Source organism: Pseudomonas sp. Leaf127 (genome assembly GCF_001423155.1).
Classification (GTDB): domain Bacteria; phylum Pseudomonadota; class Gammaproteobacteria; order Pseudomonadales; family Pseudomonadaceae; genus Aquipseudomonas; species Aquipseudomonas ovata.
Genome location: NZ_LMOA01000012.1, coordinates 60,172 through 117,842 on the forward strand (window position 1 = coordinate 60,172; position 57,671 = coordinate 117,842).

Sequence of the window (57,671 nt, forward strand, 5' to 3'; positions counted from 1 at the left end):
TTTATCGCCGGACCGCCGCTGGCCGTAGGCTTGAGTGTCATGACCTTTGCCCAGGCCGGTCCGCTGGCGGCGGCAGTGTTACTGGCCATCGGCACAGGCTGGCTGGTGTGCCAGCGTGCCACGCAACCGGCTGTTACTGCCCCGGCGCCCGGCACGCGGTCGGTCTTGCGCCTGGCCTGCGTGCGACGCCTGGCGCTATTGACGGTCGCCATGGGCGTCATCGTCGGCACCGTGGACATCGGCAGCGTGGCGTTTGCCGAGCACGCCGGGCAACCGGCCGGTGCTTCGCTGGTGCTGTCGGCCTATGCGCTGGGCGCCTGCCTGGCCGGTCTGCTGTTCGGTGCCGTGCAATGGCAGATACCCTTGCACCGATTGCTGGTACTGGGTGGGCTGGCCACCGCCGCCACCACACTGCCGCTGCTGTGGGTGTTCAACCTATGGACGCTGGCCGCCGCAGTCTTCGTGGCCGGGTTGTGCTTTGCCCCGACCCTGATCGTAGCGATGTCACAGGTTGAGCGCAGCGTGCCCGAGCACCAGCTTACCGAGGGCATGACCTGGCTGCTGGCCGGCCTGAATGCCGGCGTTGCCCTGGGGGCCGTGTTGGCCGGGCAGGTGGTGGATGCCGAAGGTGCCCAGGCCGGCTTCAAGGTGGCTTTAGGGGCCGCTGTGGCGGTGCTGTTGCTCAGTGTCTGGGCCGGTTGGCGACCGTCGGTTCAAACCAGCGCCATCACCCCCAGCACTGGCCAGCCCGCGCCTGCCAGCCACACCGACAGCCGTGGTGCGTAGGGCAGCAGCATCACCAGCGTCACCCCGGCCAGCGAGACCAGCCCGAGCCAGCCCACACCAGCCATGGCCCAGCCCCAGGCCTGCGCGCAGCAGGCCAGGCTGGCGCCCAGCAAGGCCCAGCCCACCGCGCGCAACAGGCGTTGCAGCCCGGCACCGGGCAGGCGTTGATAAAGCTGCTTGTAGTGCCGCTCCAGGCCCAGGCACAAGCCCAGCAGGCCACTGTAGGCCAGCAGCAGGCTGGCGATGATCCACAGACTCATCTCAATTGGCCTCCAGGGCAGCACCAGGCGCTTTACGCGTGGCCTTGTCTTTTATCGGCCGGCCAAGCTTCCAGCGGGTCCAGGCCAGCAGCATGCCGATGATCACCACCACGCTTTCGAGCCAGAACGCCTCGTTGCGGGTTTCGCCGAGCAGGTTCAGCAGCGGCAAGGCCATGCACAACACCGCCGCCAGCCCCAGCTGTTCGCGCCAGGCCGCCAGCCACGGGCGCACGATGGCGTGGCTCAGGCTGGCCAGCCACACCAGCAGGAACACCTGCACCTCCCAGCCGCCACGCCCGGGCAAGCTGACCGGCAGCAAGCGGTTGGCCCACAGGTAGGCCACGCAGGCCAGGCTGAGGCCGGCAATGACCGCTACGTTGAGGCGTTCGGCGCTGTGATAGAGCAGGGCGGCGACACGGCCCTCGGCATCGTGACGGCGCCGGCGCTTGACGGTGAACAACACCACGCCGGTGGCCAGCATCGCGCAACTGGCCAGCCCGCACAGAAAGTACAGCCAGCGCATCCAGTAACCACCGAACTGCGCAAAATGCAGGCCGGCCATGACCTTCTGGGTCAGCAACGTGGCCCGGCTGTCGCTGGGCAAGCGCAGCACCTGACCGCTGACGCCATCGAACTGCAGGCTCATGCCCTTGGTCAGCTCGATGCGGTTGCCCAGCACGGGACGTACCTCGATACGTGCGTCACTGCGCCCCGGATGCTGAATGCTCAGGCCGGCCACGGGGCCCAGCAAGCGTTCGGCTTCACTGAGCACCGGTGCCAGGGCCGTCAGGTCGGCCGGCTGCACCGCTGTTTTTGTCCCGCCACGCGGCCCGGCTTCGCGCCCGCCCGCCGGGTGGCCGTGTTGTTCGGTTGCCGGCGCTTCACGCAGCGCCCGGGTCATGCGCTCGCGGTCGCCGTCGAACAGCGCCTCCATCGCCGCCGGCATATAGATCAGGTAGAAAATCACCAGGCCGGTGTAGGTGATCATCAGGTGGAACGGCAACACCAGCACGGCGGTGGCATTGTGCGCATCCAGCCAGGAGCGCTGGCCCTTGGCCGGGCGGAAGGTGAAGAACTCCTTGAAGAATTTCTTGTGGATCACAATGCCGCTGATCAACGCTACCAGCATGGCCATCGCCGCCAGGCCCACCGCCCAGATGCCGATATTGCGTGGCAGGTTCAGGGTGAAATGGAAGCGAAAGAAAAACCCGCCGCCGGCGGTCTCGCGCACCGCCAGCGGCTCACCGGTGGTGGGGTCCAGCACCGTGCCGCCGCCACGGCGCTGCTCGCCGGCCGACACGGTCAGGGTCGGCGAGCGCTCGGTGGGCAGGCCGATGTTCCAGGCGCTGGCGTCCGGGTGGCGCGCTTGCAGATAGTTCAGGGCCACCTGTGCGGCCTGGGCCTGGTCCAGGGTGTGCGTCGGGATTTCCGGGCGCATCCAGTTATCGATTTCCTTGTCGAACACCGCCAGGGTGCCGGTCAGGAAAATACTGAACAGCACCCAGCCGAAAATCAGCCCGCTCCAGGTGTGCAGCCAGGCCAGCGATTGCGTCAGGGTCCTGGCTTTCATGCAAGGCGCTCCAGCAGTTGTGGCCAGAAGCCGATGCCGGCCAGCGGCACGGCGGTAGCGAGTCCGGCCCAGGCCCGCCAGTGATTATGGCAAGTGAAAACCCAGAGCATCACCAGGGTGTACACCGCAAAGGACAGCAAGGTGGCACTGACCATGGCATCGGCCTTGTTCAGTGGCAGCATGCGCGCCAGGGCGGCGGTAAAGGCGTAGGTAAATCCATAGCCGCCCACTACGGCGGCCAGGACACGTGAAACGGTGGGCCAGGGAGAAGATCGGCTTTTCATGCAGCAGTGCTCATCAGGTCTGGGACGAGCGAAAACCCGGACATGACCGGGTTCTCGCCAACATGATCGAATCAGAACGAGGTGGTCACCGAGGCATAGAACGCCCGGCCCGGCTCGTTGTAGGTGCTGGCCCCGGCGCTGGTGCCGGCGCCTTCGCGGTACACGCGCTTGTCGAACAGGTTGCTGATGCCGGCGCCGAACGACAGGTGCCTGTTCACCTCAAAGGTGCTGCCGAGACTCCACAGGTGGTACGGATCCAGCGTGCGCAACTGGTTGCTGGCGGTGACTGCGGTTTCCTGCAGCGGGTTGGTGGTGCGCGGCTCTTGCTTGCCATACCAGGTACCGGTCAGGTTCAGCGACAGCGCCTGTGTCACTTGCCAGTCGAGCATGCTGTTGATCGTGTACTCGGGCACCACTGACAGCGGGTTGCCGTCGCTGTCTTCGTTGGAATCCATGTAGGTCAGGTTGGTGTTCCAGCTCAGGACGTCGCCCTGGTTGCCCAGCAGCGGTACGCCGACATAGCCTTCCCAGCCCTTGACCACCGCATCGCTGGCGTTGTCCCAGCGCAGGATGGCCTCGTTGGCCGAGGTGCGCCCGGCCAGGTCGTTGGACGAAACGATCTTGTTGTCGTAGTCGTTGCGGAAGTAGGTCAGCCCGGCGCTCCAGCCGTCACGAGCGAAGCTGATTCCCAGTTCCTTGTTGATGCTGATTTCCGGATCCAGGTCCGCATTGCCCAGCACGTAGCAGCCGTTGGCACTGAGGCTGGCGGCGCAGCCGTTGCCATTGCTGCGGTACAGGTAGTTGGGGTTGGACTGGTACAGGTTCGGCGCCTTGAAGGCACGGGCAATGCCGCCCTTGAGGGTGATGTCGTCGGTCAGCGTGTAGGTGCTGTTCAGGCTCGGGCTCCCGTTGGTGCCGAACTGGTCATGGTGATCCAGGCGCAGGCCCGGGGTCAGGAACCACTTGGGCGTCAGCTCGATATTGTCTTCCAGGAACACGGCCATGAGGGTCGCGTCCATGTCGGTGGCGCGAGCGCCGGCGGCCGAGTTGGGCAGGGTGGTGCCAATCGCGCGGTCCATGGTGCTCGGGTCGTCCAGTTCCTGGCGGTTCCATTCGGCGCCCACCGTCAGGGTCTGCTGGAATATCAGATCCAGCGGGATATCCAGCTGGCCCTGCAGCAGGTAGCTGTCGTAAGTGCTGGTGCTCTTGTCGCTGCCGTTGATATCGCCGTCCACCGAACCGGTCTGGCCTTCGGGCAGGCGGTTGTTGCGGGTCTTCTCGTACTGCGCCACCACCTTGGAGGTGCCGAATGCCCAGTCGCCGCGGTGGGTGACCGAGAAATTCTGCCGGTACATCGTGTTGGTCTCACGGCCCAGCCAGGTGTTGATGGTGCTGCCGGGGGTCAGCGAGTCGGTGCCGCCGGTGCCGACATCGCCGGTGTAGATATTGCCCTGGCGGCTGTAGCCGGCTTCGAAGTCCAGGGTCTGCTGCGGGTCCAGCGCCCAGCTCAGCAGGCCGTTGACGTCCTTGTTGCGCACGCCTTCGCGCCCGGCGGCCAGCGAGGCCCCCGAGGCGGTGTCGGTGTGCGCCAGGTTGATGTCGGCATCATCGGCGTCGGTCTTGTTCAGGTTGCCGTAGACACGAAAGGTCAGGGCGTCGGTCAAGGGGCCGGCCAGGCTGAACGTGGTGCGCCTGGTCACGCCCTCGGCGTCATCCTCGGGCAGGTTGGTAAAGGCGCTGATGGAACCGGTGAGCTGTTCGCTGGGGCGCTTGGTGATGATGTTCACCACGCCGCCCATGGAGCCCGAGCCATAGCGCGCTGCCGCCGGGCCGCGCAGCACCTCGATGCTGTCGACCTGGTCGGCCGGCACCCAGTTGCTGTCGCCACGGGTGTCACGCTCGCCGGAGCGGGTGTAGCGCACCGCGTTGCGTGAGGTCACCGGCTTGCCGTCGATCAGGATCAGGGTGTTTTCCGGGCCCATGCCGCGCAGGTCGATCTGCCGGTTATTGCCACGGGTGCCGCTGGCGCTGTTGCCGGTGAGGTTGACGCCCGGCATCTTGCGCACGATGTCCGACAGGTCGTTGACTGGTGGGCGCTTCTTGATGTCTTCGGCGGTGATCAGCGACACGCCGGAGGCTTGCTTGAGGGCTTCTTCGGCCGTGGCCACCACATGGGTATCCGTCAGTTGCAAGGCATCGGCCGATGCGGCCGAATCCGCGGTTTCGCCCAGCGCCAGCGCCGGGCTGGCAGCCATCAGGGCCATGAAAAGGGGACTGAATCTGAATCGCGAATGCATCGGCCTGCTCCTGAGTGTGAAAAGGAGTGAGGGCGTTCTGGACATGCCCCAAGGCGACGCGGTGCGCTCGCTCGACTCCCTTGATGGGCGCAGATGCTACGCATTCTCAAATAAGAATAAATATGTTTTACATTTTATACACTTGGCAGCCGCAGATGGACGCGCAGCCCTGGGCCGGCATTCTCCGCCCAGACCTCACCGTTTTGCGACTGCACCACACTTTGGGCAATTGACAGCCCCAGGCCGAAACCGTCGCCGCCTGGCCGTTCGGCTTGCAGGCGAATGAACGGCTGGAAAATCTGCTCCAACTGCTCGGGCGGCACGCCGGGACCCTGGTCTTCGACCCACAGGTGCCAGTGGTGTGCCTCGCGTTTGCCCGCCAGCTGCACCTGGCCACCTTCAGGGGAGTGGCGCACGGCATTGCGCAGGATATTCTCCAGTACCTGGGCCAGGCCATTGAGGTTGCCCAGCACCACGCAATCGGCAGGCAGCGTGCACGGCATGCGCTCGACCGGCCAGCCAGTTTCGAAGCTGCAGTCTTCACACAGCATTGCCCACAGCTCGGCGACTTCCACCGGCTCCACCGGCAGCAGCGGGCGCTCGGTATCGAGCCAGACCAGCTCCAGGGTATCGTCGATCAGCCGCTCCATGATCTGCACCTCATGCTCCTGGCGCTGACGCATGGCCTCGATGTCCAGTTCGCGCTCGCCGGCCACCCGCAAGCGGCTCAAGGGTGTGCGCAGCTCATGCGACAAGGCACGCAGCAGCCGGCGCTGGAACACCACGGTGCTTTCCAGGCGACCCGCCATCTGGTTGAACGAGCGCGCCAGCTCGCCGAGTTCGTCGCGTCGGCCGGCGACCCTGGGTTCGACCCGCGCCGACAGGTCGCCGTTGCTCAGCGCGTTGGCCTGCCGGCGCAAGGTGGCCATCGGCGCGATCAGCAGCCGGTACAGCAGCACGCCCAGCAACAAGGCCAGGGCCGTCGGCAGCCCTTGCTGCAAGGCGATTTCCCAGCGGTCATTGTGCTGGCGCGGGTCCAGGCGCGGCGGCAATTCCATCACCAGCCGACCCTGGAGCCCCGGCAGCGGCACATAGAAATTCGGTCGCCCGCCGGGCCGTCCGACCGCACTGTCGAGGGTGCGGATAAACCGCAGGCGGCCGCGTTCGTCGTCCAGCATCGGCTGCGACGACAAGGACTCATCGTGCTCATCGACCACCACGGCCCAGACCTGCTCGCGCTGGCGCAGATCGCGCAGGAATCCATCCACGCCCGCACGGCCCTGGGTGCGCCATGCGCTGGCCGCCTGCGCGGCATAGTCGTGGTAGACCTGCCGGGTCGGCGTCGGCAGGCGGGCGCTGGCGTCATAAAGGCGTTTGCTCAGGTCCACTTGCAGGCTGACCAGCAACAGGCACAGCAACGCCAGCAGCACGATCAGTTTCCACAGCAGCGAATGCCGATGCGGCAGACTCATGGCGCCAGCGGGCTCAGCACATAGCCGGCACCGCGCACGGTCTGGATATTGCGGCCGTTGTAGCCGATCACCTGCAGTTTGCGCCGGATGCGGCTGACGTGCATGTCCAGGCTGCGGTCGTAATGCGACCAGGCCCGGTGCATGGCTTGCTGGTACAGGAACGCCTTGCTCAGCACTTCACCCACATGCGCCAGCATCACTTCCAGAATGCGGAACTCGGTGCCGCTCAGGTCGGCCCAGACGCCGTTATGACTGACATCGCAGCGTTGCAGGTCGACCGTCAGTTGCAGCTCGTCATGGCGGGTGTTTTTCGCTTCATGCTCATAGGCCACGCGGCGCAGCACGGCATCGATGCGCACGTCCATTTCGCGCATGCTGAACGGCTTGGGCAGGTAGTCGTCGGCACCCTGGCTGAACCCGACGATGCGGTCCTGCTCGGCGCCCAGCGCCGACATCAGGATCACCGGCAGGCGCAGGTGTTGGCGCAACTGGCCCAGAATCTCCAGGCCGCTGCCGTCGGGCAGCATGATGTCCATCAGAATCAGGTCGAAGCCTTGGCTGGTCACCAGCGCCACCACATCCTTGGCACTGTGACGCAAGGTCACCGCAAAACCGCGCTGCTCGAGGTGGCTTTGCAGGTGAGAGGCAAGCAACGGATCATCCTCGATCGCCAGAATCCGTGAAGGCGTGTGCAGGGGGGAAGGGGAAAGCATGGGGGTTCCTGAGCTGAGAATGATTCTTTGTCGCGTAGTGTGACGAATGTCGAGGGATATGCCTACCTGTCATGAATCGACCCACCTTTCGCGACCGTTGGTCGCTCCTGCGCAATGGCGGCATGGCCTGCAAAGGTGGCTTTATCCGATCCCGTAGGCGCGACCAGCGGTCGCGAAGGCTGACAAAACACCGTCCCCGTCAACGCCGGCTGATCCCATGCAGGCGCAGCTTGCGGTACAGCGTATTGCGGCTGATTCCCAGGCGCTGCGCCACACGGCTCATGTTCCACTGCTCGGCCTCGACCGTGGCTTGCAGGGTCTGGCATTCCGACTGGCGCAACGGATCTTCGGCTTGCTGCGATTGCGGGCGACTGGCCGGCAGCAGCTCATGCACATCCATCAGGTTGATCTGCCCGTCATCGGACAAGGCCACCAGCGTGCGCAGCACGGTGCGCAACTGACGCACATTGCCCGGCCAGGCCTGCGCCAGCAAGGCCTGGCGCGCGTCCGGCGTCAACTGGATGACATTGCCTGCGGCTTCTTCGCGCAGCAGCCAGTCAAGCAAGGCGCCCTTGTCTGCACGGTCGCGCAATGCCGGCAGGGTCACGCTGAAGCCGGCCAGGCGATAGAACAGGTCCTCGCGAAAATCGCCTTGTGCCACCCGTGCCGCCAGGTCCTGGTGCGTGGCGCTGATGACCTGCACATCCAGCGGCCGGGGCGCGGCACTGCCCAGCGGCACCACTTCGCGGGCCTCCAGCACGCGCAACAGGCGGGTTTGCAGTGCCAATGGCATGTCGCCGATTTCATCGAGAAACAGAATGCCGCCGTGGGCCTGTTCGAGCTTGCCGACCATGCCTTCGCGCCGGGCGCCGGTAAAACTGCCGCCGCGATAGCCGAACAGTTCGCTTTCGATCAATGCCTCGGGAATCGCCGCGCAATTGATCGCCACGAAGGGCCGGGCGTGACGTGAGCCGGCCCGGTGCAAGGCGCTGGCAAAGGCTTCCTTGCCCGTGCCGGTTTCGCCACACAGCAGCACTGGCACATCGCGTTCCAGCACCCGCAAGGCGCGCTCGAAGTGGCGGCGCAGCGTCGGGTCGTCCAGGCACACGCGCTCATCACGAGGGCGCGGCAAGGCCCGGGCGATGACCGGGATCGAGGTCTGTGGTGCGCGCAGTTGCGCGTGCAGCAAGCGTCCGTCGGCCAGGCGCAGCGGCCAGCACAGGCTCGGCTGCGGGCTGGCACGCTCGACGATTTGCTCAAGGGGCAAAGCAACCAGCGTCGTCAGCGCTTGCCCGGCCAGACGTTCACGCGACAGGCCCAGCAGCTCCAGCGCCATCGGGTTGACCGAGGTGATGATGCCGCGCGCGTCAAAGCCCAGCAGGCCTTCACCCAACAGGCCGGTAAAGCCCGGTTCCGGATGAAAACGCAGCAGAAAATGCTGTGGCTCGTGCTGGAGGAAATAACAGCTCTCGATCAGCCGCGCCGACAGGCTGGTCAGGGCCATGGCCTGGAAGCGCTCCTGCAAGGTGCGTTCTTCATGGGCCGATGAGACGTTGAGCACCGCCAGCAGTTCGCCGCGCGGGTCGAAGATCGGGCTGGCCGAGCACGTCAGCCCGGCATGTCGCCCGCGAAAATGCTCATCGCGGCGGATGGTCACGTGCTGGCGCTCGACCAGGCAGGTGCCGACGCCATTGGTGCCCTCGCAATCCTCGCTCCACATGGCGCCCAGCCACAGCCCGGCGCGCTGGAACGACGCCCGTTCGGCCTCGTCGAGCACGCTGTCGATCACCACGCCCTGGGCATCGGTGAGCAGCACCACATGACCGCTGCGACCCAGTTGCTGGTGCAGGCTGTTCATCTGCCAGCGCGCCACGCCGATGATGTGCTCCAGCGGCGCGCGGTGATCCTGCAGGCGCGGTTGTTCGACCACGCAGGGCGCCTGATGGCTGGCGGGGTCGAGCCGATGCTGGTCCAGGCAACGGCGCCATGAACGGGTGATGGCCGGGGCCGCGCTGCCGGGCTGGCTGGCGGGCAGGCCGTGCACGGCCTGCAAGACCTGTTGCGCATGGGCGTGAATCAGGGTCGAGGTCATTGTTGTTGTTCTCCAGCACACCGTGAAGGCGGGTCTGTCGGCAGCTTAGTCGAAACCTTGCTGCCTGAAAAAGCACCTGCCGGTACAGGGTGACACTCTGTCATGGGGACGTGTCACGCCCTGGGTACAGCAGCGCCGGTCGCCACATGCCTTGATCGGTGTGCGCAGGCTCTGGCCTGCGGCTTTCGCCAATCTGGCCCGAGCCTTGCGATAGACCAGGGGCAAACAAGAACAACAAAGGAAATTGCTCATGACAATCGCTACCCAAACGCCGGCACCGGCTGCAGCGCACACCCCCACCGAACAACTGGCCGCCTGGGTCGAACGCTTTGCCGGACACCTGGCCCGGCGCGACATCGATGCGACGCTGGCGCTGTTCTGCGACGAATGCTACTGGCGCGACCTGGTGCTGTTCAGCTGGAACCTGATCACCCTGGAAGGCCAGCCGGCCATCGGCGCCATGCTGCAAGAGCGCCTTGAGCAGACCCGGCCCGAGCGCTGGCAGCTCGAAGGCGAAGCGACCCTGGGCGACGGCGTGATCGAAGGCTGGATCAGCCTGGAAACCGCCACAGGTCGCGGCAAGGGCTATGTGCGCCTCAAGGACGGCCAGTGCTGGACGCTGCTGACCAGCCTGCGCGAACTCAAGGGCTTCGAAGAACCCGCCGGCCGGCGCCGGCCCCTGGGCGCGCAGCACGGCCAAGGCCATGCCGACAAGCGCAACTGGCTGGAGCGACGCCGCGACGAGCAGGCGGCCATGGGCGTTACCACCCAGCCCTGGTGCCTGATCGTCGGCGGCGGGCAGGGCGGCCTGGGGCTGGCGGCCCGGCTCAAGCGCCTCAATGTGCCGACGCTGATCATCGACAAGGCCGAGCGTCCCGGCGATCAATGGCGCGGGCGCTACAAGTCGCTGTGCCTGCACGACCCGGTCTGGTACGACCACATGCCGTACCTGCCGTTTCCGGACCACTGGCCGGTGTTCACGCCCAAGGACCAGATGGGTGACTGGCTGGAAATGTACGCGCGCATCATGCAGCTCGATTACTGGGCGCGAACCGAGTGCGTGCAGGCCAGTTTCGACGAGCAGGTCGGGCAATGGAGCGTCGAGGTGCTGCGCGACGGCCAGCGGCACACCCTGCGCCCGACCCAACTGGTGCTGGCCACCGGCATGTCGGGGGTACCGAACGTGCCGGTGTATCCAGGCAGCGAAACCTTTGCCGGCCAGCAGCACCACTCCAGCCGTCACCCCGGCGGCGATGCCTGGCGCGGCAAGCGCGCGGTGGTGATCGGGGCAAACAACTCGGCCCATGACATCTGCGCGGACCTGGTGGAAAACGGGGTCGAGGTGACCATGGTGCAGCGCTCCAGCACACACATCGTGCGCTCCGACAGCCTGATGGACCTGCTGTTCGCCGGCCTGTATTCCGAGGACGCACTGGACAGCGGACTGACCACCGACAAGGCCGACATGCTGTTCGCCTCGATCCCGTACCGGATCATGGGCGATTTCCACCGTCCGGTGTTCGATGCGATTCGTGCGCGTGACAAGGACTTCTATGCCGGGCTGGAAAAGGCCGGCTTCATGCTCGACTTCGGCGACGACGACTCCGGGCTGTTTCTCAAGTACGTGCGCCGTGGCTCGGGTTACTACATCGACGTAGGCGCTTCGCAACTGATCGCCGACGGCACGATCAAGCTCAAGAGCGGCGCAGGCCTGGGCGTGGAGCACATCGAAACCGATGCCGTGGTGCTCAACGATGGCAGCCGGCTGCCGGCCGACCTGATCGTCTACGCCACCGGCTACGGTTCGATGAACGGCTGGGCCGCGCGGTTGATTTCGCCTGAAGTGGCCGAGAAGGTCGGGCCCTGCTGGGGGCTGGGCTCGGGCACCACCAAGGACCCGGGGCCGTTCGAGGGCGAGCTGCGCAACATGTGGAAGCCCACCGCGCAGCCGAATCTGTGGTTCCATGGCGGCAACCTGCACCAGTCACGGCACTATTCGCTGTACCTGGCGCTGCAACTGAAAGCCCGCTTCGAGGGCCTGGATACGCCGGTCTATAGCCCCCGGTCGAACTGACCGGTCATTGGTCGCAGGCCAGCCGCGCCAGAATATCGGTGCGGCAGGTGGCGAGAATCTCGTCGGCCAGGGCCGAGTCATCCGGGCAGGCCCTGGACATGGTCATCGCGCCTGTCGCCTGGGCAATCAGGGCGATCATTTTGGCGCGCTGCTCCGGCGCATACCGGGCCAGCATGCCTTCGATGCCATCGGCAAAGATGGCCTTGATACCTTCTGGCTGACGCGCCGCGTCGCCGCCCAGCGCCGCCATGGTGCAACCCTGGTCACGGGAATCGCGGTGCTCACGCGAGAGGTAGCGCTTGAAGCGCTCGGCCGTCTCCAGCCTGTCGCTTTTTTCCTGCCCTGAAGCAATGGCGCACGCGGCGGCCTCGGCCATCAGGTCGGCCTTGGAACCAAAGTGCTTGTAGAACCCGCCATGGGTAAAGCCGGCAGCGGCCATCAGGTCAGCCACACTGACGCCGTCATACCCACGCTCACGAAACAGCGCGGCGGCTGTCTCGACAATGTGTGCCCGGTTCGCCTGGGCCTGGGCCTTGGTTACTCGCATGTCCGCATCTCCTGCCTGGACGTCTCGATCAAATGCTGACTATACATTGATGTCGATCATCATCAAGGCACGTTGACAATTAAGATGGTGTTCGCCATCTTAACTGCCACCTCGCGGCACCGCCCCAGCCGTGTCTTTTCTCCCGACTGCCAGTGGAAGACCTCATGTCCAGCGACATTCTGTTCAGCCCCTTTACCCTTAAAAGCCTTGTGCTGCCTAACCGCATCGTCATGGCGCCCATGACCCGTGGCCTGGCGCCAGAGGGCATTCCCGGCGCCTTGCATGCCGAGTATTACCGGCGCCGTGCCGAAGGCGGCGTGGGCCTGATTCTGACCGAAGGGACGGTGATCGACCGGCCGGCCTCGCGCAACATGCCGGGCATTCCGTTTTTTCATGGCGACGCGGCGCTGGCCGGTTGGTCCGGCGTGGTCGATGCGGTGCACGCCGCCGGCGGGCGCATCGCCCCGCAAATCTGGCACACCGGGTCGACCCGCGCCCGTGGCGAGTGGACCCCCGAGGCACCGGTCGAAAGCCCGAGCGGCCTGGTGGGGCCGGAGGATCCACGGGGCAACACCATGACCCTGGAAGACATTGCCGACACCGTGGCCGCTTTTGCCCGTGCTGCTGCGGATGCCAAGCGCCTGGGGTTCGACACTGTAGAGCTGCACGGGGCGCACGGTTACCTGATCGACCAGTTTTTCTGGCCGGGCACCAACACCCGCACCGACGCCTTTGGTGGGGCGACGATTGGCGAGCGCTCGCGCTTTGCCGCCGAAGCGGTCAAGGCCGTGCGCGCTGCGGTGGGGCCGGATTTCCCGTTGATTCTGCGGGTCAGCCAGTGGAAACAGCAGGATTACGCGGCTCGCCTGGCCACCTCGCCACAGCAGATGACCGAGTGGCTGGCGCCGCTGGTCGAGGCGGGCGTAGACATCCTGCACTGCTCGCAACGGCGTTTCTGGGAACCGGAGTTTGCCGAGATCGACGGTGCTGACGGCCTGAACTTCGCCGGCTGGGCGAAGAAGCTCACGGGGGCGGCGACCATCAGCGTCGGCTCGGTCGGGCTGGACGGGGATTTCTTCGGCGCCTTTGGCGGCCAGGGCTCCGGTGCCGCGGCACTGGACAACCTGCACCAACGGCTGGAGCGTGAAGAGTTCGACCTGATCGCGGTCGGCCGCGTGCTGATCTCCGATGCCGACTGGGCCAACAAGGTCCGCACCGGCCAGACCGACGCGCTGCAAGGCTTCAAGGCCGCCGACCTGGCGACCTTGGCCTAGGGTCTGTTGCCGTTTCATCACGGCCGCGCCGGCGCCCGTTTTGCCGCGAGGCCAGGCAGGCGCCGCGACGTTTGGTCATTCCAGATGAGTGGCGAGTAACGCAGTCTCGCGGCAAAACAGGCCCGGCCCTTCGGGTTGCGTGCCCAATCTCGCCATGCGGTGTTGGAGGACTTGAAAAGGGCGTTCCCCTTTTCTGCGTCCTCCGCCTGGCCTGGCGAGATTTGGCCCAGCAACGCGGCTCGTGCTGAAACGGCAACAGACCCTGGCAAGCCGCCCGGTCCAGGCCGGTATCAGCCGCGTTCAAGCAGCAGCGCCACCCCCTGGCCACCGCCGATGCACAGCGTGGCCAGGCCCTTTTTCGCGTCGCGCTTGAGCATCTCGTGCACCAGCGTGACCACCACACGGCAGCCCGATGCGCCAATCGGGTGGCCCAGCGCAATGGCGCCGCCGTTGACGTTGACCTTCTCGGCATCCCACTGCAGTTCCTGGCCCACGGCCAGGGCCTGGGCGGCGAAGGCTTCGTTGGCTTCGATCAGGTCCAGTTCCTGCAGCGCCCAGCCGGCCTTGGCCAGGCAGGCGCGGGTGGCCGAGACCGGAGCAATGCCCATGATCGCCGGGTCCACGCCGGCGCTGGCATAGGCCTTGATGCGCGCCAGCACCGGCAGGCCCAGTGCCTGGGCCTTGGCAGCACTCATCAGCACGACCGCTGCGGCGCCGTCGTTGACGCTGGAGGCATTGCCGGCGGTCACGCTGCCGTCGCCCTTGAACGCCGCCTTCAGCTTGCCCAGGGATTCGGCCGTGGTGCCTGCGCGCGGTTGTTCGTCAGTCGCGAAGGGCAACGGATCACCCTTGCGCTGGGCAATCATGATCGGCGTGATTTCATCGGCAAAGCGCCCCGACTCGATGGCCTGCAGGGCCTTTTGCTGGGAGTGCGCGGCAAAGGCATCCTGCGCCTGGCGCGAAATGTCGAAGCGCTCCACCAGGTTTTCGGCGGTGATGCCCATGTGATAGTCGTTGAAGCTGTCCCACAGCCCGTCGGTGATCATGCTGTCGAGCATCTGCGCATGGCCCATGCGCAGGCCGGTGCGCGCCTTGGGCAGCACGTAGGGGGCCAGGCTCATGTTTTCCATGCCACCGGCAATCACCACCTCGGCATCGCCGCAACGAATGCTTTGCACGGCCAGGTGCAGAGCCTTCATGCCCGAGCCACAGACCTTGTTGAGAGTCAGCGCCGGCACGGTGTGCGGCAGCCCGGCGTGAATGGCAGCCTGGCGCGCGGTGTTCTGGCCGGCGCCAGCGGTCAGCACATGGCCGAGAATCACCTCGTCGACCTGCTCGCCGCTCAGGCCGGTCTGCTCCAGCAAGCGGCGGATGACCGCGGCGCCCAGTTCGACGGCGGGGGTGTTGGCCAGTGAGCCCTGGAAGCTGCCAATGGCGGTGCGGGTGGCCGCGACGATAACGACGTCTTGCATGAACATGACTCCTTGTAAGTGATCCACACGCAAACGCTGTGCGTGCAGGAGAGGCTTTAGCCACATCGCCTGAGGGTTTCACAGGACCTGTGGGAGGCGGCTTGCCGGCGATTGCAGCGCTACAGGCGCCTCAGAGGGCCCGGTTTTACCCAGCCTGTTCGCATCGCCCTCTGGTCAGTGACGCCTGCCGGTTCCCAGCTTCTGCCCATTCCCGGCGTTTGATAAGTTTGTTTTTTCGTGCCATTGATTTGCAAAACTGATCAATCTTCACACCGAATGCAACAGAAACTGCTGCACCGCCCGCGCCTCGGGAGTGACCAAGCTCTGTTCGTTCCAGATCAGGCCCAGCTCCATGTCCGGCACCGGATCGCTGAGCGGACGCGTCTCCAGGCGCCGGCCTTCCAGCGACCAGTGGCGAAAGACCATTTTCGACAGCACCGTCACGCCAAAGCCGTTGGCCACCAGGCCGCGCAAGGCCTCCATCGAGCTGGTCCTGAACGCCACGCGCGGGCTGACGCCGCACTGTTGCCAGTAGCGATTGGTCGACGCCTCACCCTCATCGACAGTGAACATCAGGTAAGGCAGGGGCTCCAGGTCCTTGAGGCTGATTTTCTCGGCCTGCATCAAGGGGTGATCCACCGGCAGCCAGACCTGGCGCTTGGACTGCATCAGCACCGCCTTGTTGAGGGCCAGGTCCGGGTCGGAATTGGAGACAATGATCAGTCCCAGGTCCAGCGCGCCGCTGGACACCGCGTTTTCGATCGAGACCCGGTCCATGTCCTGCAGGTCGAACTCTACATCCGGGTAGCTGCGGCGAAAGCGCATCAGCACGGTGGGCAAGTAATAGCCCAATACCGTGTAGCTGGCGCCGATGCGCACGGTGCCGCTGATCGACGCACCGGTGCTCAACGGCTCGCTCACGGCATCCTGCACGGCATTGAGGATCGAGCGGGTGCGCTCCAGAAACCGGTGGCCTTCCAGCGTCAGGCGCACGCCATAGGGCAGGCGCTCGAACAGGCTGACATTGAGGGCCTGCTCCAGTTGCGCCACGGCAGCGGTGATCGCCGACTGGGAAATATGCTCGCTGGCGGCGGCCAGGGAGAACTGGCCCATCTCGGCGGCGGCGCGAAAATAGCGCAGTTGACGAAGCGAAATGTCACGGGGATGGGCCATCTGTTTTTTTTATACCCGATGTCTGTTTTTAGAAATTTACGATAGCGCAAGCGCAGACTAACGTACTTGAAAACCGATCGCGGGTCTCTCAAGCGGTCGACTACAAGAATAAAAGCCTGAGGATCCGCCGCATGAACAGTCCTGTGTCGACCGTCACTCCAACGCTTGATGACAAGTACCTGCAAGCCTCGGGCACGGTCCTGATGACCGGCGTGCAGGCGCTGGTCAGGCTGCCGATGATGCAGCGCCAGCGCGACCTGGCGGCGGGGCTCAACACCGCAGGCTTCATCTCCGGCTATCGCGGCTCGCCCCTGGGCGGCTTCGACCAGGCCTTGTGGAAGGCCCGCGAGCACCTCAAGACCCAGCACGTCACCTTTCACCCGGGGCTCAACGAAGACCTGGCGGCGACCTCGTTGTGGGGCACCCAACAGGTCAACCTGTTCGAGGGCGCGCAGTACGATGGCGTGTTCGGCATGTGGTACGGCAAGGGCCCGGGCGTCGACCGCTGTGGCGACGTGCTGCGCCATGCCAATGCGGCCGGCACGTCACAGTTTGGTGGCGTGCTGGCCATTGCCGGTGACGATCACGGCGCCCGTTCCTCTTCACTGCCGCACCAGACCGAGCACATCTTCAAGGCGGTGATGATCCCGGTGCTGGCGCCGTCGGGGGTGCAAGAGTACCTCGACTTCGGCCTGCACGGCTTTGCCATGTCGCGCTACTCGGGCTGCTGGGTGGCCATGAAGGCGGTGGCCGACACCGTCGAAAGCGGCGCGGTGGTCGACGTCAGCCTGGACCGGGTCAATCCGGTGATCCCCGATTTCCAATTGCCCGCCGGCGGCCTGAACATCCGCTGGCCGGACCCGCCGCTGGCGCAGGAACAGCGCCTGATGGAGCACAAGCTGTACGCCGTGGCCGCCTATGCGCGAGCCAATGGCCTGGACCGCATCGTGCTGGACGCGCCGCGTGCGCGGATCGGCATCGTCACCTCCGGCAAGTCGTACCTCGACGTCTGCCAGGCGCTGAAGATCCTGGGCATCGATCAGGACCGCGCCGCGCAACTGGGCCTGCGGGTGTACAAGGTCGGCATGGTCTGGCCGCTGGACGCCGAAGGCGTGCGGCACTTTGCCGACGGGCTGGAAGAGATCATCGTGGTCGAGGAAAAGCGCCAGATGATCGAATACCAGCTCAAGGAAGAACTGTACAACTGGCGCGAGGACGTGCGCCCGCGCATCGTCGGCAAGTTCGACGACAAGGGCGAGTGGACCCGGCCGCACACCGACTGGCTGTTGCCGGCCACCAGCGACCTGACCCCTTCGCAGATCGCCCGGGCCCTGGCCAAGCGCATCCTGCGGTATCACCAGAGTGGCGAACTGCAGGTGGCCCTGGCGGTGCTCGAAGCCGGGCTGGCCGCCAACCAGCGCTTCACCACGCTGATGGACCGCCTGCCGCATTACTGCTCGGGCTGCCCGCATAACAGCTCGACCAAGGTGCCCGAGGGCAGCCGCGCCCTGGCCGGCATCGGCTGCCACTACATGGCCGCCTGGATCTATCCGCAGACCAAGACCTTCAGCCAGATGGGCGGCGAGGGCGCGGCCTGGATCGGCCAGGCGCCGTTCACCCGCACCCCGCACGTGTTCGTCAACCTGGGCGACGGCACCTATTTTCACTCCGGGTTGCTGGCCATTCGTGCTGCGGTCGCGGCCAAGGTCAACATCACCTACAAGATTCTCTACAACGACGCGGTGGCCATGACCGGCGGGCAGCCGGTGGATGGCTCGTTGAGCGTGGCGCAGATTTCCCGGCAACTGGCAGCCGAAGGCGTGCAGCGCATCGTGGTGGTCACCGACGACACCGAGCGCTACAAGACCATCACCGACCTGGCGCCTGGCGTGCCGGTGCTGTCCCGTGCACAAATGGACGAGGTGCAAACCTCCCTGCGCGAGTACCAGGGCGTGTCGGCGCTGATCTACGACCAGACCTGCGCTGCCGAAAAACGCCGCCGTCGCAAGCGCGGCAAGTTTGCCGACCCGGCGCGCCGGGTGATGATCAACGAGGCGGTGTGTGAAGGCTGCGGCGACTGCAGCAGCCAGTCCAACTGCATGTCGGTGACCACGGTGCAGACCGAGTTCGGCAGCAAGCGCGAGATCGACCAGTCTTCATGCAACAAGGACTTCACCTGCCTGGAAGGCTTCTGCCCCAGCTTTGTCACCATCGAGGGCGGTGCGCTGCGCAAACCCAAGGCGCTGGCCGACCAGGAACGCTGGGACCTGCCGGAGCCTGAAGTGGCAGCGCTGGCGCAACCGTTCAGCATTCTGATCACCGGCGTCGGCGGCACCGGCGTGGTGACCATTGGGGCGTTGCTGGGCATGGCCGCGTTCATCGAGGGCAAGGGCACCTTGAGCCTGGACATGGCCGGCATGGCGCAGAAAGGCGGTGCGGTGTGGTCGCACATCCGCATTGCCGCGCACCAGGACCAGTTGCATGCACCGCGCATCGCCGAGGGCGAAGCCAACCTGCTGCTCGGGTGCGACCTGGTGGTCAGTGCCAACACCGAGACCCTGCTGAAAATGCGCCAGGGCGTGACCTTTGCCGTGATCAACAGCGAAGAAAGCCTGACCGGCACCTTCGTGCGCACCTTCGCCCGGCAAGCCGAAAGCGGCGATGTCCAGGCCCACCCGGACCCGGTGTTCCGTACCGCCGACATGGCCCGGCAGATCAGCGAAGCGGTCGGCGATAAACAGGTGCAGTTTCTCAATGCCAGCCGCATCGCCACCGCCCTGATGGGCGACTCGATTGCCACCAACACCTTCATGCTCGGCTTTGCCTGCCAGAAAGGCTGGCTGCCGGTGACCGAAGCTGCGCTGCTCAAGGCCATCGAACTGAACGGTACGGCGGTGGCCTTCAACCAGGCCGCCTTTGCCTGGGGACGCCGTGCAGCGTTCGACCTGCCACGGGTGCAGGCCAGGATCGACGCGGCGCAGGTCAAAAGCGCCGACCGGGTGCTGTCGCAGACGCTGGCCGAGCAGGTCAGCCGCCGGGCCGACTTCCTCACCCAGTACCAGAACGCCGCACTGGCCCGGCGCTACACCACCCGCGTCGAAGCCTTCGTTGCCGCCGAAACCCGCCTGGTCGGCCATGCCGGCCCGCTGAGCGAGGCGGTGGCACGGCACTATTTCAAGGTGTTGGCAATCAAGGACGAGTACGAAGTGGCGCGGTTGTACACCGACGGCCAGTTCCTGAAAAAGATCGAGTCGACCTTCGAGGGCGACTACCGCCTGCGCTTTCACCTGGCGCCGCCGGTGCTGAACACCTCCGGAGCCGGGCAAAAAGCCAAGAAAACCTACGGCCCGTGGATGCTCAAGGCGCTGCGCCTGCTGAGCCACTGCAAGGCGGTGCGCAATACCTGGCTCGACCCGTTCGCCCGCACCCATGAACGCAAGGCCGAACTGGCCTGGCAGCGCGAGTACGAGAGCCTGCTGGATGAACTGCTTGGCGGCCTGAACGCCGACAACCTTGCCCAGGCCCTTGAGCTGGCCCGCCTGCCGGACGCCGTGCGCGGCTATGGTGCGGTCAAGGACCGCTACCTGCAACACGCCCGGCAGCATAAGGACACCCTGCTCGCGCAGTGGCGCAACCCGGTGCTGTTTCACGAGGTGGCAAATCCTGCGACCCGCATTGCCGCCGCGCAGCTGTAAACGCACTGATCTACCCTCATACCTATAAGAATCGATAAGGACGGAGAACCGACATGAGCCATCTACCGGGACTGAATTTTTTCCTTGGCGAAGAGATCGACATGCTGCGCGACGCCGTGGCCGGTTTTGCCTCCAAGGAAATTGCGCCACGCGCCGAAGAGGCCGACCGCACCGACCAGTTCCCCATGGACCTGTGGCGCAAGTTCGGCGACATGGGCCTGCTGGGCCTGACCGTCAGCGAAGAATATGGCGGCGCGGGCATGGGCTACCTGGCGCACATGATCGCCATGGAAGAAATCTCCCGCGCCGCCGGCGGCATCGGCCTGTCGTACGGTGCGCACTCCAACCTGTGCGTCAACCAGATCAACCGCAACGGCACCGACGAACAGAAGCGTCGCTTCCTGCCCGGCCTCATCAGCGGCGAACACATCGGCGCGCTGGCCATGAGCGAGCCCAATGCCGGCTCTGACGTGGTGTCGATGAAACTGCGCGCCGACCGCCAGGGCGACCGCTACGTGCTCAACGGCACCAAGATGTGGATCACCAACGGCCCCGATTGCGATGTGCTGGTGGTCTACGCCAAGACCGACCTGGCCGCCGGCGCCAAGGGCATGACCGCATTCATCGTCGAAAAGGGCGCGGCCGGGTTCTCGGTGGCGCAGAAGCTCGACAAGCTGGGCATGCGTGGCTCGCACACCGGCGAACTGGTGTTCCAAAACGTGGAGGTGCCGGAGGAAAACGTACTGGGTGGCGTCGGCGAGGGCGTCAAGGTGCTGATGAGCGGCCTTGACTACGAGCGCGCCGTGTTGTCCGGTGGCCCGCTGGGTCTGATGCAGGCGGCCATGGACGTGGTGGTGCCGTACATCCACGACCGCAAGCAGTTCGGCCAGAGCATCGGCCAGTTCCAGCTGATCCAGGCCAAGATGGCCGACATGTACACCACCCAGCAGGCCTGCCGCGCCTACCTGTATGCCGTGGGCAAGCACCTGGACGGGCTGGGCAGCGGCCATGTGCGCCAGGTGCGCAAGGACTGCGCGGGGGTTATCTTGTATGCCGCCGAAAAGGCCACCTGGCTGGCCGGCGAAGCGATCCAGATCCTGGGCGGCAATGGTTATATCAACGAGTTTCCGGTGGGCCGGCTGTGGCGCGACGCCAAGTTGTACGAGATCGGCGCCGGCACCAGCGAAATCCGCCGCATGCTGATTGGCCGCGAGCTGTTCAACGAAACGCTTTGATGCCCATAACAACAAGAGGCGGCCAATGAACACACTCAAGACCCAACTCAACCCCCGTTCTGCCGACTTCCAGGCCAACCGCGAAGCGATGCTGGCGCAGGTCGAGGCGCTGCGCACCCTGTTGGCCCAGGTGCACGAAGGCGGTGGCGCCAAGGCCCGGCAACGGCATGTGGCCAAGGGCAAGCTGCTGCCACGCGAGCGCATCGACCAGTTGCTCGACCCCGGCTCGCCATTTCTTGAAATCGGCGCTCTGGCCGCCTGGGAGGTGTATGGCGAAGACGTCGCCGCCGCCGGTGTGATCGCCGGCATCGGCCGCATCGAAGGCGTCGAATGCATGATCATCGCCAACGACGCCACCGTGAAGGGCGGCAGCTACTACCCGCTGACAGTCAAGAAACACCTGCGGGCCCAGGACATTGCCCGGCACAACCGTTTGCCGTGCCTGTACCTGGTCGATTCCGGCGGCGCCAACCTGCCGCGCCAGGACGAGGTGTTTCCCGACCGCGACCATTTTGGCCGGATCTTTTTCAACCAGGCCAACCTCAGTGCCCAAGGCATCCCGCAGATCGCCGTGGTCATGGGCTCGTGCACCGCCGGCGGCGCCTACGTGCCGGCCATGAGCGACGAAACCATCATGGTCGCCCAACAAGCGACGATTTTTCTTGCCGGCCCGCCGCTGGTCAAGGCCGCCACCGGCGAGGTGGTCACCGCCGAAGCCTTGGGCGGCGCGGAGGTGCACTGCAAGACCTCGGGGGTGGCCGACCATTACGCTGAAAACGACGCCCACGCCCTGGCACTGGCGCGGCGCTGCGTGGCCAACCTCAACTGGCGCAAGCTGGGGCAACTGGACTGTGTGGCACCCATCGCGCCGCGCTATGCAGCCGACGAGCTGTATGGCGTGATCCCGGCCGACACCAAGCAGCCATTCGACGTGCGCGAAATCATTGCGCGCCTGGTCGATGACTCGGCCCTTGATGAGTTCAAGGCGCTGTTCGGCACCACGCTGGTGTGCGGCTTTGCACGGCTCAACGGTTACCCGATCGCGATCCTGGCCAACAACGGCATCCTGTTTGCCGAGGCGGCGCAAAAGGGCGCGCACTTTATCGAACTGGCCTGCCAGCGCGGCATCCCCCTGGTCTTTCTGCAGAACATCACCGGTTTCATGGTCGGGCAAAAATACGAGGCTGGCGGCATTGCCAAGCACGGCGCCAAGCTGGTCACGGCGGTGGCCTGCGCGCAGGTGCCCAAGTTCACCGTGATCATTGGCGGCAGCTTCGGGGCCGGCAACTACGGCATGTGCGGGCGTGCGTTCGACCCACGCTTCCTGTGGATGTGGCCCAACGCCCGGATTGGCGTGATGGGCGCGCAACAGGCCGCCGGCGTGTTGGTGCAGGTCAAGCAGGAGCAGGCAGAACGTGCCGGCCAGACCTTCAGCGCCGAAGATGAACAACGCCTCCGGCAGCCGATCGTCGAGCAATACGAGCGCCAGGCCCATGCCTTCTATTCCAGCGCCCGCTTGTGGGATGACGGGGTCATTGATCCGGCGCAGACCCGCGAGGTGCTGGCGCTGGCCTTGTCGGCCAGCCTCAACGCCCCGATCGAGCCGACCCGCTTCGGCGTGTTCCGCATGTAAGCCGGCGCCCCTGCTCAAGGACAGAACGATGAGTCACTTCACCACCTTGCAACTGCAACGCGACCCTCGTGGGGTCGCCACGCTCTGGCTGAACCGGCCGGAGAAAAACAACGCTTTCAATGCGCAGATGATCCATGAGCTGATTACAGTATTGCGCCAGCTCGACGCTGACGAGACCGTGCGCTTCCTGCTGTTGCGCGGGCGCGGCAAGCACTTCAGTGCCGGGGCTGACCTGGCCTGGATGCAGGCCGCCGCCGGCCTCGATTACGCGGCCAACCTCAAGGACGCGCATGAGCTGGGCGAGTTGATGAGCCTGCTGTATCACCTGCCGTTTCCGACCCTGGCCGTGGTGCAGGGCGCCGCCTTCGGCGGTGCGGTGGGGTTGTGTGCCTGTTGCGACATTGCCATTGGTGCCGTGGACGCGCTGTTCAGCCTGTCCGAGGTGCGCATCGGCCTGGCACCGGGGGTCATCAGCCCGTACGTGGTGCAGGCCATCGGCGAGCGCGCCAGCCGCCGCTATGCCTTGAGCGGCGAACGTTTCAGCGGCGAACGCGCCCGTGAGCTGGGCTTGCTGGCCGAGGTCTATGCGGCTGACGGGCTTGAGGCGGCAGTCGAGCAATGGACCGCCACCTTGCGGCTTAACAGCCCGCAAGCCATGCGGGTGTGCAAGGCATTGCTGCAGGATGTCGGCAGCGGCGTATTGAGCGAGGCCTTGCGCCTGCGCACGGAAAATACCATCGCCGGCATCCGGGTCAGTGAGGAAGGCCAGGAAGGCCTGAATGCCTTTCTTGAAAAACGCCCCCCCTCATGGGCTTGATCGACCTTGACGTCCCCCTCGACAGAGCGAATGCCATGAACACAACCACAATCACCACGCTGCTGGTCGCCAATCGCGGCGAGATCGCCTGCCGGGTCATGCGCACCGCCAAGGCGCTGGGGATCACCTGCGTGGCGGTGCACAGTGAAATCGACCGCCACGCCCGTCATGTGCGCGAGGCTGATGTCGCGGTCAACCTGGGCGGCGCCAGGCCCGGCGAAAGCTACCTGTCGATCGAGCGCATCATCGAGGCGGCCCGTGCCACCGGCGCGCAGGCGGTGCATCCGGGCTACGGCTTTTTATCCGAGAACGCCGGCTTTGCCCGCCAGCTCGAAGCGGCCGGGCTGATATTCCTCGGCCCCCCGGCCAGCGCCATCGAAGCGATGGGCAGCAAGTCGGCGGCCAAGTCGTTGATGGAACAAGCCGGTGTGCCCCTGGTGCCCGGTTACCACGGCGAAGACCAGAGCCTGGACACCTTCCGCCGTGCCTGCGCAACCATCGGTTACCCGGTGCTGCTCAAGGCCACCGCCGGCGGGGGCGGCAAGGGCATGAAAGTGGTCGAGCACGAAGGCCAACTGGCCGAGGCACTGTCGTCCGCCCAGCGCGAGGCGCAGTCCTCGTTTGGGGACGCACGCATGCTGGTGGAAAAATACGTGCTCCAGCCACGGCACGTCGAAATCCAGGTGTTCGCCGACCAGCACGGTCATTGCCTGTACCTCAATGAGCGCGACTGCTCGATCCAGCGCCGGCACCAGAAGGTCGTCGAAGAAGCGCCGGCCCCGGGCCTGTCGCCTGAGCTGCGCCAGGCCATGGGCGAGGCGGCGGTGCAGGCCGCCCAGGCCATCGGCTATGTTGGCGCCGGCACCGTGGAATTTCTGCTCGATGCACGCGGTGAATTTTTCTTCATGGAAATGAACACCCGCCTGCAGGTCGAGCACCCGGTGACCGAGGCCATCACCGGCCTTGACCTGGTGGCCTGGCAGATCCGCGTGGCCCGTGGCGAGCCGCTGCCGATCACCCAGGCGCAGGTGCCGCTCAACGGCCATGCCATCGAAGTGCGCCTGTATGCCGAAGACCCCGAGGGCGGCTTCCTGCCGGCCAGCGGTCATCTGGACCTGTACCGCGAACCGCAGCCGGGACCGGGGCGTCGGGTCGACAGCGGCGTCGAGCAGGGCGATGAGGTCTCGCCGTTCTACGACCCGATGGTCGCCAAGCTCATCGCCTGGGGCGAGAACCGCGAAGAAGCCCGCCAGCGCCTGCTCGCCATGTTGGCCGAAACGGTCATCGGCGGCTTCAAGACCAACCTGGCTTTTCTGCAACGCATCCTGGCCCACCCGGCGTTTGCCGAAGCGCAGCTGGACACCGGCTTTATCGAGCGCCACCACGCACAGCTTTTGCCAGCGCCTGGCGAACTGCCTGAAGCGTTCTGGCAACAGGCGGCGAGCGGTTTGCTCGACACTGATACTGTCCGGCAGCGTGCTGACGACCCGCATTCACCCTGGGCCAGCCGGCATGGCTGGCGCAGCGGCCTGCCTCAGGCCTGTGCCGTGACGCTGGTGTGCGGTGAGGTCACGCAGCGCGTACTGCTCGAACCGCAAACGTGCGGGACGGTCAACCGCGCAGACCGGGTGCGCCAGGGCGACACCTTGTATGTGCGCTGGGGCGTGCAGTGGCACGCGGTGCGCCGCTTCGATCCGCTGGCTGCCGTCCAGGCCGGCCATGGCCATCAAGGCGGGCTGGCCGCGCCCATGAACGGCAGCATCGTCAGGGTCCTGGTCGAGGCCGGCCAGATCGTGGAGGCGGGCGCCGCACTGGTGGTGCTCGACGCCATGAAAATGGAGCACAGCATTCGTGCGGCCGAGGCCGGGACTGTGGCGGCCGTGTATTGCCGCGAAGGCGAGCTGGTCAGTGAAGGCACCGTGCTGGTCGATATGGAGGCCGCCTCATGAACCTGCCTACCCATGTACGCCTGGTGGAAGTCGGCCCCCGCGACGGGCTGCAGAATGAACAGCGCCCGCTGGGGCTCGAACAGAAAATCCAGTTGATCGACCGCCTCTCGGCCACCGGCCTGAGCCATATCGAAGCCGGCAGTTTCGTCTCGCCCAAGTGGGTGCCGCAAATGGCCGGCAGCGCCGAAGTCTTTGCCGGCATCACCCAGCGGCCCGGTGTCACCTACAGTGCGCTGACCCCTAATTTGAAAGGGCTGGAAGCCGCCCTGCAGGCCGGGGTCAAGGAAGTCGCCGTGTTCGCGGCCGCCTCCGAGGCGTTCTCGCAACGCAATATCAACTGCTCGATTGCCGAGAGCCTGGCGCGCTTCGTGCCGGTTCTGGAGACCGCACGGCGCCACGGCGTGCAGGTGCGTGGCTACGTGTCCTGCGTGCTGGGGTGTCCTTATGAAGGGCAGGTGGCGCCCGGACAGGTGCGCTCGGTCGCCCGCGAACTGTACGAAATGGGTTGTCATGAAATCTCCCTGGGCGACACCCTGGGCGTCGGCACCGCCTCGGCCACGCGCACCTTGCTCGATGTCGTCAGCCGGGACGTGGCCCGCGAGCACCTGGCCGGACACTTTCACGACACCTACGGCCAGGCTGTGACCAATATCTACGCCAGCCTGCTCGAAGGCATCAGCGTGTTCGACAGCTCCGTGGCCGGCCTCGGCGGCTGCCCCTACGCCAAGGGCGCTTCAGGCAACGTGGCCACCGAAGACGTACTGTACCTGCTGCACGGCATGGGGATTCAGACCGGCGTCGATCTGGACAAGGTGGTGGCGGCGGGAAACTTCATCTGCGAACAACTGGGCCGCAGCAATGCCTCGAAGGTGGCGGCGGCCTGTGCGGCGGGGGCGTAGGAGATCATCCTGTGCCACTGGCACAGCGCCAAGGCGGCACGCTTTCGCGCAGCAAGCGCGCTCCTACGCGTCAGTGCCGGGCATTGCACGCATTCGCAAAAACGCCAGAAATACCGCACAGGCTCTGGATTGTGCGGCGGCCGGCTTGCTGACGATCTGGAAATGCCGCGTGGCCCAACGGTCTTCAAGCGGGATGGCCACCAAGGGCTGGCCTTCACCCTGGCTGATCGCCCGGCGCGGAATGATGCCCAGGCCCAGTTCCGCTTCGACCATCCTGCACACGGCATCGAAGCTCTTGACGTGCACTTCATACCGGATCGCTCGCCGGGCCTGCTTCGCCGCCTGTTCCAGTTGTTTGTACAGCGGACTGTCCTTGTGCAGCGCGACATGGTTGAACGCCAGCGTGTCGCTGAAGCGCAACGAGCGTTTTTCACTGAGCGGGTGCGAAGCCGCCACGACCACCACCAATTGGTCGACGTGATAATCGGTGACCAGCAGGCCCCGGTCTTCGGCAGCCATCAGTTGGTTGCCGATCCCCAGGTCGCTGAGGTTGCCGCTCACGTCGTCAATCACCTCAAGGCTGGTGCGCTCGTGCAGCTCCAGGCCAATGGTGGCGTGCCTTTCACGGTAGGCACGAATGTCCTGCGGCAAGAACTGCACGATGCTGGAGCGGTTGGCGCTGATGCGCAGGTGGCCCAGATGGCCTTCGGCATAACGGGAAAGCGCCGCCGACATGACTGTCATTTCATCCAGCACATGGCGGGCATGCTGCAACAGACACAGGCCGGCCGGCGTCGGCTCGATGCCTTTCTGCTGGCGGTACAGCAATGGCGTGCCAACGGCCTCTTCGAGTTCGGCCATGCGCTTGCTCAAGGCCGAGGGCACCAGGCCTTCCTTCTCCGCGGCCCGGCCAAAGGTGCCTTCCTCACACGCACTGATGAACAGCCTCAAGGTGGTCGGGTCAAAACGCCAAAGGTTGTGCACGCACGCTCCCTAGAAATTTTTTCAGGCTAAGCATCACTTTTTACCGTTATCCAGATCCTCGAACACTTCCTAGCATGGGTCACAGGATGAGGAGATGGGCATTATGACGACAAAAATCCACTTCGACGGACGCTTTATGTTCCTGTCATGCAGCGAGGCGGGGGTGCGCCGCCAACTGGCCGGCCAGGACCTGACGCTGGCCGAGGCCCTGCCGCTGCGCGATGACATTTCCACCGATGAGATCACCCCGGTGGTGATCATGATGACCTACGATCAACGGCTCGGAAAATACCCCTACGTGGGCTTCAAGACCGAGAGCGTATTGCCTGTCGGCGAAGACAGCGTGCGTCAGGGCGGCTTTGCGATCACCGTGGCCGGCAAACGCTACGGCAAGGGCTCTTCGCGCGAGTCCAGCCCGCTGGCGGAAAAGTCGGCCGGCATTCGCTTGGTCATTGCCGAGAGTTTCGAGCGGATCTACCGGCAGAACTGCGACAACATCGGCCTCTACACCTCGACCGACTTTGGCCTGATCGCCCGCATCCAGGCCGGCGAAGCCATCGACATCGACGAGTTTCTCAAAGGCCGCGATGCAGTGACCCAGGCGGTCATCCGTGCTGGCGGCCTGCTGCCCTACAGCAAGGCCTGCCTGCCGCCGGCTGCGCACAAGGTCTTCAACCCGATCCCGACCGATCGCCCGCTGACGCTGGTGGAAAAGATCATCGAGCGCCGGCGCATTGCGCCGCAAGGACCGCTCGGCAAGGGCGACGGGGTGTTCCTGTCAGCCGACTGGCGCTTCAGCCACGATTACTTCACCGGCATGTGCGCGCACCTGATGCATGAGGCTTTCGGCCAGCCCCTGAGCCTGGCACGGCCCGAGGAAATCATCGCCTTCCAGGATCATTTGATCCTTGCCGGACAAAGCTTTGCCCATGTACGCGATAACTTGCTGGCGGCGGTCGGCGGGTTGGCGGACGCCCATGACGCCTTTGTACGGCAATACCCTGTGCGCAGTCATGGCGCACTGAAAGGCGAGGCGGGTTCTGAGGGGATCTGCCACGCGCTGATGACCGAAATGCATGCCTTGCCCGGCCAGGTGGTGGTAGGCACCGACTCACACACCCCGCATTCGGGCGCGCTGGGCTGCCTGGCCTTCGGTGCCGGCGCCACTGACATTGCCAACAGCTGGGCCACCGGGTTCATTCGTTGCCGCATGCCGGAAACCATTCGCGTGCAACTCAAAGGCCGCCTGGCTCCAGGCGTGACCGCCAAGGACGTGGTGCTGGAGCTGCTGCGCAGCGATTCGATCAGGCAAGGCCAGGCGATTGGCGCGGTGTTCGAGTACACCGGCGATACGGTAACAGCCCTGTCGATCGATGAACGCGCGACCCTGACCAACATGGTCGCCGAACTGGGCGGCTTCACTGGCATCGTCGCGCCCGATCAAAAGACGGTGGACTTCCTGCGCGAGCGCCGTGGCGTAGACATCGAGCTTGAAGACTGGATAACAAGCGATGCCGGGGCCCACTACAAGGAAGTCATCTCGATAGACTGCGCGCAACTCACGCCACTGGTGGCCGCGCCGGGTGATCCGGGCAACGGCCTGGCCATCGACGAGTTGGCAGGCCCCGTGCACGTCGACATTGCCTATGGCGGCTCCTGCACTGCCGGCAAGCGTGAGGATTTCGACTACTACCATGAGGTGCTGGCCTGGGGCCTGGAACGCGGTCTGGGCCTGGCGGCCGGTACGCGCCTGTTCCTGCAGTTCGGCACCCTGGCGGTGCGCGACTATTGTGCTGCAATGGGCTACCTGGAAACCTTCAAGGCCTTGGGCGTGGAACTGATCATGCCGGGGTGCGGCGCCTGTGCCAACTGTGGCCCCGGCTCTTCGACCCATGCAGGCCAGGTCACAGTCAGCGCCATCAACCGCAATTTTCCCGGCCGCTCAGGCCCCGGCCAGGTCTGGCTGGCCAGTCCGTACACGGTGGCCGCCAGTGCATTGCTCGGGCGCCTTGGCAGTTTCGCCCAGTTGCAGCAATCGATCACGCGGCAACCGTTACCGGCATGAACCAGCGAGTTGCCAGCGCCGATGAACAAGGCGTTGCCGCGCGGCATCACCCGTAGACTGATGACAAGACACCGATCTCCGACAATTACAATTAATGGAGAAACATGATGGCTCACGCCGACAGTGCTGCACCTGCAAGTCCTATCAACGAACTGCTGCTCTATCGCCGCATTGCCTGGCGCATATTGCCGCTGACCATCGTGTGCTTTCTGTTTTCGTACTTCGATCGCATCAACATCAGCTTCGCCAAGACCCAGATGCAGGCCGAACTGGGCCTGAGCGATGCCGCCTATGGCTTTGCCGCCAGTATCTTCTTCTTCGGCTATGTCCTGTTCGAGGTGCCCAGCAGCTTTGGCCTGAAAAAATACGGCGCCCCCAGCTGGATCTGCCGGATCATGGTGTCCTGGGGCCTGGCCACCGCTGCGCTGGTGTTCGCCTATAACGAATACACCCTGTACTTCCTGCGCTTTCTCATTGGTGTCATGGAGGCGGGGTTCGGGCCGGCGTTGCTGTTCTACCTGGCCTGCTGGTTTCCCAAGAAGAACCTGGCCAGCATGAACGGGCTGTGGTTCCTGTCGATTCCCCTGGCCGGCGTACTGGGGGCACCGGTGTCCGGGTTCATCCTTGAATACATGAACGGCTTTCTGGGCCTTGCCGGCTGGCACTGGCTGTTCGTGCTGTCGGGCCTGCCATGCTGCGCGCTCGGCATTGTCGTGCTGTTCAAGCTCGACCGCGACATCCAGTCGGCCAAGTGGCTGACTCCTGAAGAAAAAGAGGTGCTGCAACGCAATCTGGATAACGACCGCAAGGCGTCAGCACCCATTCACACCAGCCTGCTCAAAGTGATCCTGACCCGCGAGGTGGCGATCCTGTCGGTGATCTATTTCATGATCAAACTGACCGGCTACGGCCTCAACTTCTGGATGCCGCACCTGATCGGCTCGGCCGGCGTCAAAAGCCAGTTGGTCGTCGGCCTGCTGACGGCATTGCCCTACCTGGTGGCCGCCATCGGCATGGTCTGGGTCACACGCGCCTCCGACGCCTCCGGCGAGCGCAAGCGCTACCTGTGGCAGTGCATGCTGGTCGGCGGCATCGGCTACTTTGCCGCGCTGTATTTCAACGAGTCGTACATCCTGCTGACCGCTTTCCTGGTATTGGCCACCGCCGGAGTCTTCATCGCCATCCTGATCTTCTGGACCATCCCGCAAAAAGCCTTCAGTGGCCTGGCCATTGCCGGCGGTATTGCCGCCATCAACACCGTCGGACAACTGAGCGGCATGGTCGCGCCGTTTCTGGTTGGCTACCTGAACGACCTGACCGGCAACACCTACATGGGCATGCTGGCACTGGCGCCGTTCTGCCTGATCTGCGTGGGGGTGATCCTGTGGGGCGTGCCGGATGACCGTGGCGGGTCGCCGACAGCAAGGGGGCAGGGGGCGTTGGTGGGGGAGCGGGTGAGATAGCCCGCTCCCGATTCAAATAATCCGAAAGTCAGGGTGCAACTGCCTCCAGTGCGCGCGCACTATCACCTGCTGCCTTTCAGGCATCACGCTGTCGTTCAGGGCATCGGGCCAGAGGGCGCGCGCCTTCTCCATCGTTGATTTCAGATTATTGAGCACGGGGCGCCATGGAATATCTCCGTACTCAGCCCAGTGCCTGAAGTGCTCAAAAGAGGCACCGTACCAATTCTTGGTTTTACTCATGTTCAAGGCGTACTGACTTTCATCTTTCATGTAGGCACGGGTAACAACAACGTCGTAGGCCGGAGAGAGCTGGGCATTTCGACCGTCCGGGTAGATTACGCTCCAGTTTTTAAGATGAGCGTCGCCATTCGCCAACAGGATATTGACGAGCAAACGCACAGCCATCTGTACGGCATCGCGTTGACCTCTGAGAGAGTTCTGGTAAATCAGTTTGCCTATCTGCTCATAGCTGGCAGCGCGGTATTTCTCATGGGCATAGGCGAAAAGAATCTGGGCAAAGTCTTCCGAGTGGACGCGCTCATTGCCGGGCAGTCGATCATAACGGCGTACGCCATAAGCATATTTCTCGTCCGGCAGATTGATCGTGGGCAATGCCTCAATGTCACTCAGGGCAATCAGTTTGATCTCTGGCGTCTCGACACCTGCCAGTGCTGCAAGTGTCATGGCCGTGTATTCATTCAGGGGGACATGGGGATGAACGGTAGAAGGTGTCTTGATGATCCAGTCGCCCGGCGCGCCAGGATCACCGGTGATATAACGCCCGTCCTGATGACGCATGGAAAACTTCATCTGCACGCCAGCAAGGGAAAAATGGGAGCGATGATCCGGAATTTCTATTACGGAAGGTTCGATCTTGCCGTGATGAAGCAGGGCCAGCGTCGGGATTGCCGATACCTCCATTGGCTCGGCCACCAGCGCCCCTGGAAGATCCCGGCCCAGCCAACCAAGCAACGGATATTCGTTGTCCTGATGGATTTTCATGGCTTGGGACAGGAAGGCTCGCAAGGCGCCTTCAGGTAAAAGATTGCTGAGTAGAGGGTGCAGCTTGTGGCTTCTGATATAGGGATGCTTTCTGGCCAGTTGCCAGGCCAGGGAGGCAGCGTTGGTATGCGAGAGCGTCAACGGATGCCTGGCATCGTTTTGCAGGTATTCAGGCGCTAGAGTGAATACGTTTTTCCCGCTGGAGTACCCGGCAACGTACCCCACCCGCTCGCCCTTGAGCGTCAGCTCCAGGGCCGAAACCGTTTCGCTGGCCATTAGAGGTCTTTCCAGGGATTCTCATCCTGATCGGGGTCGAAGTCCTGCCGTCCGGCGCTGGAATGGGTCTTCGGATAAGAATGATCGATATTCAGCGAGCCGTCGTCTGCAAGCACCTTCTCGACATCCCTGAGCCTGGACTTGGGCACCAGTACCAGAACGGCATCAAGCCCTTCGGCAATCTGATCGAGTGAGGTAAGCCTGGGATTGCCCCGTGCTTCGATTTTCCCGTACTGCTGCCGGGTCAGGCCTGCCAACAGGGGCATCTCCTGAATCTTGATGCCAAGCGCCAACCGGCGTTTGCGTATCTGGTCAAGCAGTGTTGTTTTCATAATCGCTCCTCTCTGCACGACCCTATGTAATCTATATGGCTCTCGTCAAGAGTAATGAGCCTTATAGATTTCATTTTCCAGGAATGAGCCATATGGCTTACTTTTTGTCCGTTGAGAGCACTATAGGGCTCTCTTGAGCGTTATGAGCCATATAGATTACATTGAAGAGGCGATAAGCGTTGATGCCATGAGGCTATATCAATCGGCCTCACAGGCTGCAAAAAAAAGAGGCGCTCCGAAGAGCGCCCCTTGACTGCTTATTGCAAGCTGACCGTCTTGAGGTCGGGCTTCGATGAGCCGCCGATCTCGATGCGACGGGGCTTGGCTTCTTCCGGCACGATGCGCTGCAGTTCAATGCTCAGCAAGCCATTGTTCAATGCCGCGCCCTGGACTTCGATGTGATCGGCCAGGCGGAATGACAACCGGAATGCCCGTTGGGCAATGCCCTGGTGCAGGTAGGTGACTTCCTTCTCGGATTCACGCTTGCCTCCGGCCACGGTCAGCACACCGTTCTCGACCTGGATGTCCATGTCCTGCTCGGTCAGGCCGGCTGCCGCAATCACGATCCTGTATTCGTTGTCGCCATGCTTCTCGACGTTGTGAGGAGGGTAGGCGTTTCCGGCCTCGCTACGGAGCGCCGATTCGAACAGGTCGTTGAAGCGATCAAAACCGACTGACTGACGAAACAGGGGAGCCAGCGAAAGATGAGTAGCCATTTCAAAATCTCCTGAGTGTTCTCCAAGTGATTTAAGACGTGACCCGTTTTCGGCATCACGTACCGCAAATATAAGAACGGCAAAACGGCTTTCAAGGGCAGGAAATAGAAAATTTCAGACAGGCTGACGGCGTGTTTGATAACGATGCGTTATAAGAGCAAGGCCGCGCAATGGACGGGGCTTGAGGGCGGGCGAGGGGGGCAAAGGGGCGGTTCAGTCTCGAAAACCCGTTTCAGATCAACGCTTCTGGCTGAGCGAAACCCCAGAAACGACAAAGCCCTGAACGATCAGGGCTTTGTGCTATCAAAGATGGCGGAGGCATAGAGATTCGAACTCTAGGACCTGTTACAGTCGGCAGTTTTCAAGACTGCTGCCTTAAACCACTCGGCCATACCTCCACTTTTGCTGCGGGCGCCATAATACCCGAATGTAACAAGCTGTCAAACTCTCCCGGTGGTGAGTCAGGGCGCCTCTGTTATGATCTTTGCAACTTGTCATTTCACAGCAAGCTTATCAACTGTAAGGAGCTTCGCCATGCGCGAACAGGATTACGTTCTCAAAACCGGTACGCAGGAGGCCGACCAGCTCGAGGTCAGTCGTGTCCTGCGCAACACTTACGGCCTTCTGGCCCTCACCCTGGCCTTCAGCGGCGTCATGGCGTTCGTTGCCCAGCAGATGGGCGTGCGCTACCCGAACGTGTTCGTGGTGCTGATCGGCTTTTATGGTCTGTTCTTCCTCACCGCCAAACTGCGTGATTCGGTCTGGGGTATCGTTTCGACCTTCGCCCTGACCGGCTTCATGGGCTTTATCCTGGGCCCGATCCTCAACCGCTACCTGGGCATGACCGGTGGCGCTGAAGTGGTCGGTTCGGCGTTTGCCATGACTGCCCTGGTCTTTGGTGGCCTGTCGGCCTACGTGCTGATGACCCGCAAGGACATGAGCTTCCTGGGCGGCTTCATCACCGCAGGCTTCTTCGTGCTGCTGGCGGCCGTGCTGGCCAGCCTGTTCTTCCAGATCAGCGGCCTGCAACTGGCGATCAGCGCAGGTTTCGTACTGTTCTCGTCGGCCTGCATCCTGTTCCAGACCAGCGCGATCATCCACGGTGGTGAGCGTAACTACATCATGGCGACCATCAGCCTGTATGTATCGATCTACAACCTGTTCATCAGCCTGTTGCAGATCTTCGGCATCATGAGCCGCGACGACTGATCGTCACCTGGCCTCACAAAAAGCCCGCGCAAGCGGGCTTTTTGCTGCCTGCGTCAATTGGCAAAGCGTTGCAGGGAAAAGGCCGAGAGGTCGATGTCGCTGGCGCCCTGCACGCAGCGCTGCGCCAGGGCCTCGCCCAGTGCGGCTGAATGCTTGAAGCCGTGCCCGGAGCAGGCCGAGACCACGGTGACGTTGCGCAGGCGCGGGTGTTCGTCGACGATGAAGTGGTAGTCGGGGGTCACGGTGTAGGTACATACCGAGGACTTGGTCACCGCTGGCCGCAGGCCGTCAATCTTGTCCAGCACCTGTGTGCGGTACATGGCCTGGACCTGATTGTCATCGACCGTACGGTCCAGCGCCGCAGGGTCGCAGGCCTGGTGGTACTGCTCGGTGGCCATCTTCATGCTGCCTTCGCCAGGCAGGGGCGGGAAGCCATAACTGACGTCGGTAAAGCCTGGCCCGTGGGTAAGAATGAAGCTGGGCGAGTGAGCGGCAAATACGCCAGGGTCTTCAATCTCGAACCAGTAAAGCACCTGCCGGCAGACCCGCAGCAGTGAATCGAAGGGCGCGCCCAGCAGGCCGGCCGACCACATCCCGGCAGCGATAATCACCTTGTCGGCCAGGATCGTGCCTTGGTCGGTGCTGATCCGTACTGCCGCACCGACATTCTCAAGCGCCGTGACCGTCTCGTTGACCCGCAGGGTGGCGCCGTGCTGCGCTGCCTGTTGCAATTGCACGGCAATGCATCGTTCCGGGCGCAGGTAACCGCCCTCGGGCTCGAAATAGCCGATGGCACTGTCCAGCACCGGGGCAAACTGTGCAAAGCGTTGGCGGATTGCGCTGGCGTCCAGGACCTCGTGATCAATGCCATAGGCTTGCGCCAGGGCGATGGTCCTGTGGGTAAAGTCGTCGGCGTCCCAGGGGTCGTAGCGTGGGCTGGAGGTCATCACCAGCACGCCGCACTGCTCGAACAGCGGCTCACCCGACAAAGCCTCCAGCTCGCGCCACAGCTGGTGCGAGCGCTGCACCAGCGGCAGGTACTGCGGCCCCTCGCCATTGGACAGACGAGTGATGCGTGTGTCGCCATGACTGGAGCCCTGGGTATGCGGTGGGGCATAGCGGTCGATACCCACGGCCTTCACGCCTGCCTTGGCCAGTTGGTACAGCGTAGCGGCACCCATCGCGCCCAGGCCGAGCACGGCCACCTCGTAATGCTGCTGCATGGTCGGTTCGCCTTGGAAAAGGGCATCATTTCAACGGCAGGCCGATGAAAAATCAATGCCTTATCGAAGGCCGCAGCCGATCTGAAGCCTGCTGGTCCCTTTAGTCGATGTGACCATTGGTCGCTTGCTTTTATTTGTCATTTAGGGTTCGAAAAAGCTTCAAAAGTTGTCCACGAAAATCGTGGGTATGTCTGTGGGTAACTTTGCGAAACCCTTGTGTAGCGGGGTGTTTGGGGGTGTGGTTAATTTTTGATCAGTGCTTGTTTCGGCCTGATGGCTGCACAGGTCAGAAGCTTTTTCAACTGCGAAAGCGAGCCTGAAAACAGGTTTTTTATGCCGTTGATCAGTGGTTTACAGCCGTCCTGGGCCCATGAAAAAAGGCGCGACCCTCATCGGGACGCGCCTTTTTCATGACCTGCCGGGTGATCAGACGATCGGCTGGTCGCTCCACTCACCGTTGACCAGGCGACGCAGACCCAACGGGTTGGCGTTCTGCAGGGCCGGTGGCAGCAGGCTGTCGGCGTGGTTCTGATAGCAGACCGGGCGCAGGAAGCGGTCGATGGCCAGGGTGCCCACCGAGGTGCCGCGCGAGTCGGAGGTCGCAGGGTACGGGCCGCCATGAACCATGGCGTCGCAGACCTCGACACCGGTCGGGTAGCCGTTGACCAGGATACGACCGACCTTGTCTTCCAGCAGCGGCAGCAGCCACTGGTAGCCGGACAGGTCGGTCGGCTCGCCGATCAGGGTTGCGGTCAACTGGCCACGCAGGGCCAACAGGGCGTTCTTCAGTTCGGCATCATCGGCCACTTCGATGGCGATGGTGGTCGGGCCGAAGACTTCTTCCTGCAGCAGTTCGTCGCCGTTGAGCAGCAGGCTCACGTCAGCCTTGAACAGCTGTGCCTGGGCTTGCTTGCCTTCCTGGACCTTGCCGGCCAGGTGCGTGACACCCGGGTGCGACAACAGGTGCTCGACGCCTTTGCTGTAGCTGCGCAGGCCGCCGGCATTGAGCATGGTCTGGGCACCCTGGCCGCCGATGTGCTCGGCCAGTTGCTCCAGGAACGTCGAGAAGGCCGGCGAACGCAGACCGATGACCACGCCCGGGTTGGTGCAGAACTGGCCGGCACCCATGACCACGGACGAGGCCAGGTCGCGGGCAACGGTTTCGCCACGCGCATTGAGCGCCTCGGGCAGCACGATCACCGGGTTGATGCTCGACATCTCGGCGAACACCGGGATGGGTTGCGGGCGCTCGGCGGCCATCTTGCTCAGGGCATTGCCGCCACCCAGGGAGCCGGTGAAGCCGACGGCCTGGATGGCCGGATGCTTGACCAGGCCTTCGCCGACGCCGTTGCCGAAGATCATGTTGAACACGCCTTTAGGCATGCCGGTGCGCTCGGCGGCACGGATGATGGCCTGGCCGACCAGGTCGGCGGTGGCCATGTGGCCGCTGTGCGCCTTGAACACCACCGGGCAACCGGCGGCCAGGGCTGCAGCGGTGTCGCCGCCGGCAGTGGAGAAGGCCAGCGGGAAGTTGCTGGCGCCGAACACGGCCACCGGGCCTACGCCGATGCGGTACTGGCGCAGGTCGACGCGTGGCATTGGCTTGCGGTCTGGCAGCGCCAGGTCGATGCGCGCGCCCAGGTAGTCGCCGCGACGCAGGATCTGCGCGAACAGACGCATCTGGCCGCTGGTACGACCGCGCTCACCCTGGATGCGGGCTTGTGGCAGAGCCGTTTCCTGGCATACCACGGCGACGAAGTCGTCACCCAGTTGATCGAGTTCATCGGCGATAGCGTCGAGGAACTCGGCGCGGCGTGCAGGGCTCAGTTGACGAAATTCAGGGAAGGCGGCCTTGGCCGCATTGGCGGCGGCGTCGATTTCGCCTTCGGTGGCCTGCACGAAGGTGTAGGGCAGGGCTTCACCGGTGGTGGCGTCCAGGCTTTGCTGCTGGGTTTGACCAAGGGCGCTGCGGGCGCCGCCGATGAAGTTGTGGCCGAGAAGGGTGGACATCGGTATCTCCTGTTGTTTTGACATGGGCGGCGGGTTGATCACCTGCCTGGTGCCCCGTGGGTTGCCGAATCGCGGATGGAGTGAGGGTGGAACTGGCGAGCTGCACACAGGCCAGCACCGGTGCATCGATAAGTTGGCAGTCATCGTACAACTACGCCTGTCCGATGCGCAACTGCCACTCGGTGTTAACCTATGGCCATCATCAGCCCTTCGGAGTCGGGACATGATCTATGTGTGGCTAATCGTTGCAGCTGTCATGGGGTTCTTTGCGCTGGGTAAACTGAATGCCCATCGGCGGCGCGTACGCAAAATGCGTCGTGAACAGGTCATTCGCCATTACAAGCTGCCGGCCGGTCTGTTCGAGACCCTGCGCCACCGCCATCCGCACCTGACCATCAAGGATTGCCAACTGGTCGCCCAGGGCCTGCGCCAGTTCTTCCTTGCCTATCACAATAGCGGTCATCGCTATGTGTCGATGCCTTCGCAAGTGGTCGACGACCTGTGGCATGAGTTCATCCTGCACACCCGCGCCTATGAAGACTTCTGCAAGCAGGCCTTTGGCGGCCTGCTGCACCATACCCCGGCCGCCGCACTGGGCGATGAGGCGCCGGCCAAGGGCAATGCCGGTTTGCGCCGTACCTGGTGGCACGTCTGCCGCGAAGACAACATCCATCCACGTGTGCCCCGGCGCCTGCCGTTGTTGTTTGCGCTGGACGCCAAGCTGATGATCGCCGGTGGCTTTGTGTACATGCTGGACTGCCAGGGCATGCGGCGCGCCAGCAGCGACACCAGCCCCGGCCCCGTCATCTATTGCGGGGGCGACCTGGCCGCCCCTGGCAGCGATGGCTATTCCAGCCCGAGCGATGCCGGGTGCAGCGGCGGCCCCGACGGCGACGGCGATGGCGGCTCCGGTGGCGATGGCGGCGGTGACAGCAGTGGTTGCGGCGGTGGGTGTGGCGGCGGCGGGGGCGACTGACGCCTGATCAGGTCGCCGCAGTGGCCGCCTGCCGTGAATTCCAGATAAAACCCGACAGTGCCAGCAAAGGCAGGGCAGTGCCGGCGATCACGATCGCGCCCCAGCCGCCGTGGTTGAACAACACGCTGGCCATCGCCGAGCCGGCCGCCCCGCCCAGAAAAATACTGGTCATGTACAGCGCATTCAGGCGGCTGCGGCTGTTGGCATCCAGGGCGTAGACCGCGCGCTGGCCCAGCACCATGTTCACCTGCACACAGAAATCCAGCACGATGCCGGTCAAGGCCAGGCCAATGACACTGGCACCGAGCGTCGTGAGCGCCGGCAAAAAGCACAGTGCGGCCAGCAGCAGGACCGTGAGGCTGGTCTGGCGGGTGTAGCCGGCATCGGCCAGCCGCCCGCTGATGGGTGCGGCCACTGCACCGATGGCCCCTGCGAGGGCGAACAGCGCGATCTGGCTCTGCGACAGGCCATGGTTGCGCACCAGTTCCAGTGGCACAGCGGTCCAGAACAGGCTGAACGTGGCAAACAGACAGGCTTGATAGAACGCCCGCTGGCGCAGCACCGGCTGGGTGCGCAGCAGGTGCCACAGTGAGGCCAGCAGCTGCGGGTAGGACGCGCTGTGCTGCGGCTTGCGTGGTGGCAGGGTGACGGCCAGCACCGCGCAGAGGCCGACCATGACCACGGCCGCCGCGGCAAACACCGCCCGCCAGCCAAAATGATCGGCCACCAGGCTGGCAATCGGCCGGGCCAGCAGGATGCCCAGCAGCAACCCACCCATGATCGAACCGACTACGCGGCCACGCGAGTCTTCCGGGGCCAGGTGCGCGGCCAATGGAATCAGGATCTGCACCGACACCGAGCTGAATCCCACCAGCAGGCACAGCACCAGGAACAGATTGGGTTGTTCCACCAGCGCCGCGCCGGCCAGGCCCAGCACGGTCAACAAAGTGGTGGCGATGATCAGTCGACGGTTCTCCAGCAGGTCGCCCAGCGGCACCAGAAAAAACAGCCCCAGCGCATAACCGATCTGGGTCAGCGACACGATCAGGCTGGCCAGGGTCGGCGACAGCCCCAGGTCCGGCGCGATCAGCGCAATGATCGGTTGCGCGTAGTAGATATTGGCCACGATGGCGCCACAGCAGAAGGCGAACAGCAGGACCAGGCGGCGGGTCATCGGGGTGGCGGGCGAGTTCATGATCGGGCGAGGGCTCTGGAATGGATTAACGGCAGAATATGAGCAGGCTAACGGTATTGGCTTGCGGCCAGAAGGGTTGGCAGATTGATACTGGATATTTCCGGTGCTGATGACGGGGTTATCAGGACGCCGCATTTTTGTGTGTGGCAATCAGTCTTCGCGACCGTTGGTCGCTCCCACGCGAGCAAGATCCCGGGTCTCTGCACTGACTTTGTTGGAGCGACCACCGGTCGCGAAAGGGCCGGCTCAGGCACACTGTTTTTTTGGCCGGGCAATTGGCATTCGCGACCGTTGGTCGCTCCAGCTGGGCAAGATTCCGGATTTTTGCACTGACTCTGTGGGAGCGACCATCGGTCGCGAAAGGGACGGTTCAGGCGCACTATTTTTTGCCTGGCAATTGGTCTTCGCGACCGTTGGTCGCTCCTACACCACTGAGCGTGGTGCCCGGCCCGCATTCCAGGATCAGGCTGGCCCCGCCAAACCGGCTGCTTTCGATCCGCAGGCCAAACCCGTGCAATTCTGCAATCGCCGCCACCAGCGACAGGCCCAGGCCGAAGCCTTGCGGGTTGTCGTGTTCGCTGCGGTGAAAGCGCTGGAACACCAGTTGGCGTTCGGCTTCGGGAATGCCGGGGCCGGAATCCTGTACTTCGATGCGTGGCGTGCCTTGCCAGGTGCTGGCGTTCAGCGCCACGGTGCCGCCGGTCGGGGTGAACTTGATGGCATTGTCCAGCAGATTGGCCAGGGCTTCGAACAGCAAGGCCCGGTCACCGACCACCGCAGGCAACGGCTCGTCCAGGTTCAACAGCAGGGTGATTTCGCCTTCTTCGGCCAGCGGCAGGTAGAAGTCATGCACCTCGCGCAACAAAGCCGCCAGGTCCAGGGCCACGAAGGCCGAGCGCCGGCGCTGGTCCTGCAGTTCGGAGATACGCAGCAGGCCACGAAAGCGCGCCATCAGCGAGTCGGCCTCGGCAATCACCTGGCTGATTTCCGGGCTGTGCGGCGAATCCGGGGCTTCCTGCTGGATGCGGTAGAGCCGGGCGCGCAGGCGGGTCAGCGGGGTGCGCAGGTCGTGGGCAATGTTGTCGCACACGCCCTTGACCTCGTTCATCAACCGTTCGATCTGTTCGAGCATGGCATTGACGATCAGCGCCAGCATGTCCAGCTCGTCACGCCGCGAAGACACCGGCAGGCGCTTGCTCATGTCGCCGCTGACAATCGCCTCGGCGCTGGCCTGCAAGGCATGAATGCGGCGCAAGGGCCGGCGCCGCAGCAAGTACCAGCCGGCGACCCCGGGAATGATGGTCAGCGACAGGCCCCAGAGCAGGGCATGCAGGATCAGGGTCGAGACCGCAAACAGCGAGCCGTTGTCGCGTACCAGGATCAACCAGTTGCCAGCGCGGGTACGCGTGGCCACGGCCGCACAGCTGCTGCGTGGCATGTTGGAATCGGTGGAGGCGATGCAACTGCCCAGCTCGTGAATCTGACCGTCCAGTGGCAGGTTGGCCGGAATCTGCCGGATGGGTCCGAACAGCGGCCGCAGGCGCGCATCGAACAGGCCGAAGGCGTCCACGGCCGGTTTGTCGAAGGCCATGCTTGCCACGAGCGCGTCAACCAGGTCCTGGCCTTCGAAGCGGGCGAACAGTTGTTGGCGCTGGATCAGCGAGTGACTGGCCATCTGATCCAGATAACCCTTGACCTCCCAGTACAGCACCCCCAGCAAAATGCTGCTCCAGGCCACGAACAAGGTGCTGTACAGCGCCAGCAGACGGCTGCTGGAAGAGCGCCAGCCTTTAGGCAGATTCGCTAATGACATAGCCGGTCCCGCGCACAGTACGAATCAGGGGCGTACTGCCGGGAACGTCGATTTTCTTGCGCAGCCTGCCAATATGCACATCGATCAGGTTGGTGCCCGGGTCGAAGTGATAGCCCCAGACTTCCTGGAAAATCATCATCCGGGTCACGACCTGGCCGTGATTGCGCATCAGAAATTCCAGCAGCTTGTATTCGGTCGGCAACAGGCTCAACGCCCGCTCGCCACGCCGTGCTTCGCGGCTGAGCAGGTCCAGCTCAAGGTCGGCAACCTGCAACTGGCTTTTCTGTTCGCTGGCCGGGCTGTTGCGGCGCAGCAGCACTTCGACCCTGGCGGCCATTTCGTCGGAGGCAAACGGCTTGGACAGGTAGTCATCGCCGCCGGCCCGCAGGCCACGCACGCGCTCGTCGACATCCGACAGGGCGCTGATCATCAGGATCGGGGTGCTGATGCCCTGGGCGCGCAGCCGCGTGACAATGGTCAGGCCATCGACCTGCGGCAGCATGCGGTCCAGGGTGATCAGGTCATAATCGCCGCTGACGGCCTTGGCCAGGCCTTCCTGGCCATTGTCTACCCAGTCGACACTCAGCCCGTGGCTGCTGAGTTCAGCAACGATTTCTCTTGCGGTGACAGCGTCGTCTTCGATTGCCAGGATTCGGGTCATGCTGTGGGCCTGAGAGAGTCGGACAAAACCGTATCTTGCCTGTCACAACCTGAAAATTTCCTGAAGAAAGCGTGATGGCCTGATGATGCTGACGCTGGCAGACCACTTGCGGGAGGCTCTGCCGGCGATGAGGCCGTCAGAGCCTCCCGCAAGACTGCTGAGTCTTGAGCAACGCTAAGGGGTGCCTCTAAAAGAGCTATTCGCGGCTGACGCCGCTCCTGCTGGTCTTGCGGCGTTCTTCCAGCAATTTCTTCTTGTCGCGCTCACGCTTGGCGGTGATGTCGTTCTCACTGCGGATCTGCGCGTGGCTGAGCAGGCCGAAGATGAAGCTGCCGCCGATGATATTGCCGGCCAGGGTGGGCCCTGCGAACACCAGCCAGAAGTCGGACCAGCTCGCTTCGCCGGCGAACACCAGATACGACACTTCGGCGGTGCCAACCACGATATGCGTGAAGTCGCCCAGCGCCATCAGGTAGGTGATCATCACGATGATCGCGATCTTGGCGTTTTCCATCGAGGCGATCATCCACACCATGGTGGCGATCATCCAGCCGGACACGATGCCTTTGGCGAACATCTTGCTGATGTCGTTTTCCATGACCTTGCGGCCGATTTCCAGAAAGGCCATGTCGGTCTTGGTGTCGAAGATGGGCAGGTTCAGCATGACCCAGGCCACCAGGATCGTGCCGGCCAGGTTGCCGACCAATACCACGCCCCACAGGCGCAAGAGGCGGCCGATATTGCCCAGGTTCAGCTTGCTCATCACCGGCAGCACGGCGGTCAGGGTGTTTTCGGTAAACAATTGCTGGCGCGCCAGGATCACCGCCAGAAAGCCTGCCGAGTAGCCAAGGCTGGCGATGACATGACTGGCGTCGCTGTCGCCCAGGCGCGAGCGCAGCAATCCCATGGCCATCAACGACAGGCCCATGGTCAGTCCGGCGGCCAGTGCCGACCACCATAAGGCCGCTACGGTGCGTTCCAGTTCGTGGTCGCCCTGGATGCGGATGGTCTCATGCAGGACAGCCGCGCGCGGCGGCAGCTTGTCTTCGATCTCGCGTTCTTCTTCGGCTGACAGGCCGGGGGTCTTGCCATCGGGTTGCTCGTCCATACCACTTCCTTCACGCGAGAGAATCAACAGGGGGCTGATGTGTAGTGTCAGACAGATGGCCCGCCACGTCGTTCGCCTGCGTGATGCCTGTGTCAGCCGCCCAGCAAGTCCTGGCTTTGCACGCGTTGCACACCCAGGCCAAGCATTGCCTGCCAGGCACCGGCCAGTGATCCATCAAGGTCGATGGCGCGGCAGGCGTCCTCGACCACATAGGTGGTGAAGCCGGCCTTGCAGGCGTCCTGCGCCGACCAGGCCACGCAGAAGTCCAGGGCCAGGCCGACCACGTACAGGGTGTCGATGCCGTGTTCGCGCAAATAGCCGGTCAGGCCGGTGGGCGTGCTGCGGTCGGCTTCCATGAAGGCGGAGTAACTGTCGATGTCCGGGTTGCAGCCTTTGCGCGCAATCAATTGTGCATGCGGCAGGTCGAGGTCGGCATGCAGTTGCGCGCCCTGGCTGCCCTGTACGCAATGCACCGGCCACAGGGTTTGCGGCCCGTAGGGCAGGGTGATGCGCTGGAACGGTTCATGCCCTGGGTGGCTTGGGGCAAAGGAAATATGCCCGGCCGGGTGCCAGTCCTGGGTCAGGATCACCCGGGTAAAGCGCCGGCCCAGGCGATTGATCAGCGGCACCAGAGCATCGCCTTCCTTTACCGCCAGGGCGCCGCCGGGCATGAAGTCGTATTGCATGTCGATGACCAGCAATGCACAGCGCCGGTCTGCAAGATTATGGAGAGTGAGCATGATCAGGCTCCGAGGGGTTGGCGACAGAGTGTGCCTGTGCAAACCGGCGCAGGGAATGGCCCTCAAAAAAGTGCTGCTCACCAATGACAATACGTATCAATAACAAATACAACTCTGTAACATTTGTCACAAAAAACGATCAGGGCCGAACACGGCTCGATTCTCACTTGGAGCACGCTGTCAATGCGTCGTATCGCCGTTTCATTTCTTGCCTTGCAGGCCTTTTCCCCGCTTGCCCTGGCTGACCCGTCCCTGGCCGCACCGTCTTCAATCGAGTTGCAGGCCACCGACGTCAATGCCGCCCTCGACACCGAGCGCGCCACCGGCCCTGTGCAGGGCTACAAGGCCACCCGCTCGGCCAGCGCCACGCGCACCGACACATCGATTCATGAAACGCCGCAGTCGATCAGCGTGGTCACCCGCGAGGCGGTCGAAGACCTGGGCGCCACTCGCTTGCAGGACGCCCTGGACTACGCCGGTGGCGTGGGCCGGGCCAACAACTTCGGCGGCCAGGGCCTGACCACCATCACCGTGCGCGGCTTTACCACCGGTGAGTTTTACCGTAACGGCTTTCCGATCAACCGCGGCTACCCGAACATGCCCGATGCCAATACCATCGAGCGCCTGGAAGTGCTGCGTGGCCCGGCGGCGACCCTGTATGGTCGCAGTGACCCGGGTGGTACTTTCAACGTGGTGTCCAAGCAGCCTTCGAGCGAACGCTCAGTGACCCTGGGCAGCCAGCTCAACGATCAAGGCATGTACCGTGGCACCCTGGACGCTACCGGTCCGCTGGACGAAGACGGCCGCTTTGCCTATCGCCTCAATGTGCTGGGCGAGGGCGGTGAGACCTTTCGCGACCACGTCGAGACCGAACGCTATGCGGTGACCCCGGTGCTGAGCTGGCAGGTCAACGACAGCACGCGCATCACCTTCGAAGGTGAATTCATGCGCAACAATCACCCGCTGGACCGTGGCCTGACCCGCTACCCGACCCAGACCGGCACCGCTTCGCGCGATACGTTCTGGGGCGAGAAGGACGTCGGCAAGCTGCACAACGACAACAACATGGGCCAGTTGCGTTTCGAACATGACCTTAACGACAACTGGACCCTGGGCGGCGGCGTGCAGATTCTCGACGGCACCTTGCAAGGCAATGCCGTCGAAGGCAGCCGCATGCAGCCGGACGGCCGCACCCTGGTGCGCAACTTCAACTACCGCAAGCTGGAGTGGACCGACCGCGACGTGCAACTGAACGTCACCGGGCGCTTCGACACCGCAGGCTTCGAGCACCTGCTGCTGGCCGGTGTCGAGTATGAAGACTACGACTACAAGTCGATCATTCAGCGCTCAAACCCGGCGTTGAATACCTACGCCATCGACATCTTCAATCCAGTCTACGGCCAGCCACGCCCGGCCCTGAGCCTGACGCCGACCCACGACCAGGAAAACCTCAAGACCTGGGCGGCCTTCGTGCAGGACCAGGTCAGCCTGACCGAGCGCCTGAAATTGCTGGTCGGGGCGCGGTTCGAGCGTTTCGAGCATGACTATGACACCTATGTGGCCGGCGGACGCAGCTGGACCAAGAGCGATAACTCGGTCACCCCGCGCCTGGGCCTGACCTATGAACTGACCGACGACCTGGCGGTGTATGCCAGCGCCTCGCGTTCGTTCAAGCCCAATGCCGGCGCCGCACGCCCGGACCAGACCGTTACCGCTGTGACCAGCGCGCAGAAAGGCTTCGACCCGGAAAAAGGCAAGGCCTTCGAGCTGGGCGCCAAATGGCAGGTGCTGGATAAACAGTTGAGCGTGGAAGCGGCGATCTATCAGATCGACAAGAAAAACGTACTGACCACCGACCCGCTGGATTCCAGCTACAGCGTCGCGGCCGGCGAGGTGCGCAGCCGTGGCTTCGATTTCAACGTGGTGGGCAATATCACCCCGGCCTGGCGTGTGATCGGCGGTTATGCCTATGTCGATGCGCAAGTGACCAAAGACAATACCTTGCGTGACGGCACCCGCCTGGTGAACATTCCGAAACAGAGCGTCAGCCTGCTGAGCCTGTACGAAATCCAGGACGGCCCGCTGCGCGGCCTGGGCCTGGGTGGCGGTGCCCGCTATGTGGACGAACGCGCCGGCCAGACTGCCAATGTGCCCAACTTCAGCATGGACAGCTACACCGTGGTCGACTTCCTGTCGTACTACAAGGTCAACGAAGACGTGCGCCTGAACCTGGACGTGAAGAATATCTTCGACAAGGACTACGAAGAAGGCGCCTTCGGCAACGTCTACGCCTACCCGGGCGCTCCGCGCACCGTACAGGTCGGAATCTCCTACAAGCGTTAAAAATCGACTCGCAATGCTCATTGACACGTGTCAACTGCGCTTGCTCGCCGCTTTTTGCCTTGCCTGACCTTCGCTCACCGACTTTTCGTACAGAGCCTAAGGCACCGTAGGAGCGACCATCGGTCGCGAATGCTGCTTGCCAGGCACAGATGAGGCGGTGCCTGAGCGGGCCCTTTCGCGACCGATGGTCGCTCCCACAGAATGAGTACAAAGGCCTGGAATCTTGCCCCGCCCGGCCGCGCCTGCGGGCGCATCGTGTTCGCTCAGGCAAATACCCGGATCGGCTTGCCCGCCTGCCAGGCCTGGATGTCTTCGATCATCTGTCCGTAGAACGTACGGTAGTTGTTCTCGGTGACATAGCCCACGTGCGGGGTGGCCAGCACATTGTCCAGCTGCCGGAACGGATGCCCGGCCGGCAGCGGTTCCTGGTCGAACACATCCAGCGCCGCGCCGGCGATCCGGCGCTGGCGCAGGGTGTCGATCAGGGCCGCTTCATCGATGATCGGCCCGCGTGACGTATTGATCAGGTAAGCGTCCGGTTTCATCCAGCCCAGCGCCTGTGCATCCACCAGCCCCCGGCTGCGATCACTGAGCACCAGGTGCACCGACAGCACATCGGCCTGCTCGAACAGTTGCTGCTTGCTGACGCGGGTCACGCCAACCTCGGCGGCGGCCTCGTCGGTCAGGTTCTGGCTCCAGGCAATCACCTTCATGCCAAAGGCCTGGCCGTAGCGGGCGATCCATTTGCCGATACTGCCCAGCCCCAGCAAACCCAGGGTTTTGCCATGCAGATCGCGGCCCAGCCCGACCTGCCAGCCGCCTGTTCGCAGCGAGTGGGCTTCGCCGGCCAGGTTACGGGTAATGCCCATGATCAGCGCCCAGGTCAGTTCCGGTGCGGCGTGCTTGTAGCTCTCGGTGCCGCACACCTCGATGCCTTGGGCCCGCGCCGCCTTCACGTCGATGGCAGCATTGCGCATGCCACCGGTGACCAGCAGCTTCAGGTTTGGCAAACGGCTGAGCAGGGCCTGGTCAAACAGCGTGCGCTCGCGCATCACGCAGATCACCTGATAGTCGGCCAGCCGCTCGGCCAGGGTCTCGGTGTCGGCAGGGTAGTCGTGCAAAAAACTGACCTGGCCGATCGGGTCGAGCACCGACCAGTCCACCACATCGCAGGCCACGTGTTGCCAGTCGTCGAGTACCGCAATAGTCAGCAAGGGCATCCATGAGTCTCCATTAATTGAACAGTCCGGCGGCCAGGTTGATGGTCAGGCCCAGGATGGCTGTATTGAAGATAAAGCCGATCAGGCTTTGCGCCAGAACGATCTTGCGCATCTCGCGTGTCATGACCCCGACATCGGAGGTCTGCACGGCCACGCCCAAGGTGAAGGAAAAGTACAAGAAATCCCACTGGTCCGGATGCTGTTCGCCGTCGGGAAAATTCAGCGCCGGTGTCGGGCCGGGCCAGGTGTAGAACAGCCGGGCGTAATGCAGGCTGAAGATGACACCGATCAACAGCCAGGAGCCCACCACCGTCACGCCTGTAAAGCTGTATTTGAGCGCCTGGTGATCGCCGGGCATGACCTTGCTACTGGCCAGCTCGACGATGATTGCTGCCAGGCTGGCCAATGCGGCCACGCACACCATGAGCAATACCACCCCGGCATTCTCTTTTTCGATAATGGCGATCCTCCTGACATCGGCGGCGCTGTTGTTGAACGTGCGACCCAGGATCAGGGCCAGAAACAGCCAGACCGTGACATTCCAGCCGATCAGGCCGCACTGCATCAGGCTCAGGGGCGGGATCAGCCAAGCCGAGCCGATGCCGGCCGCCAGGCCAAGGACGGCGGAGCCGGTCAGGCGTGGGTGAGTGCGCAGGATGTGCGGCATATCACTTGTGCCCCAATGCGCGGAACGCCTCGCGAATACGCTGCACGGCGGCAATGGAGCTCTGGTTGTCACCGTGTACGCACAAGGTGTCGACCTGCAGTGACAAGGCACTGCCATCGCTGGCGGTCAGGGGCTCACCACGGGCCAGGGTCAGGGCCTGGGCGATCACGGTTTCAGGGTCATGGTGCACCGCGCCCGGCAGGCTGCGCGACATCAGGTGCCCGTCCGGGTCATAGGCGCGGTCGGCAAAGGCCTCGAACCAGATCGGCACGCCGTACTCGGCGCTCAGGCCTTGTGCAGTGCTGTTGTCCCGCGAGGCCATGAGCATCAGGCGCAGGTCGCTACCATAGGCGGCTACGGCCTTGAACACCGCTCGCAACTGGGCCGGGGCGCGCATCATGTCGTTGTACATCGCGCCATGCGGCTTGACGTACTGCACGCGGCCGCCCTCGGCGCGGCAGATGCCGTCCAGTGCGCCGATCTGGTACAGCAGCATGTCTTCGACTTCCTGCGCCGAGCAGTTCATCGAGCGGCGACCAAAGCCGACCAGGTCGGGGTAGGCCGGGTGGGCGCCGATGGTCACCTGATGTTCCAGGGCCAGCGCCACGGTCTTGCGCATGATGGACGGGTCGGAGGCATGAAAGCCGCAGGCAATGTTGGCGCAGTCGATCCAGGGCATGACCTGGGCGTCGCCGCCCATGGTCCAGGCACCGAAGCTTTCGCCGATGTCGCAGTTGAGCAGAGGGATGTTCATAGGATCGATTCCAGGGTTATCCGGCCGTAAGCATAACCGGGGCGCGGCACAAGATCGCCCCGGTCGGCCTACGTGGTTACTTTTCCCACGGCGCCTTGGGAATCATCAGACCATGGTTGCCGTTATAGGCCGCGCGCGCCGGCGACTCCCAGCCTTCAAGCAGAGTGGCGGGCAGGCTGTAGATCTCGACCCCCAGAGGTCGGCAGACCTTGAGCGGGTCTTCGGCGTCCGGCCCCCACATCGGCAGCGACAGGTCGCCGCCCGGGCAGGTCGACAGCGCGCACAACAGGTCGATTTCAGCGAAGAATTCCAGGTAGTCACCCTGCCTGGCCGGGCAAGCCTTCATGAAATACAGGTCGTCATGGTTCAGGCCCGTGCACTGGAAAATGTTCAGCACATCATGCACATCGAACTCGGTCAGGCCATGGGGCAGCACGGCGCGGGTCAGGTTGGAATGGCAGTGGTGGTGAAAGTCCTCACCGGTGAGCATGCGGTTCACATACGGGTCGCAGCGTGTGCCCAGCAGGTCGTGCAAGCGCCCGCCATGCTCGTCGATACCGTAGTCGGCCAGGCTGTCGTCGGTAATGGTCACCATCGGCCGCAAGAACGGCAGGTTCGACCACAACCGGTCATGGGTGCTGACATGTGCGCCCTGCAATTGCCGGGTGCGCGCGGCCCACAGGCGCTCGCGCGGGTCGTTGGCGTTCCAGACGTTGAAATCACCCACCTGGGGCCCGACCGGTGTGGTGACACGAAACACATGCCCGGCCGGCACCTTCCAGGCGCGCCCGGTACGAATCGGCACCTCGAACTGCTCGACCAGCGTGCGGCCGTCCTTGTGATCACGAATGCGCTCGTAAAAAGCGGTGTCGACCTGCAGGGCGCTGCCTTTGCTGACCTGATAGGCAGCGGGGTAATCCTTGTACATGGTAAAGGCTCCGGTTTTTGTGAGGAGGACGCCGTCGTGCCGACGCGCCGAAACCCTGACATCAAGCCATAACCGTGCCAGGTAAGTGGCCAGGGCGGGTGCCTGAACGATGACAATCACGCTGGCCTGCTGTATAGATGCCTGCACCAAGGGGAGCCCGGGCACGGGCTGAGAAATCGCTGATGCAGTGCGATGACCCTGATACCTGATCCGGATCATGCCGGCGGAGGGATGGGCTTTTAACCTGCCTTTTTGCCGGTCTCCTGTTTGCTTCTACAGAGAGCCCAGCCCATGAACGAACGTTTTTCCGAAACCCTGCGCCTGCAGAGCGAGCCGACCTGGTCGGCGGCCGTGCAGCACCGTTTTGTCGATGAACTGTGTGCCGGCACCCTCGATGATCGGGTGATGGGTCACTACCTGATCCAGGACCACCGTTTTCTCGACAGCTTCCTGACCCTGCTGGGTGCTGCAATTGCCAGCGCCGACTGCTTCGAGGCGCGCCTGCGCCTGGGGCGTTTTGCCGGGATGATCTCGGGCGAGGAGAACACCTATTTTCTGCGCGCGTTCGCGGCCCTGGACATTACTGCGCAACAACGCCAGACACCACCGGACACGGCGGCCACCGCAGGCTTCAAGGCCTTGATGCAGGAAGCGGCGGCGACCCGTTCCTATGCGGCGGCGCTGGCGGTGCTGACAGTGGCTGAATGGCTGTACCTGGACTGGGCCAGCCGCGCGCCGCAGCCGTTGCCGGATAACTTTGTCCATGCCGAATGGATCACGCTGCACGACAACCCGTTCTTTCGCGATTTCATCGCGTTCCTGCGTGCCGAACTGGACCGGGTGGGGCCGGCCGAAGAGGCGTTGAGCCGGGACTTCTTCTTGCGTGCGGTGCAGCTGGAACACGAATTTTTCGACACCGTCTATGCCATCGAGGCCTGAACCATGGATATTTTCGACCGTCTCAAAGCGGCCGCCGCGACAGACTGGCAGGGCTATGTCGACCATTCCTTCGTGCGCCAGATGGGCGCTGGTACTTTGCCGCAAGCCGCGTTTCGCCACTACCTGGTTCAGGATTATCTGTTTCTGATCCAGTTTGCCCGTGCCTGGGCGCTGGCCGCCTACAAGAGCCGCACCCTGGCCGACATCCGCGCCGCCCAGGCCGGGCTGGCGGCAATCCTCGACGAGACCGAGCTGCATGTGCGCCTCTGCGCCCGCTGGGGGCTCAGCCGTGAAGCCATGGAGGCCGCGCCTGAGCACCAGGCCACGGTGGCCTACACCCGCTACGTGCTCGATTGCGGTGCTGCCGGCGACTTGCTGGAACTGCACGTCGCGCTGGCGCCTTGTGTCATTGGCTACGCCGTCATCGGTCGGGCCTTGGCGCCCGAGGGCGTCGAGGCGTTGGCCGATCATCCCTACCGCGACTGGATTGCCGAATACGCCGGCGACGGCTATCAACAGGTGGCCCATGATGCACGTCGACATCTGGATGAACTGGCCGCCCGCAGCATGACCGAGCAGCGCTTCGCCGACCTGGTGGGTGTGTTCGGCAAGGCTTCGCGGCTGGAGGCCGATTTCTGGCAGATGGGGCTGGACGCCGATCACACATAAAAAAACGGCGCGCAAGGGGGTTGCGCGCCGGTCGCCAGCAAGAAGTGGCCAGGTTTACAGGTGATTCGGGTCGATCAACGCACCAGGCATGGCTGCTTGTTGTTGAACGTCCAGTTTGGAATCAGAAACTGCATGGCCGCGGCGTCGTCGCGGGCGCCCAGGCCCATGCCTTTGTAGAGCTCATGGGCCTTGTTGACCTGGTCCATGTCCAGTTCGACGCCCAGGCCCGGCTTGTTCGGCACATGCACCTTGCCCTCGACAATGCGCAACGGCTCCTTGGTCAGGCGCTGGCCGTCCTGCCAGATCCAGTGGGTGTCCAGCGCGGTGATCTCGCCCGGTGCGGCAGCGCCGACATGGGTGAACATCGCCAGCGAAATGTCGAAGTGGTTATTGGAATGCGAACCCCAGGTCAGGCCCCACTCGTTGCACATCTGCGCCACGCGCACCGAACCCTGCATGGTCCAGAAGTGCGGGTCGGCCAGTGGGATGTCCACCGATTGCAACTGGATGGTGTGGCCCATCTGGCGCCAGTCGGTGGCGATCATGTTGGTGGCGGTGCGCAGGCCGGTGGCGCGGCGGAACTCGGCCATGACTTCGCGACCGGAATAACCGTTTTCGGCGCCGCATGGGTCTTCGGCATAGGCCAGTACATGGTGCTGGTCGCGGCACAGGCGCACGGCTTCCTTCAATGACCAGGCGCCGTTGGGGTCCAGGGTGATGCGTGCGTCGGGGAAGCGCTCGGCCAGTGCGGTGACCGCTTCGATCTCCTCGTCACCGCGCAGCACGCCGCCCTTGAGCTTGAAGTCCTTGAAGCCATAGCGGTCACGCGCCGCTTCGGCCAGGCGGACCACCGCTTCAGGGGTCAGGGCCTTTTCATGACGAATGCGGAACCATTCGTTGTCCGCTTCCTGCTCGCGACGGTAGGGCAGATCGGTCTGGTCCTGGTCACCGACGTAGAACAGGTAGCCGAGCATCTCCACGGCGTCGCGCTGCTGGCCTTCACCGAGCAGGGCGGCCACCGGCACTTCCAGGTGCTGGCCGAGCAGGTCGAGCAGGGCAGCTTCCAGGGCGGTGACCGCATGAATAGCGATGCGCAGGTCGAAGGTCTGCAGGCCGCGGCCGGCCGAGTCGCGTTCGGCGAAGGCCTTGCGCGCGTCGTTGAGCATCTTCTGGTAGCTGCCGATGCCGTGGCCGACCACCAGGGTGCGGGCGTCTTCCAGGGTCTGGCGGATCGCCTCGCCGCCGGGCACCTCGCCGACGCCCGTGTTACCGGCGCTGTCCTTGAGAATCAGGATATTGCGCGTGAAGTAAGGGCCATGGGCACCGCTCAGGTTGAGCAGCATGTCGTCATGGCCCGCCACGGGAACGACCTGCAGGCTGGTGATGACAGGCGTCTTGCCGGTGGTATGAGCGGTCTGTTGAGTCATGGTCGGGTCCTTATTATCAAGTCTTTTTTGTCTGGCTCGGTGGGGCGAAGCGATTTCGGGGCTTCAGTGGCTGACGGGGGCTCAGGAGGGACCCCTATGTCATGCCGGTTTAAACAGGTTGCCGTTTTCTTTGTCGGTTATCATACAAGTTATTGATGTTGCTGCAAGAGGGTTAGCGATAGGAATCATCGAATGCGTAACCCAAAAGTGCGCATGAATGAGTGTTTGTTTTTTAATATATTGATTTATAAGGGTTTATTTATTTTTTACTTGGTGTTTGTTGATCTTGGAGGTGAAATTCATCCATTCTTGCTTGTATTACAAGTTAGACAAGTTGAAAGCCTGTCTGACAAGTCACCACGCCGCGGCAGGTGCTATGATCCGCTGCATTGCTCAGGTTCCCGGCCCTTTGCTGCGTATACCTGATGGCCGGTTGGTGTGTGAAAAAAGACAACCTGTGTCTGGATAATCGTCATGCAAGAATCTTCGAAAGCCGCACCCAAGCGCCGGCAACACAATCTGGCCACTGACCTTGTGACCGAATTGAGCCAGCGCATTCTGCTGGGCAAGATCGCGCCGGGTCACAAGCTGCCTTCGGAAAATGAAATCGTGCGCGAGCACGGCGTCAGCCGCACGGTGGTGCGCGAGGCCATTTCCAAGCTGCAGGCGTCGGGGCTGGTGGTCACCCACCAGGGCAAGGGCACCTTCGTGCTGGAGCGCCAGCACCAGACCGGCCTGCGCCTGAAGGTCGAGACCGCCTCACGGGTGCGCGACATCATTGAATTGCGCATTGGCCTGGAAACCCAGGCCGTGGCCCTGGCGGCGTTGCGCCGTACCGATGAGCAACTGGCGGCCATGCGCCAGGCGCTGGACGACTACCAGGATCTGCTGGCCAGTCATGACAGCTGTGTCGAGGCCGACAAGCGCTTTCACATGCTGATCGCCGAGGCCACCGGCAACCCTTATTTTCTGGAAATCATGCAGCACCTGGGCAGTGCAGTGATCCCGCGCGCGCGCCTCGACACCAACGAGCGCGGCGGCAGCAACCTGGCGCCCCACGGCTACCTGGCCAACCTGGAACATGAAGCGCTGCTCAGCGCCATCCGCCGCAAAGACCCCGACGCCGCCCGCGCCGCGATGTGGACTCACCTGAGCAACAGCCGCGAACGCCTGGTGCCTTTGTAAAAACCCCCCGTCGCATGACAAACCTGGCGCCAGGGTAGGAGCGCGCTCTGCCCGCGACCGAGTGCGCAGCGCTCGCAAAATTGATGAAACACCGCAGATTTACGATCTGAAAATCTGCGAAACGCTGCAGATTTACGATCTTAAAATCTGCGAAACGCTGCAGATTTACGATCTTAAAATCTGCGAAACACCGCAAATTTACGATCTGAAAATCTGCGAAACGCTGAAAATTTACGATCTGAAAATCTGCGAAACGCTGAAAATTTACGACTGCTAACGCAGCCGGTCGCGGGCAAGCGCGCTCCTACTGGGCCTCCATCACGCCGAGCATCACTTGTGCTTGCCACGGGTAATACGGGTTGAAGGTCAGCCGTGCATGCACCTTGCCGGCGGCGCGGTAGCCCCAGTCCGAGTACCACACCGGCTCGCCGGCGACGCAGCGGGCCATATCGGTTGCTTCCTGGCCGTTCCAGCAGATGCGCTGGCTGCCGTTGGGACCGTACAGCGGGTTGTCGGGCGAGAACAACAGGCCCATGTGGGAAAACTGGCTGATCTGCTGTTCGGGCAGATAATCCTCGCGCACCAGCACCCGTGGATGCGCGGCAGTGCTGTCCGGATCGCTGCCGTACCACACCAGCCGGCTGCCCGGGTGGGTGAAGCGCGCGTTGAAGCTGTCCAGTACAAATCCGGTATCGAGCACCGAGTCATGCTCGGTCAGCGCTACGAATACCGGCCTGGCATAGGGCTTTTCGACCAGTCGCTGGCGCGCCACCACGCTGCTGAGGTGAAACTGGGCAAAGCCGTTGGTGGGCACGTTCAGGTAGCGCACCGGGGTCTGCATGGGCCGCACGCCGTCGTTGGGTTCGGCCAGCCAGGGTCTGGCCCAGCCGATCCACGGCGTCAGCCACACATAAGCGCTGTCGGAGCGAAACGCTGGCGAAAATAGCAACAATCCGGCGATGTCATCGTGCTCGTAGGCATAGTCGAGCACCAGATTGGCCCCGGTGGAAAACCCGCCCAGATACACCTTGGGTACATCGCGGGCCAGTTGCGCGGCCTGCTCGCGCACCACCTGTTGCCACTGCTCCAGCGTCACCTCCAGCATGTCTTCGGGACGTGTGCCATGGCCGGGCAGCAGCACAGTACGCACCAGATAACCCTGATCGGCCAGGGTGCGGCCGATGTCATGAAACGACCAGGGCGAATCACCAAGCCCGTGCACCAGCAGCACGCCGGCCCTGGGCGTACCGGCCGGGCGCCACTCCTGCGGCGCGTTCCAGGCCAGCTCGGCATCGCGGTTGTCGGTCTGGAAAACACGGTGGCTCTGCAGCCACTCCAGTGTCTGTTGCCGGTAGCCGGAAAAGCCGGTGTGCGGCTGCACATCGCCGGTTTTCCAGGCACAGGCTTGCAAGGGGAGGGCGCATAACACAGCAAGCAGGCGATAGCGGGGCACGTTCAAGACCTTCAATGACCAGGGCACCCGGCACTGTGCCACGCGCTTCGCGCGAGGCTCCACTTTCAGGCACACTCCGGGCCTCATAACTTCAACAAAATGTATCGGCATGCCGATCCTGCCGCAGGAGACTGCCATGTTCGCCCTTGATCGCGCCCTGGCCCAGGACATCGTTGACCGTGCCATGGCAATCCTGCCTTACAACGTCAATGTCATGGATTACCTGGGCATCATCATCGGCAGCGGTGATGCCGGGCGCCTGAGCACCCGTCATGAGGGGGCTCAGGAAGTGCTGGCGACCTGTCAGGTGGTGGAAATCGACGCCCTGGCTGCCAGTCGCCTGGGCGGGGTCAGGCCGGGTGTGAACCTGCCCTTGATGCTGGATCATCAATTGATCGGCGTGCTGGGCATTACCGGCGACCCCGAGCAGGTGCGTGTGTACGGCGAACTGGTCAAGATGACTGCCGAGATGCTCATGGAGCAGCGCCGCCAGCAGGCCGACCGGCAATGGCGCCGGCAACGCGGCGAAGAATTGCTGGCGCGCCTGCTGTGGGGCGACTGCCCCGACAGCCTGGTCGACGAAGCCCGGCACCTGGGCCTGCAACCGCAGCAGCCGCGCCAGGCGGTGCTGATGCGCCTGAGCGAGCCGCTGGACATGAGCCACCCGCTGGTCATGCGGCTCAGCAGCCGCTACCCGCAAAGCTGGTGCCTGTTGCGCGAGCCGACGCTGTTGTACTGGTGCCGGGCGGTCGAGCGTGAACGCAGCCAGGAGCGCAGCCACGAGCGTACCCCTGAACGTGGTTACGACGACGCTCACTTGCTTGAACAGGCCACCGCCCAGGGCTGGCCGATCCTGCGCATTGCCACCGCCGAAGCCGCGACGAGCCTGCCCGCATTGCGCCAGGCCTGTGCGGCAACCCTGGACCTGCTCGACTACGCCAGCCATATCCGCCCGGCGCAGCGCCTGCTGCACTTGCAGGACCTGCGCCTGCCGGTGCTGTTCTGGCGTCATCGCCACGACTGGCTGGCGCAGGACATTGCCGGCTCCATCATGCGCCTGCACGAGCACCCCCAGTTAGTGGAAACCCTGGATCGCTGGTTCGAGCACAGCGGCGAAAGCCAGGTGTGCGCCGAGGCCTTGGGCATTCATCGCAACAGCCTGCGCTATCGCCTGGAAAAGATCGCCGAACTCACCGGTTGCAACCCGTACCGCAGCGACGACCTGTTGCGGCTGTACCTGGGGCGGCACGTCACGCCTGGCCTGTGCAAATGAACGACAGGCGATGACAGGCATTGTGCGACGGCCCGGCGTAAAGCCCTGGTGCGGATGCGAACATGCGGGCACAAGAAGAGGAGATGCATCATGAAAATCGTCATTGCCCCCGACTCGTTCAAGGACAGCCTCAGCGCGCAAGCCGTCGCCCAGGCCATCGCCAGCGGCCTGAGCGACGTCTGGCCCGAGGCCGAGCTGCGCCTGTGCCCGATGGCCGACGGCGGCGAGGGCACGGTCGAATCAGTGTTGCAGGCCTGCAACGGCCAGTTGCGCACGGCCCAGGTACAAGGCCCGCTGGGCGAACCGGTCGAAGCGCACTGGGGCTGGTTGGCCGAAAGCCGCACGGCCATTATCGAGATGGCCACTGCCAGCGGCCTGCAACTGCTGAGCCGCGAACAGCGCGATGCCTGCGTCACCAGCACGTTGGGTACCGGTGAACTGATTGCCAGTGCCCTGGACGCGGGCGCGCAGCGGGTGATCCTGGCCATTGGCGGCAGTGCGACCAACGACGGCGGCAGCGGCATGCTCGCCGCGCTGGGGGTGCGTTTCCTGGACGCTGATGACGCGCCTTTGGCGCCTGGCGGCCTGGCCTTGGCGCAGCTGGCGCGTATCGACCTGAGCGGGCTGGATGCGCGCCTGGCGCAGGTGCGATTTGAAATTGCCGCCGACGTCGACAACCCGTTGTGTGGTCCGCACGGCGCGTCGCACACCTTCGGCCCGCAGAAAGGCGCAACGCCTGAGCAAGTGCTGGCGCTGGATGCCGCCCTGGATCATCTGGCCGATCACTGCGCCCAAGTG

General features: G+C 63.7%; 46 protein-coding genes, 1 tRNA gene and 1 riboswitch (2 of these 48 only partly in view). Of the genes, 19 read left to right on the forward strand and 28 right to left on the reverse strand.

The genetic code is table 11. From position 1 onward, the window contains the following. Window positions 1-786: the 3' portion of an MFS transporter gene (locus ASF84_RS08130; protein WP_056837062.1), read on the forward strand. It extends 456 nt beyond the left edge of the window; only the last 786 of its 1,242 coding nucleotides appear in the window; its start codon lies beyond the left edge, outside the window; the stop codon is at window positions 784-786. Here ASF84_RS08130 and ASF84_RS08135 read toward each other — a convergent pair. From ASF84_RS08135 to ASF84_RS08165, 7 genes are all read right to left on the reverse strand, one after another. Next, on the reverse strand, window positions 714-1,046 hold the full coding sequence (locus tag ASF84_RS08135; RefSeq protein ID WP_056837063.1) for a DUF3325 domain-containing protein: 333 nt from the start codon (window positions 1,044-1,046) through the stop codon (window positions 714-716). The two genes, ASF84_RS08130 and ASF84_RS08135, sit on opposite strands and share 73 nt — an antisense overlap. Before the next feature lies 1 nt (window position 1,047). Continuing rightward, window positions 1,048-2,616, reverse strand: a complete 1,569-nt coding sequence (locus ASF84_RS08140; protein ID WP_056837065.1) for a PepSY-associated TM helix domain-containing protein — start codon at window positions 2,614-2,616, stop codon at window positions 1,048-1,050. Then, window positions 2,613-2,900, reverse strand: a complete 288-nt coding sequence (locus tag ASF84_RS08145; RefSeq protein ID WP_056837067.1) for a hypothetical protein — start codon at window positions 2,898-2,900, stop codon at window positions 2,613-2,615. Before ASF84_RS08145 ends, ASF84_RS08140 begins: the two co-directional genes overlap by 4 nt. Before the next feature lie 71 nt (window positions 2,901-2,971). Then, window positions 2,972-5,197 carry a FepA family TonB-dependent siderophore receptor gene (locus ASF84_RS08150; RefSeq protein ID WP_056837070.1) on the reverse strand — a complete coding sequence of 742 codons (2,226 nt, stop codon included), beginning with the start codon at window positions 5,195-5,197 and terminating at the stop codon, window positions 2,972-2,974. A gap of 134 nt (window positions 5,198-5,331) precedes the next feature. After that, entirely contained in the window at window positions 5,332-6,669 is a 1,338-nt protein-coding gene (locus tag ASF84_RS08155; RefSeq protein WP_056837072.1) for a HAMP domain-containing sensor histidine kinase, read from the reverse strand. Beyond that, a complete protein-coding gene (locus tag ASF84_RS08160; protein WP_056837074.1) occupies window positions 6,666-7,382 on the reverse strand; it encodes a response regulator transcription factor in 717 nt (238 codons plus the stop codon). Before ASF84_RS08160 ends, ASF84_RS08155 begins: the two co-directional genes overlap by 4 nt. A 199-nt stretch (window positions 7,383-7,581) precedes the next feature. Next, window positions 7,582-9,474 carry a sigma-54-dependent Fis family transcriptional regulator gene (locus tag ASF84_RS08165; protein ID WP_056837076.1) on the reverse strand — a complete coding sequence of 631 codons (1,893 nt, stop codon included), beginning with the start codon at window positions 9,472-9,474 and terminating at the stop codon, window positions 7,582-7,584. A gap of 250 nt (window positions 9,475-9,724) precedes the next feature. On the opposite strand from ASF84_RS08165, the gene ASF84_RS08170 reads away from it, so the two are divergent. Then, a complete protein-coding gene (locus ASF84_RS08170) occupies window positions 9,725-11,548 on the forward strand; it encodes an NAD(P)/FAD-dependent oxidoreductase (RefSeq protein WP_056837078.1) in 1,824 nt (607 codons plus the stop codon). A 4-nt stretch (window positions 11,549-11,552) separates the two neighbouring features. Here ASF84_RS08170 and ASF84_RS08175 read toward each other — a convergent pair whose 3' ends face one another. Then, window positions 11,553-12,095, reverse strand: a complete 543-nt coding sequence (locus ASF84_RS08175) for a TetR/AcrR family transcriptional regulator (protein ID WP_056837080.1) — start codon at window positions 12,093-12,095, stop codon at window positions 11,553-11,555. Window positions 12,096-12,259: 164 nt separating this feature from the next. Between ASF84_RS08175 and ASF84_RS08180 the strand changes: the two genes are divergently transcribed. Next, window positions 12,260-13,369: an NADH:flavin oxidoreductase gene (locus ASF84_RS08180; RefSeq protein WP_056837082.1), complete on the forward strand. Its 1,110-nt coding sequence runs from the start codon at window positions 12,260-12,262 to the stop codon at window positions 13,367-13,369. 290 nt (window positions 13,370-13,659) lie between these two features. On the opposite strand, the gene ASF84_RS08185 is transcribed toward ASF84_RS08180, so the two are convergent. Together ASF84_RS08185 and ASF84_RS08190 are read right to left on the reverse strand one after the other, a co-directional pair. Then, entirely contained in the window at window positions 13,660-14,841 is a 1,182-nt protein-coding gene (locus ASF84_RS08185; RefSeq protein ID WP_056837943.1) for an acetyl-CoA C-acetyltransferase, read from the reverse strand. A gap of 267 nt (window positions 14,842-15,108) precedes the next feature. Further along, entirely contained in the window at window positions 15,109-16,014 is a 906-nt protein-coding gene (locus ASF84_RS08190) for a LysR family transcriptional regulator (protein ID WP_056837084.1), read from the reverse strand. Window positions 16,015-16,157: 143 nt separating this feature from the next. On the opposite strand from ASF84_RS08190, the gene ASF84_RS08195 reads away from it, so the two are divergent. The 6 genes from ASF84_RS08195 to ASF84_RS08220 are packed head-to-tail and all read left to right on the forward strand — an operon-like array spanning window position 16,158 to window position 26,242. Beyond that, window positions 16,158-19,709, forward strand: a complete 3,552-nt coding sequence (locus ASF84_RS08195; RefSeq protein ID WP_442963039.1) for an indolepyruvate ferredoxin oxidoreductase family protein — start codon at window positions 16,158-16,160, stop codon at window positions 19,707-19,709. A gap of 53 nt (window positions 19,710-19,762) precedes the next feature. Continuing rightward, window positions 19,763-20,944 (forward strand): isovaleryl-CoA dehydrogenase, encoded by a 1,182-nt coding sequence (locus tag ASF84_RS08200; protein ID WP_056837089.1) that lies wholly within the window; start codon window positions 19,763-19,765, stop codon window positions 20,942-20,944. Window positions 20,945-20,969: 25 nt separating this feature from the next. Then, window positions 20,970-22,577, forward strand: a complete 1,608-nt coding sequence (locus ASF84_RS08205) for a carboxyl transferase domain-containing protein (protein WP_056837091.1) — start codon at window positions 20,970-20,972, stop codon at window positions 22,575-22,577. A 28-nt stretch (window positions 22,578-22,605) separates the two neighbouring features. Continuing rightward, the gene (locus ASF84_RS08210; protein WP_056837093.1) at window positions 22,606-23,394 is read left to right on the forward strand and encodes a gamma-carboxygeranoyl-CoA hydratase; all 789 of its coding nucleotides are present in this window, start codon (window positions 22,606-22,608) and stop codon (window positions 23,392-23,394) included. A 35-nt stretch (window positions 23,395-23,429) separates the two neighbouring features. Next, window positions 23,430-25,343, forward strand: a complete 1,914-nt coding sequence (locus tag ASF84_RS08215) for an acetyl/propionyl/methylcrotonyl-CoA carboxylase subunit alpha (protein WP_056837095.1) — start codon at window positions 23,430-23,432, stop codon at window positions 25,341-25,343. Next, complete coding sequence (locus ASF84_RS08220) at window positions 25,340-26,242, forward strand: hydroxymethylglutaryl-CoA lyase (RefSeq protein WP_056837097.1); 903 nt, start codon at window positions 25,340-25,342, stop codon at window positions 26,240-26,242. The genes ASF84_RS08215 and ASF84_RS08220 overlap by 4 nt, the downstream gene beginning before the upstream one ends. A gap of 63 nt (window positions 26,243-26,305) precedes the next feature. On the opposite strand, the gene ASF84_RS08225 is transcribed toward ASF84_RS08220, so the two are convergent. Then, entirely contained in the window at window positions 26,306-27,226 is a 921-nt protein-coding gene (locus ASF84_RS08225) for a LysR family transcriptional regulator (protein WP_056837098.1), read from the reverse strand. Between the two features lie 103 nt (window positions 27,227-27,329). Between ASF84_RS08225 and ASF84_RS08230 the strand changes: the two genes are divergently transcribed. Then, window positions 27,330-29,291, forward strand: a complete 1,962-nt coding sequence (locus tag ASF84_RS08230) for an aconitase family protein (RefSeq protein WP_056837945.1) — start codon at window positions 27,330-27,332, stop codon at window positions 29,289-29,291. A gap of 107 nt (window positions 29,292-29,398) precedes the next feature. After that, a complete protein-coding gene (locus ASF84_RS08235) occupies window positions 29,399-30,754 on the forward strand; it encodes an MFS transporter (RefSeq protein ID WP_236709392.1) in 1,356 nt (451 codons plus the stop codon). 12 nt (window positions 30,755-30,766) lie between these two features. Here ASF84_RS08235 and ASF84_RS08240 read toward each other — a convergent pair whose 3' ends face one another. The 4 genes from ASF84_RS08240 to ASF84_RS08255 all read right to left on the reverse strand — a co-directional run bounded on the left by ASF84_RS08240 (window position 30,767) and on the right by ASF84_RS08255 (window position 33,478). Next, a complete protein-coding gene (locus tag ASF84_RS08240) occupies window positions 30,767-32,032 on the reverse strand; it encodes a type II toxin-antitoxin system HipA family toxin (RefSeq protein WP_056837103.1) in 1,266 nt (421 codons plus the stop codon). Further along, window positions 32,032-32,364, reverse strand: a complete 333-nt coding sequence (locus tag ASF84_RS08245) for a helix-turn-helix transcriptional regulator (RefSeq protein WP_056837105.1) — start codon at window positions 32,362-32,364, stop codon at window positions 32,032-32,034. Before ASF84_RS08245 ends, ASF84_RS08240 begins: the two co-directional genes overlap by 1 nt. Before the next feature lie 257 nt (window positions 32,365-32,621). Further along, on the reverse strand, window positions 32,622-33,080 hold the full coding sequence (locus ASF84_RS08250) for an Hsp20 family protein (protein ID WP_056837106.1): 459 nt from the start codon (window positions 33,078-33,080) through the stop codon (window positions 32,622-32,624). 310 nt (window positions 33,081-33,390) lie between these two features. Further along, a tRNA-Ser gene (locus ASF84_RS08255) sits at window positions 33,391-33,478 on the reverse strand. Window positions 33,479-33,614: 136 nt separating this feature from the next. On the opposite strand from ASF84_RS08255, the gene ASF84_RS08260 reads away from it, so the two are divergent. Then, complete coding sequence (locus tag ASF84_RS08260) at window positions 33,615-34,289, forward strand: Bax inhibitor-1/YccA family protein (RefSeq protein ID WP_056837108.1); 675 nt, start codon at window positions 33,615-33,617, stop codon at window positions 34,287-34,289. Window positions 34,290-34,342: 53 nt separating this feature from the next. Here the strand turns inward: ASF84_RS08260 and solA are convergent, their stop codons facing one another. Beyond that, the gene (gene solA / locus ASF84_RS08265) at window positions 34,343-35,512 is read right to left on the reverse strand and encodes an N-methyl-L-tryptophan oxidase (protein ID WP_056837110.1); all 1,170 of its coding nucleotides are present in this window, start codon (window positions 35,510-35,512) and stop codon (window positions 34,343-34,345) included. A gap of 426 nt (window positions 35,513-35,938) precedes the next feature. Further along, a complete protein-coding gene (locus ASF84_RS08270) occupies window positions 35,939-37,522 on the reverse strand; it encodes an aldehyde dehydrogenase (NADP(+)) (protein ID WP_056837112.1) in 1,584 nt (527 codons plus the stop codon). 310 nt (window positions 37,523-37,832) lie between these two features. Between ASF84_RS08270 and ASF84_RS08275 the strand changes: the two genes are divergently transcribed. After that, complete coding sequence (locus ASF84_RS08275; RefSeq protein ID WP_236709393.1) at window positions 37,833-38,498, forward strand: glycine-rich domain-containing protein; 666 nt, start codon at window positions 37,833-37,835, stop codon at window positions 38,496-38,498. Window positions 38,499-38,505: 7 nt separating this feature from the next. Here ASF84_RS08275 and ASF84_RS08280 read toward each other — a convergent pair whose 3' ends face one another. The 5 genes from ASF84_RS08280 to pncA all read right to left on the reverse strand — a co-directional run bounded on the left by ASF84_RS08280 (window position 38,506) and on the right by pncA (window position 44,015). Then, entirely contained in the window at window positions 38,506-39,693 is a 1,188-nt protein-coding gene (locus ASF84_RS08280; RefSeq protein ID WP_056837114.1) for an MFS transporter, read from the reverse strand. Between the two features lie 379 nt (window positions 39,694-40,072). Beyond that, window positions 40,073-41,506, reverse strand: a complete 1,434-nt coding sequence (locus tag ASF84_RS08285) for a sensor histidine kinase (RefSeq protein WP_056837116.1) — start codon at window positions 41,504-41,506, stop codon at window positions 40,073-40,075. Then, the gene (locus ASF84_RS08290) at window positions 41,484-42,167 is read right to left on the reverse strand and encodes a response regulator transcription factor (RefSeq protein WP_056837118.1); all 684 of its coding nucleotides are present in this window, start codon (window positions 42,165-42,167) and stop codon (window positions 41,484-41,486) included. Before ASF84_RS08290 ends, ASF84_RS08285 begins: the two co-directional genes overlap by 23 nt. A 196-nt stretch (window positions 42,168-42,363) precedes the next feature. Continuing rightward, on the reverse strand, window positions 42,364-43,275 hold the full coding sequence (locus ASF84_RS08295; protein ID WP_056837120.1) for a formate/nitrite transporter family protein: 912 nt from the start codon (window positions 43,273-43,275) through the stop codon (window positions 42,364-42,366). A 92-nt stretch (window positions 43,276-43,367) separates the two neighbouring features. Further along, entirely contained in the window at window positions 43,368-44,015 is a 648-nt protein-coding gene (gene pncA / locus ASF84_RS08300; RefSeq protein ID WP_056837122.1) for a bifunctional nicotinamidase/pyrazinamidase, read from the reverse strand. Between the two features lie 183 nt (window positions 44,016-44,198). Between pncA and ASF84_RS08305 the strand changes: the two genes are divergently transcribed. Continuing rightward, window positions 44,199-46,358 carry a TonB-dependent siderophore receptor gene (locus tag ASF84_RS08305; RefSeq protein ID WP_056837124.1) on the forward strand — a complete coding sequence of 720 codons (2,160 nt, stop codon included), beginning with the start codon at window positions 44,199-44,201 and terminating at the stop codon, window positions 46,356-46,358. Window positions 46,359-46,621: 263 nt separating this feature from the next. Here the strand turns inward: ASF84_RS08305 and ASF84_RS08310 are convergent, their stop codons facing one another. The 4 genes from ASF84_RS08310 to ASF84_RS08325 all read right to left on the reverse strand — a co-directional run bounded on the left by ASF84_RS08310 (window position 46,622) and on the right by ASF84_RS08325 (window position 49,927). Beyond that, on the reverse strand, window positions 46,622-47,578 hold the full coding sequence (locus tag ASF84_RS08310) for a D-2-hydroxyacid dehydrogenase family protein (RefSeq protein WP_056837126.1): 957 nt from the start codon (window positions 47,576-47,578) through the stop codon (window positions 46,622-46,624). Window positions 47,579-47,591: 13 nt separating this feature from the next. After that, complete coding sequence (locus tag ASF84_RS08315) at window positions 47,592-48,245, reverse strand: DUF1345 domain-containing protein (RefSeq protein WP_056837128.1); 654 nt, start codon at window positions 48,243-48,245, stop codon at window positions 47,592-47,594. 1 nt (window position 48,246) lies between these two features. Further along, window positions 48,247-48,999, reverse strand: coding sequence for a 5-oxoprolinase subunit PxpA (locus tag ASF84_RS08320; RefSeq protein ID WP_056837130.1), 753 nt, complete (start codon window positions 48,997-48,999; stop codon window positions 48,247-48,249). A 76-nt stretch (window positions 49,000-49,075) separates the two neighbouring features. Beyond that, complete coding sequence (locus ASF84_RS08325) at window positions 49,076-49,927, reverse strand: urea carboxylase-associated family protein (protein WP_056837132.1); 852 nt, start codon at window positions 49,925-49,927, stop codon at window positions 49,076-49,078. Window positions 49,928-50,066: 139 nt separating this feature from the next. Further along, window positions 50,067-50,176: riboswitch (TPP riboswitch) on the forward strand. Window positions 50,177-50,218: 42 nt separating this feature from the next. Here ASF84_RS08325 and ASF84_RS08330 point away from each other — a divergent pair. Together ASF84_RS08330 and ASF84_RS08335 are read left to right on the forward strand one after the other, a co-directional pair. Next, on the forward strand, window positions 50,219-50,866 hold the full coding sequence (locus ASF84_RS08330; protein WP_056837134.1) for a TenA family protein: 648 nt from the start codon (window positions 50,219-50,221) through the stop codon (window positions 50,864-50,866). A 3-nt stretch (window positions 50,867-50,869) separates the two neighbouring features. After that, window positions 50,870-51,535 (forward strand): TenA family protein, encoded by a 666-nt coding sequence (locus ASF84_RS08335; protein ID WP_056837135.1) that lies wholly within the window; start codon window positions 50,870-50,872, stop codon window positions 51,533-51,535. Window positions 51,536-51,609: 74 nt separating this feature from the next. On the opposite strand, the gene gudD is transcribed toward ASF84_RS08335, so the two are convergent. After that, window positions 51,610-52,962, reverse strand: coding sequence for a glucarate dehydratase (gene gudD / locus ASF84_RS08340; protein ID WP_056837137.1), 1,353 nt, complete (start codon window positions 52,960-52,962; stop codon window positions 51,610-51,612). 474 nt (window positions 52,963-53,436) lie between these two features. On the opposite strand from gudD, the gene ASF84_RS08345 reads away from it, so the two are divergent. Next, complete coding sequence (locus tag ASF84_RS08345) at window positions 53,437-54,147, forward strand: FadR/GntR family transcriptional regulator (protein ID WP_056837139.1); 711 nt, start codon at window positions 53,437-53,439, stop codon at window positions 54,145-54,147. A 304-nt stretch (window positions 54,148-54,451) separates the two neighbouring features. Here ASF84_RS08345 and ASF84_RS08355 read toward each other — a convergent pair whose 3' ends face one another. Then, entirely contained in the window at window positions 54,452-55,600 is a 1,149-nt protein-coding gene (locus tag ASF84_RS08355) for an alpha/beta hydrolase (protein WP_056837949.1), read from the reverse strand. A gap of 136 nt (window positions 55,601-55,736) precedes the next feature. Between ASF84_RS08355 and ASF84_RS08360 the strand changes: the two genes are divergently transcribed. Then, complete coding sequence (locus tag ASF84_RS08360) at window positions 55,737-56,873, forward strand: CdaR family transcriptional regulator (RefSeq protein ID WP_056837951.1); 1,137 nt, start codon at window positions 55,737-55,739, stop codon at window positions 56,871-56,873. 90 nt (window positions 56,874-56,963) lie between these two features. After that, window positions 56,964-57,671: the 5' portion of a glycerate kinase gene (locus ASF84_RS08365; protein WP_056837142.1), read on the forward strand. 468 nt of this gene lie beyond the right edge of the window; 708 of the gene's 1,176 nt are visible here — the first part of the coding sequence; the start codon lies at window positions 56,964-56,966; its stop codon lies beyond the right edge, outside the window.

Bases quoted from the DNA above. Each gene is read 5' to 3' on its own strand.
- ASF84_RS08270 (WP_056837112.1), bottom strand. From the start codon at position 37,522: ATGTCCACCCTTCTCGGCCACAACTTCATCGGCGGCGCCCGCAGCGCC.
- ASF84_RS08250 (WP_056837106.1), bottom strand. From the start codon at position 33,080: ATGGCTACTCATCTTTCGCTGGCTCCCCTGTTTCGTCAGTCAGTCGGT.
- ASF84_RS08320 (WP_056837130.1), bottom strand. From the start codon at position 48,999: ATGAACATCCCTCTGCTCAACTGCGACATCGGCGAAAGCTTCGGTGCC.
- ASF84_RS08200 (WP_056837089.1), top strand. From the start codon at position 19,763: ATGAGCCATCTACCGGGACTGAATTTTTTCCTTGGCGAAGAGATCGAC.
- ASF84_RS08295 (WP_056837120.1), bottom strand. From the start codon at position 43,275: ATGGACGAGCAACCCGATGGCAAGACCCCCGGCCTGTCAGCCGAAGAA.
- ASF84_RS08150 (WP_056837070.1), bottom strand. From the start codon at position 5,197: ATGCATTCGCGATTCAGATTCAGTCCCCTTTTCATGGCCCTGATGGCT.
- pncA (WP_056837122.1), bottom strand. From the start codon at position 44,015: ATGCTCACTCTCCATAATCTTGCAGACCGGCGCTGTGCATTGCTGGTC.
- ASF84_RS08345 (WP_056837139.1), top strand. From the start codon at position 53,437: ATGCAAGAATCTTCGAAAGCCGCACCCAAGCGCCGGCAACACAATCTG.
- gudD (WP_056837137.1), bottom strand. From the start codon at position 52,962: ATGACTCAACAGACCGCTCATACCACCGGCAAGACGCCTGTCATCACC.
- ASF84_RS08260 (WP_056837108.1), top strand. From the start codon at position 33,615: ATGCGCGAACAGGATTACGTTCTCAAAACCGGTACGCAGGAGGCCGAC.
- ASF84_RS08315 (WP_056837128.1), bottom strand. From the start codon at position 48,245: ATGCCGCACATCCTGCGCACTCACCCACGCCTGACCGGCTCCGCCGTC.
- ASF84_RS08275 (WP_236709393.1), top strand. From the start codon at position 37,833: ATGCGTCGTGAACAGGTCATTCGCCATTACAAGCTGCCGGCCGGTCTG.
- ASF84_RS08245 (WP_056837105.1), bottom strand. From the start codon at position 32,364: ATGAAAACAACACTGCTTGACCAGATACGCAAACGCCGGTTGGCGCTT.
- ASF84_RS08240 (WP_056837103.1), bottom strand. From the start codon at position 32,032: ATGGCCAGCGAAACGGTTTCGGCCCTGGAGCTGACGCTCAAGGGCGAG.
- ASF84_RS08210 (WP_056837093.1), top strand. From the start codon at position 22,606: ATGAGTCACTTCACCACCTTGCAACTGCAACGCGACCCTCGTGGGGTC.
- ASF84_RS08155 (WP_056837072.1), bottom strand. From the start codon at position 6,669: ATGAGTCTGCCGCATCGGCATTCGCTGCTGTGGAAACTGATCGTGCTG.
- ASF84_RS08230 (WP_056837945.1), top strand. From the start codon at position 27,330: ATGACGACAAAAATCCACTTCGACGGACGCTTTATGTTCCTGTCATGC.
- ASF84_RS08335 (WP_056837135.1), top strand. From the start codon at position 50,870: ATGGATATTTTCGACCGTCTCAAAGCGGCCGCCGCGACAGACTGGCAG.
- ASF84_RS08285 (WP_056837116.1), bottom strand. From the start codon at position 41,506: ATGTCATTAGCGAATCTGCCTAAAGGCTGGCGCTCTTCCAGCAGCCGT.
- ASF84_RS08215 (WP_056837095.1), top strand. From the start codon at position 23,430: ATGAACACAACCACAATCACCACGCTGCTGGTCGCCAATCGCGGCGAG.
- ASF84_RS08235 (WP_236709392.1), top strand. From the start codon at position 29,399: ATGGCTCACGCCGACAGTGCTGCACCTGCAAGTCCTATCAACGAACTG.
- ASF84_RS08190 (WP_056837084.1), bottom strand. From the start codon at position 16,014: ATGGCCCATCCCCGTGACATTTCGCTTCGTCAACTGCGCTATTTTCGC.
- ASF84_RS08160 (WP_056837074.1), bottom strand. From the start codon at position 7,382: ATGCTTTCCCCTTCCCCCCTGCACACGCCTTCACGGATTCTGGCGATC.
- ASF84_RS08220 (WP_056837097.1), top strand. From the start codon at position 25,340: ATGAACCTGCCTACCCATGTACGCCTGGTGGAAGTCGGCCCCCGCGAC.
- ASF84_RS08170 (WP_056837078.1), top strand. From the start codon at position 9,725: ATGACAATCGCTACCCAAACGCCGGCACCGGCTGCAGCGCACACCCCC.
- ASF84_RS08325 (WP_056837132.1), bottom strand. From the start codon at position 49,927: ATGTACAAGGATTACCCCGCTGCCTATCAGGTCAGCAAAGGCAGCGCC.
- ASF84_RS08145 (WP_056837067.1), bottom strand. From the start codon at position 2,900: ATGAAAAGCCGATCTTCTCCCTGGCCCACCGTTTCACGTGTCCTGGCC.
- ASF84_RS08360 (WP_056837951.1), top strand. From the start codon at position 55,737: ATGTTCGCCCTTGATCGCGCCCTGGCCCAGGACATCGTTGACCGTGCC.
- ASF84_RS08290 (WP_056837118.1), bottom strand. From the start codon at position 42,167: ATGACCCGAATCCTGGCAATCGAAGACGACGCTGTCACCGCAAGAGAA.
- solA (WP_056837110.1), bottom strand. From the start codon at position 35,512: ATGCAGCAGCATTACGAGGTGGCCGTGCTCGGCCTGGGCGCGATGGGT.
- ASF84_RS08165 (WP_056837076.1), bottom strand. From the start codon at position 9,474: ATGACCTCGACCCTGATTCACGCCCATGCGCAACAGGTCTTGCAGGCC.
- ASF84_RS08140 (WP_056837065.1), bottom strand. From the start codon at position 2,616: ATGAAAGCCAGGACCCTGACGCAATCGCTGGCCTGGCTGCACACCTGG.
- ASF84_RS08185 (WP_056837943.1), bottom strand. From the start codon at position 14,841: ATGCAAGACGTCGTTATCGTCGCGGCCACCCGCACCGCCATTGGCAGC.
- ASF84_RS08135 (WP_056837063.1), bottom strand. From the start codon at position 1,046: ATGAGTCTGTGGATCATCGCCAGCCTGCTGCTGGCCTACAGTGGCCTG.
- ASF84_RS08305 (WP_056837124.1), top strand. From the start codon at position 44,199: ATGCGTCGTATCGCCGTTTCATTTCTTGCCTTGCAGGCCTTTTCCCCG.
- ASF84_RS08180 (WP_056837082.1), top strand. From the start codon at position 12,260: ATGTCCAGCGACATTCTGTTCAGCCCCTTTACCCTTAAAAGCCTTGTG.
- ASF84_RS08175 (WP_056837080.1), bottom strand. From the start codon at position 12,095: ATGCGAGTAACCAAGGCCCAGGCCCAGGCGAACCGGGCACACATTGTC.
- ASF84_RS08205 (WP_056837091.1), top strand. From the start codon at position 20,970: ATGAACACACTCAAGACCCAACTCAACCCCCGTTCTGCCGACTTCCAG.
- ASF84_RS08310 (WP_056837126.1), bottom strand. From the start codon at position 47,578: ATGCCCTTGCTGACTATTGCGGTACTCGACGACTGGCAACACGTGGCC.
- ASF84_RS08330 (WP_056837134.1), top strand. From the start codon at position 50,219: ATGAACGAACGTTTTTCCGAAACCCTGCGCCTGCAGAGCGAGCCGACC.
- ASF84_RS08280 (WP_056837114.1), bottom strand. From the start codon at position 39,693: ATGAACTCGCCCGCCACCCCGATGACCCGCCGCCTGGTCCTGCTGTTC.